This is a genomic window from Rhodococcus sp. NPDC059968 (genome assembly GCF_042738615.1).
Lineage (GTDB): Bacteria > Actinomycetota > Actinomycetes > Mycobacteriales > Mycobacteriaceae > Rhodococcus_F.
Map to the genome: position 1 here is coordinate 1 of NZ_JBHWUE010000085.1, position 41898 is coordinate 41898.

At 63.0% G+C, this 41898-nt stretch carries 34 protein-coding genes and 3 pseudogenes; 19 read left to right on the forward strand and 18 right to left on the reverse strand.

Translation table 11 applies throughout. The annotated features are described in order from the left end of the window. Positions 1-263: 263 nt before the first annotated feature. Positions 264-464 carry a DUF1634 domain-containing protein gene (locus tag ACFWAY_RS41105; RefSeq protein WP_378514572.1) on the reverse strand — a complete coding sequence of 67 codons (201 nt, stop codon included), beginning with the start codon at positions 462-464 and terminating at the stop codon, positions 264-266. A 440-nt stretch (positions 465-904) separates the two neighbouring features. On the opposite strand from ACFWAY_RS41105, the pseudogene proY reads away from it, so the two are divergent. Next, positions 905-1177: pseudogene (gene proY / locus ACFWAY_RS41110) on the forward strand (proline-specific permease ProY); the annotation flags it as partial. An 18-nt stretch (positions 1178-1195) separates the two neighbouring features. On the opposite strand, the pseudogene ACFWAY_RS41115 reads toward proY, so the two are convergent. Beyond that, positions 1196-1670 (reverse strand): annotated as a pseudogene (locus tag ACFWAY_RS41115) (prolyl aminopeptidase); the annotation flags it as partial. Positions 1671-2151: 481 nt separating this feature from the next. Between ACFWAY_RS41115 and ACFWAY_RS41120 the strand changes: the two are divergent. Both ACFWAY_RS41120 and ACFWAY_RS41125 read left to right on the forward strand, forming a co-directional pair. Then, on the forward strand, positions 2152-3378 hold the full coding sequence (locus tag ACFWAY_RS41120) for an IS110 family transposase (protein WP_378514573.1): 1227 nt from the start codon (positions 2152-2154) through the stop codon (positions 3376-3378). Between the two features lie 320 nt (positions 3379-3698). Continuing rightward, positions 3699-4259: an IS5 family transposase gene (locus ACFWAY_RS41125; protein WP_378514574.1), complete on the forward strand. Its 561-nt coding sequence runs from the start codon at positions 3699-3701 to the stop codon at positions 4257-4259. Between the two features lie 411 nt (positions 4260-4670). On the opposite strand, the gene ACFWAY_RS41130 is transcribed toward ACFWAY_RS41125, so the two are convergent. The 7 genes and pseudogenes from ACFWAY_RS41130 to ACFWAY_RS41160 all read right to left on the reverse strand — a co-directional run bounded on the left by ACFWAY_RS41130 (position 4671) and on the right by ACFWAY_RS41160 (position 11375). After that, positions 4671-5732, reverse strand: coding sequence for an aldose 1-epimerase family protein (locus ACFWAY_RS41130; RefSeq protein ID WP_378458997.1), 1062 nt, complete (start codon positions 5730-5732; stop codon positions 4671-4673). Next, complete coding sequence (locus tag ACFWAY_RS41135) at positions 5729-7336, reverse strand: aldehyde dehydrogenase (NADP(+)) (RefSeq protein ID WP_378514575.1); 1608 nt, start codon at positions 7334-7336, stop codon at positions 5729-5731. Before ACFWAY_RS41135 ends, ACFWAY_RS41130 begins: the two co-directional genes overlap by 4 nt. Further along, a pseudogene (locus tag ACFWAY_RS41140) lies at positions 7257-8479 on the reverse strand (mandelate racemase/muconate lactonizing enzyme family protein). Before ACFWAY_RS41140 ends, ACFWAY_RS41135 begins: the two are co-directional and overlap by 80 nt. Continuing rightward, positions 8431-8934: a nuclear transport factor 2 family protein gene (locus ACFWAY_RS41145; RefSeq protein ID WP_378458318.1), complete on the reverse strand. Its 504-nt coding sequence runs from the start codon at positions 8932-8934 to the stop codon at positions 8431-8433. Before ACFWAY_RS41145 ends, ACFWAY_RS41140 begins: the two are co-directional and overlap by 49 nt. Continuing rightward, positions 8931-9707 (reverse strand): hypothetical protein, encoded by a 777-nt coding sequence (locus tag ACFWAY_RS41150; RefSeq protein WP_378458317.1) that lies wholly within the window; start codon positions 9705-9707, stop codon positions 8931-8933. Before ACFWAY_RS41150 ends, ACFWAY_RS41145 begins: the two co-directional genes overlap by 4 nt. A gap of 58 nt (positions 9708-9765) precedes the next feature. Next, positions 9766-10464: an SDR family NAD(P)-dependent oxidoreductase gene (locus tag ACFWAY_RS41155; protein ID WP_378458316.1), complete on the reverse strand. Its 699-nt coding sequence runs from the start codon at positions 10462-10464 to the stop codon at positions 9766-9768. Continuing rightward, positions 10464-11375, reverse strand: a complete 912-nt coding sequence (locus tag ACFWAY_RS41160; protein WP_378458315.1) for an SDR family NAD(P)-dependent oxidoreductase — start codon at positions 11373-11375, stop codon at positions 10464-10466. The genes ACFWAY_RS41155 and ACFWAY_RS41160 overlap by 1 nt, the downstream gene beginning before the upstream one ends. Before the next feature lie 296 nt (positions 11376-11671). Between ACFWAY_RS41160 and ACFWAY_RS41165 the strand changes: the two genes are divergently transcribed. From ACFWAY_RS41165 to ACFWAY_RS41185, 5 genes are all read left to right on the forward strand, one after another. Further along, positions 11672-13051, forward strand: coding sequence for an MFS transporter (locus ACFWAY_RS41165; RefSeq protein ID WP_378458314.1), 1380 nt, complete (start codon positions 11672-11674; stop codon positions 13049-13051). Beyond that, a complete protein-coding gene (locus ACFWAY_RS41170; RefSeq protein ID WP_378458313.1) occupies positions 13048-13917 on the forward strand; it encodes a fumarylacetoacetate hydrolase family protein in 870 nt (289 codons plus the stop codon). Before ACFWAY_RS41165 ends, ACFWAY_RS41170 begins: the two co-directional genes overlap by 4 nt. Before the next feature lie 40 nt (positions 13918-13957). Then, on the forward strand, positions 13958-14767 hold the full coding sequence (locus ACFWAY_RS41175) for an IclR family transcriptional regulator (protein ID WP_378458312.1): 810 nt from the start codon (positions 13958-13960) through the stop codon (positions 14765-14767). A 657-nt stretch (positions 14768-15424) separates the two neighbouring features. After that, positions 15425-16720 carry an enolase C-terminal domain-like protein gene (locus ACFWAY_RS41180; protein WP_378458311.1) on the forward strand — a complete coding sequence of 432 codons (1296 nt, stop codon included), beginning with the start codon at positions 15425-15427 and terminating at the stop codon, positions 16718-16720. An 11-nt stretch (positions 16721-16731) separates the two neighbouring features. Next, entirely contained in the window at positions 16732-18120 is a 1389-nt protein-coding gene (locus tag ACFWAY_RS41185; RefSeq protein ID WP_378458310.1) for an MFS transporter, read from the forward strand. A gap of 225 nt (positions 18121-18345) precedes the next feature. Here ACFWAY_RS41185 and ACFWAY_RS41190 read toward each other — a convergent pair whose 3' ends face one another. The 4 genes from ACFWAY_RS41190 to ACFWAY_RS41205 all read right to left on the reverse strand — a co-directional run bounded on the left by ACFWAY_RS41190 (position 18346) and on the right by ACFWAY_RS41205 (position 24563). Beyond that, on the reverse strand, positions 18346-19140 hold the full coding sequence (locus ACFWAY_RS41190; protein WP_378514576.1) for a cytochrome P450: 795 nt from the start codon (positions 19138-19140) through the stop codon (positions 18346-18348). A 570-nt stretch (positions 19141-19710) separates the two neighbouring features. Next, positions 19711-21387 (reverse strand): AMP-binding protein, encoded by a 1677-nt coding sequence (locus ACFWAY_RS41195; protein ID WP_378514577.1) that lies wholly within the window; start codon positions 21385-21387, stop codon positions 19711-19713. 93 nt (positions 21388-21480) lie between these two features. Then, positions 21481-22482 carry a bile acid:sodium symporter family protein gene (locus ACFWAY_RS41200; RefSeq protein ID WP_378458307.1) on the reverse strand — a complete coding sequence of 334 codons (1002 nt, stop codon included), beginning with the start codon at positions 22480-22482 and terminating at the stop codon, positions 21481-21483. A gap of 338 nt (positions 22483-22820) precedes the next feature. Then, positions 22821-24563, reverse strand: coding sequence for an aldehyde dehydrogenase family protein (locus tag ACFWAY_RS41205; RefSeq protein ID WP_378514578.1), 1743 nt, complete (start codon positions 24561-24563; stop codon positions 22821-22823). 47 nt (positions 24564-24610) lie between these two features. On the opposite strand from ACFWAY_RS41205, the gene ACFWAY_RS41210 reads away from it, so the two are divergent. The 4 genes from ACFWAY_RS41210 to ACFWAY_RS41225 all read left to right on the forward strand — a co-directional run bounded on the left by ACFWAY_RS41210 (position 24611) and on the right by ACFWAY_RS41225 (position 28957). Next, positions 24611-26203: an AMP-binding protein gene (locus ACFWAY_RS41210; protein ID WP_378458305.1), complete on the forward strand. Its 1593-nt coding sequence runs from the start codon at positions 24611-24613 to the stop codon at positions 26201-26203. A gap of 44 nt (positions 26204-26247) precedes the next feature. Further along, positions 26248-27051: an enoyl-CoA hydratase/isomerase family protein gene (locus tag ACFWAY_RS41215; RefSeq protein WP_378458304.1), complete on the forward strand. Its 804-nt coding sequence runs from the start codon at positions 26248-26250 to the stop codon at positions 27049-27051. 37 nt (positions 27052-27088) lie between these two features. Then, on the forward strand, positions 27089-28228 hold the full coding sequence (locus tag ACFWAY_RS41220; RefSeq protein WP_378514579.1) for an acetyl-CoA hydrolase/transferase C-terminal domain-containing protein: 1140 nt from the start codon (positions 27089-27091) through the stop codon (positions 28226-28228). A 66-nt stretch (positions 28229-28294) separates the two neighbouring features. Further along, a complete protein-coding gene (locus ACFWAY_RS41225) occupies positions 28295-28957 on the forward strand; it encodes a GntR family transcriptional regulator (RefSeq protein WP_378458302.1) in 663 nt (220 codons plus the stop codon). On the opposite strand, the gene ACFWAY_RS41230 is transcribed toward ACFWAY_RS41225, so the two are convergent. Further along, entirely contained in the window at positions 28925-30745 is a 1821-nt protein-coding gene (locus ACFWAY_RS41230) for an acyclic terpene utilization AtuA family protein (RefSeq protein ID WP_378458301.1), read from the reverse strand. The two genes, ACFWAY_RS41225 and ACFWAY_RS41230, sit on opposite strands and share 33 nt — an antisense overlap. A gap of 3 nt (positions 30746-30748) precedes the next feature. Then, complete coding sequence (locus tag ACFWAY_RS41235; protein ID WP_378458300.1) at positions 30749-31933, reverse strand: acyl-CoA dehydrogenase family protein; 1185 nt, start codon at positions 31931-31933, stop codon at positions 30749-30751. 243 nt (positions 31934-32176) lie between these two features. On the opposite strand from ACFWAY_RS41235, the gene ACFWAY_RS41240 reads away from it, so the two are divergent. Genes ACFWAY_RS41240 through ACFWAY_RS41255 form a run of 4 tightly spaced genes read left to right on the forward strand, consistent with a single transcriptional unit; the run spans position 32177 to position 36469 of the window. Further along, on the forward strand, positions 32177-32935 hold the full coding sequence (locus ACFWAY_RS41240) for an enoyl-CoA hydratase/isomerase family protein (protein WP_378458299.1): 759 nt from the start codon (positions 32177-32179) through the stop codon (positions 32933-32935). 5 nt (positions 32936-32940) lie between these two features. Beyond that, positions 32941-33825 (forward strand): SDR family NAD(P)-dependent oxidoreductase, encoded by an 885-nt coding sequence (locus ACFWAY_RS41245; RefSeq protein WP_378458298.1) that lies wholly within the window; start codon positions 32941-32943, stop codon positions 33823-33825. Beyond that, positions 33822-34586 (forward strand): enoyl-CoA hydratase-related protein, encoded by a 765-nt coding sequence (locus ACFWAY_RS41250; protein ID WP_378458297.1) that lies wholly within the window; start codon positions 33822-33824, stop codon positions 34584-34586. Before ACFWAY_RS41245 ends, ACFWAY_RS41250 begins: the two co-directional genes overlap by 4 nt. Further along, positions 34583-36469 (forward strand): acetate--CoA ligase, encoded by a 1887-nt coding sequence (locus ACFWAY_RS41255; protein ID WP_378458296.1) that lies wholly within the window; start codon positions 34583-34585, stop codon positions 36467-36469. Before ACFWAY_RS41250 ends, ACFWAY_RS41255 begins: the two co-directional genes overlap by 4 nt. Positions 36470-36530: 61 nt before the next feature. Here the strand turns inward: ACFWAY_RS41255 and ACFWAY_RS41260 are convergent, their stop codons facing one another. The 3 genes from ACFWAY_RS41260 to ACFWAY_RS41270 all read right to left on the reverse strand — a co-directional run bounded on the left by ACFWAY_RS41260 (position 36531) and on the right by ACFWAY_RS41270 (position 39263). Continuing rightward, positions 36531-36770, reverse strand: a complete 240-nt coding sequence (locus tag ACFWAY_RS41260; RefSeq protein ID WP_378458777.1) for a hypothetical protein — start codon at positions 36768-36770, stop codon at positions 36531-36533. Positions 36771-37038: 268 nt separating this feature from the next. Then, on the reverse strand, positions 37039-37899 hold the full coding sequence (locus ACFWAY_RS41265) for an SDR family NAD(P)-dependent oxidoreductase (RefSeq protein WP_378458776.1): 861 nt from the start codon (positions 37897-37899) through the stop codon (positions 37039-37041). A gap of 158 nt (positions 37900-38057) precedes the next feature. Further along, a complete protein-coding gene (locus ACFWAY_RS41270; protein ID WP_378458775.1) occupies positions 38058-39263 on the reverse strand; it encodes a cytochrome P450 in 1206 nt (401 codons plus the stop codon). Between the two features lie 151 nt (positions 39264-39414). Here ACFWAY_RS41270 and ACFWAY_RS41275 point away from each other — a divergent pair, with 151 nt between their 5' ends. The 3 genes from ACFWAY_RS41275 (at position 39415) to fdxA (ending at position 41808) form a co-directional block, all read left to right on the forward strand. Next, entirely contained in the window at positions 39415-39978 is a 564-nt protein-coding gene (locus ACFWAY_RS41275; protein WP_378459223.1) for a TetR/AcrR family transcriptional regulator, read from the forward strand. Between the two features lie 82 nt (positions 39979-40060). After that, complete coding sequence (locus ACFWAY_RS41280; RefSeq protein ID WP_378458773.1) at positions 40061-41524, forward strand: FAD-dependent oxidoreductase; 1464 nt, start codon at positions 40061-40063, stop codon at positions 41522-41524. Continuing rightward, entirely contained in the window at positions 41521-41808 is a 288-nt protein-coding gene (fdxA, locus tag ACFWAY_RS41285; RefSeq protein ID WP_378458772.1) for a ferredoxin, read from the forward strand. Before ACFWAY_RS41280 ends, fdxA begins: the two co-directional genes overlap by 4 nt. Positions 41809-41898 lie beyond the last annotated feature (90 nt).

Consider the following 41898-nt stretch of genomic DNA (forward strand, 5'->3'; position numbering starts at 1 on the left):
GCAGGTCGGACGATCACCCACGCCCGTAACCAACTCGCTGACGCACAACGAAACTCACCACGGACACATCAGTCGATCGGTGGATTTAGGCTAAAGGGTGGTGTGGGGGCCTCCGACATCGCGAGCACCCGTCGACACCAGCCTCGGCTCGAAGCTGCCGCCGCAGCCGCCGGCAGTGTCCGGTGGCCGTAGCCGAACTACGGGGGCGGTACCTTCCTCGACGACCTTGTGAGCACCGTAACGTCGAGTGTCGCCAATTGCTGTCACAGAACACTTCCCGCGAGAACGTTCACCGCGACCACGACGAGAACGCCCACCGTCATGCCCGCGTACACCCAATCGAGCCGTCGGGCGAAGTGGTTGACGGCCAGGATCAGTCCGGCGACGGGTAGTGCCGTGAAGAGGAGTAGCCCGCAGGTGATCGCGGCGGCGGTCCACCGATTGGGCGCCGTGAACGCTGCCATCGTCCCGAATGCCGTTACAGCCGTGGCGATCGCGGTTCCCCACCGCCAAAGGCGCGCGAGCCGCGAATGCAAGGACCGATCCTCGCCTTCTGCACGCATCAGTGCACCCGACCGACCATACCGAAGGCGGCGAGGCCCATCGGGATTGCAACCATGACAAGAACCGCAAAGAACACCGCCCGCGTGATGGGTTCGCTCGAACCAGTATCTTTGCGCCGAGGACAGATCCTGCGACAGAACCGACAACGACCGGTGCCGCGAAGCCGAGGTCGACGTCGCCGCGAATCAGTGATCGACTCACCCGAGCGTTACGCGTTCAAAATCTTGTTCAGGTTGCGCGGTGACATCGCGTTCCCCCGTCTGACCCCGCGGAGCGCGACGATCAGCATGACATTATCGGTTGCTTCGGCTCAGTGTTCACGCTCATCCAGGTAGCGGTGATGATCGCGATCGGCGGGGCGATCGGCACCGGCCTGTTCTACGGCTCCGGTGGTGCGATCGCGCAGGCTGGACCCGCGTTGATCCTGTCCTACCTCGTCGCGGGCCTGGTCATCTTCGTGATCATGCGGGCACTGGGCGAGTTGCTGACGTACCGGCCGGTGTCCGGCAGCTTCGCCGAATACGCCCACGACTTCCTCGGCCGGTTCGCCTGGACATACTGGGCGGTGTGGGTGAGCACCTGCATGGCCGAGATCACCGTCGCCGGCAAGTACTAGGTACTGCTAGGACTTTCATGCCGGTGGGTGTGCGCAGGAGTTGATTGCAGCGATGAATTCGCCGGTGAAGCTGCCGCCGCCGTGACCGGCATCCTCGACGACGGCGAGCCGACTTCCCTCCCACCGACGAGACAGCTCCAACGCAGTGTCGAGAGGACCGGACACGTCGGACCGGCCGTGCACGAGCACCGCCGGAATCCCGGCCAGCACACTCATTTGCCTCGCGGAGCTGGTTCTGTGCGAGGAAGTGGTCGTTGCCCCACTAGTGAGTGACCAGGCGTGCGAACACCATCCGGAACGTGGAATCCCGATAGCGGGGCTGCGGTGCCCATCCCGGGACCAGGGAAACATGGGTGTCCTCCCACTCACGCCATCGCAACGCAGCGTTTTCGCGAACGGCGGAGTCGGGGTGCGCGAGCAGGCGGGCGTACGCGGCCGCCAGGTTCCCGTCACGTTCCGCGGCAGGGACCGGTTCGACGAACCGCTCCCACAGGTATGCGCCGCCGCCGTTGCTCCGGCAGGCCTGCTCATAGGCGGCCAGATGGGCAAGCTTGTCGGCGGCGGCGCTGAAGGCGTGTCGTGACTGCGGGCCGCCGGCGCGGGGATACGAAGGATCCATCCGGCCATGGTCCTCGACCGGAACCATGCTGGAAATCGTCATCGTCGGGTTGATCCGCATCTCGCCCTTCAGGCGGGGTTGCTGTGAACCGCTGGACTCAACTCACCCTAATGGGAGCTACCGGGTCCAGTCAGTAGGGCAGACTCGGTGCTGTAGCCCCGGCAGGTGAGCACTTACTTACCCTGAACTGGTCGAGTTCTGGTGTCAGACCGTGCCCCTGCCGGCGGTCGGGAGCGAACAACTTATGGGATGTCGTGCCCGCCACAACGATTGGCGTGAGCACTGGTCCATTAGGGCGCTGAGTCTCCCGCAGGCTGCTGACAACTCAACCCGGGGAGATTCAGGAGCATAAATGTTGTTCGTCGGAGACGACTGGGCCGAAGACCACCATGACGTGGAGGTGCAAGACGAGCAAGGGCGCACGCTGAAGGCGGCCAGAGTGCCCGAGGGCATCGACGGCATGGCACGTTTGCACGAGCTGATTGCCCGGTTCCTGCCGCAGGATTCCGATCCCGGGCAGGTGCTGGTGTGCATCGAGACCGATTGCGGCCCGTGGGTACGCGCGCTGGTCGCGGCGGGATACCAGGTGTACGGGGTCAACCCGAAACAGGCTGCGCGGCATCGTGAGCTGATGTCGTTGTCGGGGGCCAAGGACGATAAGGCCGATGCCCGCACGCTAGCCGACATGCTGCGGACCCGCCGCCATCAGCTGCGCCAGGTCGCTGGCGACTCCGACGAGGCCGAGGCGGTCAAGGTCGCCGCCCGCGCTCATCAGACGCTGATCTGGGAACGCACCCGGCACATGCTTCGATTGCGCACGGCACTGCGCGAATACTTCCCCGCCGCGCTCGAGGCGTACAAGCCACTCGGGCTCGCGGGCGCCGACACCCTCGAACTGCTGGCCAGGGCCACCGATCCCACCTCCGCGGCACGGCTGACGATCGGCCAGATCACCGCCGCACTCAAACGGGCAAGGCGCCGCGACGTGCCCACGAAAGCCGCGGCTATCCAGGCGGCGCTCCGCACCGAGCACCTGGGCCAAGCCGATATCGTGACCGGCGCCTATGCCGCATCGGTCCGCGCGACGGTCGCGGTGCTGCGCACCCTGGGCGAGCAGATCAAGGTCATGGAGGGCGAGGTCGGGGCGTGTTTTGGCCGGCACCCGGACGCTGAGATCTACCTCAGCCAACCCGGCATGGGCGGTATCACCGGCGCCCGGGTGCTCGCAGAATTCGGCGACGCCGACGGCCGTTACGCCGACGCCAAATCCCGCAAGAACTACGCAGGCACCGCACCGATCACCCGCCAATCCGGCAAGACCAAGACCGTCCACGCCCGGTTCATCCACAACGACCGCCTCGTCGATGCCCTGCACCTGCAGGCAGGCGCGGCGATCCTGCACGACGCCGCGGCACGCGCCTACTACGACGAGCTACGCGCCCGCGAGATCGACCACAACGCCGCCCTACGCCAACTCGGAAACCGGCTCGTCGGAATCCTGCACGGCTGCATCAAAACTAAAACCCCCTACAGCCAAGCCGCCGGATGGGCTCACCGCTACCAACACCTCATCGCTTGACATCCAAGCTCCAGGGATGTCTGACACGCAGGGTGGCGGGCGCGTGCCTCGCTGAGAACCCAGAAGTGGGCTTCTGGTTGGGTCGGAAACGACCAAATCCCCGCGCACACCAGGAGCCCACACCAGGAGCCCACAATGCCATCATCGCCGATCTCACCATGCCCGTCGTGTCCGCCCCACGCGGCGGGCGGACACGGTTGCGCGGTGTACTCGTCGCCGGTCACTGACGCAGAGTGGGCGACCTCGAACCACTGTTGCCTGCGCCGGGCGGCACGGCAGGCCGCAGCTGACGACCCGAGACGTATTGCCGCCGTGGGATAGTGGATGCCATCTTGTACATCGTGCGCGGTTGTATCGCGTGGCGACAACTGCCGGTGGAGTTCCCGCCGGCCGGGACGGTGTACGCGGTCTTCACCCGCTGGGCCCGCAGCGGCGCGTGGCAGCGCATCCTCGACACGCTGTGCGACCGGCTGCGAGTGCGGGCCGGACGGGACCGGTGCCCGACCGCGGCGATCATCGACTCGCAGACGGTGCCGGCCGCCGATACCGTGCCCCGATCGAGCCGCGGCTGGGATGGCGGCAAGAGAACGAACGGCGTTAAGCGGCACATTGCCGTGGATGTGAACGGCCTGCTGCTCGCCGTTGTCGTCACCGCCGCCTCGATCCAGGACCGCGACGCCGCGCACCGACTCCTGGCAGCACTGCGCGGCAGCTTCACCACCATTCGGCTGGTCTGGGCCGACGGCGGTTATCCCGGCCGGTTGCTCGTCTGGGCGAAAGACGTTCTTGCCCTTCCTATGCAGATCATCAAACGCAACCCCGGCGCCACCGGTTTCCACGTTCGGCCCCGCGTGTGGGTGGTCGAGAGAAGTTTCGCGTAGATCAACAAGCACCGCCGCTGCGTGCGCGACTACGAAACCAGACCCGACCATCACGGAGCCATGGTTCACATCGCGATGATCGCGACCATGACCAGGCGGCTCGCCCGAACCTGACGGTTTTCAAACGCACTCTCTGCGTTCGAGGGCGCCAAGGCTTCACCTCTTACACGCGATTGAAGTGACTTCAGTTTAGATGAGGATGCGCGAAGTGTGAAGGCTTCGGGAAAGCTCATTACAGCCGATTCTCGGCTCCAATGGTCCGACGGAGGGACACGTCCGAGACACTCGATGCGGTACGAGCACAGGCGCGTCCCTGCGAACATGGAGCAGGCGGCGGTAACGGACAGACCGCACGACTGAAGTCGGGATCAAGGCATCCGTTCTGTTCGTGTGGGCATGAACGACGTTTCCTTACTCCCGACTACCCGTTAGTTGCTGGCCCGACCAACCGAGCACGGTCGGTAGCTGACGTGGGAAGGATTCGACCCTGGTGACGACGGGCCGGTCCGTGACGTCTTCATTCTGCGTATCGGTTTCGTCTCGAGCAGGCGCCGCATGCGGTCCTACGGGCTTTGGTCGTGCACCGGGGCCAGGTGCCTTCCGGGACAGGGAGATGCGCAGACCGAACTCGCGTTCCTGCCCCGGACCGAGGTGGAGTTGGGCGGGTTTGCTGCGGTATTCGCCATCGAAATCGGCGGGTGACGGCAGCCCGAACCACGGTTCGATACACAGCAGATCGGTGTCGTCGGGTGGAGACCAGATGGCCAGCTGCTCGAACCCGCTCCAGGACAGGGTCAAACCCTCGCCGTCATCGGATTGGTAGCGCACCGCGGTGCTCGACAACTGGTCCAAGATCACCGCACCGTCCCGGAACAGGCCCGGATGCAGAGGTAACGATGATCCCTGAACGGGATTCGGCTGGTCGTCGGCGCGCAGCAGGACGTTGTCGACGCGGCGCACCGGCGCGGATTCGAGGTCGCTGAACTCGAGCCGGTAGCTTCCCTTGGCGTCCCCGTCGTGGAGTGGCCACCGGAAGGCCGGGTGCACACCGATCGACGCCGGCAGCGTCGCCTCGCTGCTCGGGTTACCGATCCGGTAGGTGACCGAAAGCTCGTCACCGCCCAGGTCAAATTGAACGTCGAGCACGAACGAGAACGGGAAGTACCGGTCCGTCCGGGCGGTGTCGGTGAGCCGGAAATGCGCCGACGTCGCACTGACCGCGACCCGAGCGAACTCCACGTCCCGGGCGAAGCCGTGTTGCGGCATCGGGTACCGCATCCCGTTGTGCACGAGGATGTCATCCGCCATCCGGCCGATCACGGGAAAGAGCACCGGGGCGTGACGAGGCCACTCCGGCCCCGCCTGCCACAACATTTCCAGGTCCGCAGCGTTGCGCAGCGAACACAGCTCGGCCCCGACAGGATTGACCGCGGCCGTGAGTCGGCCGTTTCTCAACAGGGTGCGGTCGGTCATGACCGGTTCGGAACGATGAGCCGGCCGTCCACGCGACGAGGGATCGCGGCGTACGACTCCCGCAGTTCCTCCGGCAAGGCGAACTCGGGAGCGTTCTGCCAGGTCACCGGGCGCAGGAACCGACGGATGGCGGTGGTGCCGACCGAGGTGTGCAGGGTGTTCGTCGCCGGCCACGGCCCGCCGTGGGTTTGCGCCCAGGAGACCAGGACGCCCGTCGGGTAGCCGTTGTAGAGCACTCGTCCGGCCTTGGCCCGCAGGATTCCGGTCAGCTCCGACACCCGGTCAACCTCGTCGTCTTCGGCGTGGATGGTTCCGGTGAGCGATGACGGGAGTTCGTCTATCGCGGCGCGGAGCTCGTCGTCGCTGTTGTAGCGGGCGATGATGGTCATCGGGCCGAAGCATTCTCCGGTCGCCTGCGGGGTCAGGTCGGCAGCGGTGATGCTCAGCAGCAAAGGGGTGACGGCAAACCCCTCCTCGGCGGGCTTGCCGCCGCGGGCGAGCACCGAGACCGCTCCCAGTCCTTCGGCGCGGCCGCTGATTTCGCCGAACGAGGTGAAGATGCGCTCGTTGAGCAGCACCGGTGCATCGGTGTCACCCACGGCCTCGGCCGCGGCGGCGGCGAGGGCGTCACCGGCGTCGCCGGCGGGAACGAACACCAACCCGGGCTTGGTGCAGAGCTGTCCGGCCGAGACGGTGAACGAGTCCGCGAGACCGGTGCCGATCGCCGGACCCCGCGCTGCCGCTGCGCCGGGAGTGACGACGACCGGGTTCAGGCTCGACAGTTCACCGTAGAACGGGATCGGCTCGTCTCGGCGACCGATGATGTCCAGCAGTGCCTGTCCACCGCCCAATGATCCGGTGAAGCCGACGGCCTTGATATGCGGGTCCGCGACGAGGGCTCCGCCGGCGGCCTGCCCGAACACGATACTCAACACACCGTCGGGGGTACCGAGGCGTAGGGCGGCGGCGACCATCGCCTCGAACGCCGCGAGGGAGGTGGCCGGGTGCGAGCTGTGCGCCTTGACCACCACGGGGTTACCGGCGGCCAGCGCGGACACGGTGTCTCCGCCCGGTACCGAGAAGGCGAGCGGGAAGTTGCTGGCCCCGAACACCGCGACCGGCCCGATCGGCACGAGAAGCCGGCGCAGGTCCGGCCCCGGCCCCATCGGGGTGTCCGCGGCGTGGTCGATGGCCGCTTCGAGGTAGCTGCCCTCATCGAGGACGTCGGCGAACAGCCGTGCCTGGTACACGGTGCGGGTGAGTTCGCCGTTCAACCTGGTAGGGCCGAGGGCCGTCTCCCGGTCCGCGGTCTCGACGATCAGGTGGCGGCGGGCGGCGAATTCGTCGGCGATCGCGCGCAGCAGTGCGGCCCGAAACCCACGCCCTGCCTGCTCGAACTGGGGTGCCGCGTCGGCGGCGGCCCAGGCGATCCGGGTGACCTCCGCGGTGGTCGTTTCGTCGATGACATTGGTGGTCGTCCCCGTTCGGGGATCGGTGCCTGCGATGGCGGTCACGGTGCTCCTTCTAGCGTTGACTGATGCGGGTATCGACGCGATAGTCGTCGAGCGCTGTCTTGCGAATGAAGTCTTCGTTGACTTCGACACCGAGGCCGGGCCCGCCCGGCACGGCGACTCGTCCGTCGAGGGTTCGGATGGGTTCGGTGAGGACGCCCTCGCGCAGGGGGTTGTGACCTCGGTCGAACTCGAGGTAGTGCACGGGGGCGCCGGTCCGACCGAACGGTGCGTTCGGCAGGGTCGACAGCAGTTGCAGCGTCGCGGCCTGTGACAACCCCGTCCCCCAGCAGTGCGGTGAGACGCGAAGGTTCCATGCGGTCGCGTTCTGTGCGATCGCCTTGGCCTCGGTGAAGCCGCCGCATTTGGTGACATCCGGTTGCACGATGTCCACTCGGCGCTGCGCGATGACATCCCGGAACCCGAAGCGCGTGTAAGCGATTCACCTGCGGCGATCGGAACCCCGAGGCGGCGCACGAGTTCCCAGCCGGTGTGATCGTCCGGTGGCAGCGGCTCCTCGACCCAGTACAGGTCGAGGTCGACGATGCCCGCCAGCGACCGTGTCACGACATCGACGGTGGCATTGGCGTTGTAGTCCACCATGACAGTGCCCTTGTCGCCGAGGACCTCACGGGTGATCCGGGCTCGCTCCCGGTCCTCGGCCAGCCCCGATCCGATCTTGACCTTCGCGGCGGTGAAGCCCTCGGCGGCGACCTGCTGAATCTGGTCGCGGAACAGTCCCGGATCCCTTGTGGCAGTCATGTATCCGGTGGATGCGTAGGCGGGGACACTGTCGCGGACGACCCCGCCGAGCAGCCGGCCCACCGGAACACCGAAGGCCCGGGCCTGTGCATCCCACAGGGCGATGTCGAGTCCGGAGAGGGCGGCGACGTGCAGACCGCCGGAGGTGAACTGGTACCCGGCCGAGAGCGCATCGAGCAGGAACGATTCACGGGCGTCGACCGGGCGCCCGACGAGGGTGCGGGCGTAGGCGTCCAGGTGCGGCGCGGTCAGCCTGGGCGGGCCGAAGCTCTCCCCCCACCCGACGACCCCGTCGGAGGTAGTGATTTTCACGATCGTGCACACCCGCGCCGGCAGCAGCACCTTCGAGGCGCCGTAGCCACCGTCGGGCAGCACGGCCTCGAGGGGGAAGGTCTCGACCCGGTCGACCGTCGGGCGGTCGGGGCTCATCGGGCGGCGTACTCGGCGTCGGGATGCGGCCGCTCGACCGGGCATTGCAGGTGATAGCCCTGCGCTGCGTAGTCGTAACCCTGCAGTTCCACCTTCTCACGGCCGTCCGGTGCCGAGGCGTAGAAGGCGCGGATCTCGGTGATCAGACCGGTTTCGGGGTCGAACTTGTACCATTCGTCGCCGCGGAGGAATCCGCCCGGACGCGTCTTGTAGTGGGTCCATTCGATCACGGCCTGCAGGGATTCGGGTTCTGCGATCAACCGGTCGATCGTCCAGGCCGATCCGATGGTGAGGGTCAGTCGTCGCCAGTTCTCGGCGATGGTGCGGTTTCCTACCCAGGGTCCGTCCAGGCCGGGTGGGAAGTAGTGCACCGCCTCGGGTGCGAACGTGGCGGCCATCTTTTCCACGTCTGCCTCGTTGCAGCCGTCGAAGTATGTCCGGATGGTCGATTCCATCTGCTTGCGCTGGATGTCGCGGTCCAGGTGGGTGAAGGCGGTCACCGCAGTACTCCATCCGTGGCGATCTGTCTGTTCGACGCGGCGTTCTGGGCGGCCTTCCACTGCCGGTATTCGCCCTTGGTCTTTTCGCTCGGTGGGTAGAGTCCGCCGAGCAGCGGCTCGCCCTGACGTGCGCGGGTGTGCAGATAGGCCTCGAGTTCTTCCTGTTCGAGGGCTTCGTCGACGATTTCGGGGGCAAGGTGGCGGGGGATGACGATGACGCCGTCGCGGTCGCCGACGAGGAGATCGCCCGGGTAGACGGCGACGCCGGCGCAGCCGATCGGCACCTGCAAGTCTGCGACGTGGAAGTTCGACAGCCTGGAGGTGGAGGTTATGGCCCGGCTGTAGGTCGGGATCGGAATGTCCTTGATGACGTAGCCGTCGCGGAACGCGCCGTCGGTGATGACGGCGGCGGCCTTCTTGTGCATTGCACGGGTGACGAGCATGTCGCCCGCCGACGCGGCATTGATGTCACTGCGGCTGTCGATGACCAGCACCTGACCTTTCTCGAGTGCTTCCACGCCCTTCCACTGAAGGTTGTCGGCGCCATAGAGACCTTCGAGGGTGTCGATGTCTTCGCGGGCGGGGATGAAGCGCATCGTGCACGCTTCGCCGACGAACCCGTCTATGTCCGGGTTCAGGGGGCTCACCCCCACCAAGTACTGCTGACGCAGCCCGACGGCGAACAACCGGGTCGCCAGGGTGGCGGTACTGATTCTGCGGTACTTGTCGAGCATCGCGGGGTCGAGTCGCTCAGGGTTTCGATCACTGGTCACGGGTCGTGCCTTTCTCGAGATTGGTTCGGAGGGAAGGGGAATGGTCGTAGTGGTGGATTCACGGGTGTCCGCGCCCGTGGAGCCGGTGTCGACCACGTGCCCGGATGCGTTTCTGCAGCAAATCGAGTGCCATGGCGGTAGTCAGCTGTGGGTCGGTGTTCGCCCCCGCTCGTACTGCGTTGACACAGATGTTGTTACGCATCAGATCGTCTGCGACACCGCGGGTGAAGGCACCGACGATTGCCCGCAGGAAATGGTGCGCGTGGTCCGATCGCGCCGCTTCGTTCTCGCCGAACACGGTCACCACAGCGCCGCGTCGGCGGGCCTGCTTCAGCGTGCGAGCCACTCTGTGGCTGATCAGGTGGAGAACGAGGAGATTGTCTTGGGTGAATCGTCGCCAGTCCTGTGAGCGCACTTCCAGGAATGGGCGAGTGGCGGATTCCGGTCCGGGTAACGACGCGTTGTTTACGAGCAGGTCGATCGGGCCGCGTTCTTCGATCCGGTTGAACGCCTGATCGACTTCGGATTCGACGGTCAGGTCCGACCCCACGGCCAGAGCACTGCCACCGTCGTCGGTGATGGTCTGCACCGTCTCGTCCACGTGTGCGGGTGAGTAGCCCTGGACGGCAACGGTGATGCCGTCTCGGGCCAACGCACACGCGATGTCCCGGCTCAACACGGATTCGGCGCCGGTAACCAGCGCGGTCTTTCGTTGGACCGCCCGCGGCTGCACAGGAGTACGCAGATCGACCGACATCAGTGATGCGCCAGATCGTTCTGCAAGCGCGGCGGGAAGTTCGTCAACGTCGACGGACTTGCGACCACGCCAGGTTCGACCTGGGGTGCGCGTGCCTGCACCGACATGCCCCCGTCGACGTTGAAGACCTGTCCGGTGACGTACGCGGATTCTTTCGACGTCAGGTACAGCACGGCACTGGCCACATCGTCGATCGATCCAGGACGACCCATCGGGATCTGGCTGCTTCGCACGTCGTCGACGCTGTCGGCGGCGTCCCAGTTCATCTGTTCGCTGTCGACGGCGATCGATCCGGGCCGGACACAGTTGGAACGAATCCCCCAGGGCGCCAGGTCCACCGCGACGGCCCGAGTGAACGATTCCATCGCGCCCTTCACCGAGTCGTAGGGGATGTGTTGGCGGTGCGCTCGGGCGGCTCCGTGGGAGCTGATATTGACGATGGTTCCTTGCCGTCCGGCCGACGCCAGGCTCCGCGCGGCGCGCTGAGCGCAGGCGAAGAACATGGTGGTGTTCGCGGCGACGAATCGCTGCCAATCGGCCGGATCCACCGAGAGGAACGGCTCGAAACTGGTTTCCCCGACCCTGGCGTACGCGTTGTTGACGAGAGCATCGACAAGACCCAGATGCCGCTCCACCTCGTCGAAGACCTGGTCGACGCCCTCGATGGACGACAGGTCGCCGACCGCAGCGAAGGCGCGACCACCGGCGGCGACGATGGCTTCAGCAACCCGCGTGGCAGAGGCCAGGTTGATGTCGGCCACCGCCACCGCCGCGCCTTCGGAGGCGAACCGTCTGGCAATGGCTTCGCCGATGTTGTGGCCGGCACCGGAGACCAAGGCGACCCGTCCCGCGAGTTGCCCATAGCCGGTATCGGATGTCGGAGCGCGCCATCCCGGTTGCTTCCTGGTCACTTGATCCTCGCTTCCACCCCCACCGGGGTGTCCTGCTGGTTAGTACCTCGTCCTAGTGGTTGAGGTCGGAATTGTGGTGTAGACCACTATGCGCTAATGTTTCCACCATCCAAGTCCCATTCAATACGATAGCCTCCCATTGATTGGGACGCAAGGCAGAGGTTACACCCACCGAGAGCGGCACAGACCACAGACTTCGCATCTTCTCTCGGCTGTCGGCCAGACACACCGAGAGCACAGCGCGGATCCACCGCCCCTCTCGCCCTATCCATTTCGTTACGCTGGGAGGCGAAACCATGACGACACATTCCACGGAGGCCCCGACGCAGGGGCAGCCCCGGCAGAAGAATTTCCGCAAGACGATCCTGGTCATGCTCACCGCCGCAATGGTGATCAATTACATGGACCGTTCGGCACTCGCCGTCGCAATGCCCTTCATCACCGAGGACTTCCACCTCACCGATGTCGAGAAGGGCCTGATCTTCAGTAGCTTCTCGGTCGGATACGCACTGTTCAACTTCCTCGGCGGAGTCCTCTCCGACAAGTTCGGCGCGAAGAAGGTCTTCGTCTGGGCAATGGTGTTCTGGTCCGTGATGTGCGGACTGACGGCAGGGGCGTTCAACTTCTGGACCCTCTTGATCGCCCGCGCCCTGTTCGGTATCGGTGAAGGCCCCATCTCCACGACCGCCAACAAGATGGTCAACAACTGGTTCCCGCTACGGGAGCGAGCTCGATCCGTCGGCATCAACCAGGCCGGCGGCCCGCTCGGCGGCGCACTGTCCGGTCCGGTCGTCGGGTTCCTGGCCCTGACATTCGGTTGGCGAGTCGCCTTCATCCTCATCGCCCTGATCGGCCTGACCTGGGCGCTGATCTGGCGTCTGGTCGCCACCGACAATCCCCGCGACAACAAGCGCGTCAGCGACCGTGAGATCGCCGAAATCGACGAAACCGACGCCGTCGAGGAAACCGCCGTCGAACAGACCGCCACAGGTGAGAAGCCGTCAATGTGGAAGGCCATTCTCCAGCCGGCGATCCTTGCGACCGCCCTGTCGTTGTTCTGCTACAACTACATCCTGTTCTTCTTCCTGACCTGGTTCCCGGTCTACCTCGTCGACGCCCAGGGTGTGAGCCTGCGCGACATGTCCATCGTCACCGCAATTCCGTGGATCATCGGCGCCGCCGGATACCTCGGCGGCGGCTACCTGATCGACTACATCTTCACCCACACCGGCAAGCAGTTCTTCTCCCGCAAGGTCGTCCTCGTCACCTGCTTGATCACCAGCGCCCTCTGCGTCGGAGTGACCAGCACGGCGAGCACCGCGACCAGCGCTGTCATTCTCATGACCATCGCTGTCGGATTCCTGATGCTCGCGGCCCCCGCATACTGGACCCTCATCCAGGACGCCGCACCGAAGGAATACGTCGGCAGCGCCGGCGGTCTCATGCACGGCCTGGCGAACATCTCCGGAATCATCGCACCGACGGTGACCGGGTTCATCGTCGCTACCAGCAGCTACAGTGGCGCCTTCGTCCTGGCAGGGGCCCTCGGTGTCCTCGGTGCCATGATCGTGTGGATCTTCGTCCGCCACCAGAAGGCCCACGGTGTGGACGTCCCCGTCGCGCAGAACCCCTCCGGCATCGCATCCGGAAACTCGAGCACAGGTGCCACCAAATGAGGTACGCGACAATCGAACACGACGGCCGCCCCCTCCTGGCACGGCAGCGAGGAGCGGGGTGGCAGACCCCGTCGGCCGCGGACGCATCGATCCTCGATGTCATCCGTGATGCGTCCGCCGTCGAGTTCGACGGCCCGACCCTCGAGGCACAGCATGCACGGGTCGTCATGCCCTACCGTCCGCCCACCATCTTCGGCATCGGGCTGAACTACCACGACACGGTGCGCGAGATGAACTGGGACATCCCCACCACGCCGTACCTGTTCCCGAAACTGTCGTCGAGCTCCACCGGCCCATCCGAGGTGATCGTGGTCGACGAGACGGTCACCACCCGCGCCGACTGGGAAGGCGAACTCGCCGTCATCATCGGTGCCAGCTGTCGCAATGTTGCGCCCGAGAGCGCTCTCGACGTCGTGTTCGGCTACACTGCCGCCAACGACATCTCCGCGCGCGATCTCCAAGCCGAGGACGGGCAATGGGTCCGGGGCAAAGGCCTGGACACCTTCTGCCCACTCGGACCGGTGGTCGTCACCAAGGACGAGATACCCGATCCGCAGAACCTCCGAATCCGAACCTGGCTCAACGGAGGCGTCGTGCAGGACGGGAACACCGCGGACATGATCTTTCCCATCGCGGACCTGGTCAGCTACTGCTCGAGGTACTTCACCCTCTCCCCCGGCGATGTCATCTTGACCGGAACCCCTGCCGGGTGCGGCGACTTCCGCACACCCCGGTTGGCCCTGCACCCGGGCGATACGGTGGACGTGGAGGTCGAGTCCATCGGCCGACTGTCGAACCCCGTCGTCGCCCCGACACCGGGGCAGCTGAGCCTCCACACACCAGCAGATTCCCTGTATTCTCGTTGAGTGGGATGCTATCCCTTTCAATGAGTTGAAGGAGTGCGTGATGGGTCTGGACGTGGTCGCCGTACCGACAGAAACTGCCACCCCACTGCTAGGCCCTGGAGCAGGCGCTCTCGACCGGGGTCTGGCCATCCTCTCGCACCTGTCTCGGGTTCGCTCCTGCACCACGCCGGAGCTTGCCGACGCGTTGGGGCTGAGCCGTAGCACGACCTATCGATTGGTCGAACGCCTCCGCGACAGCGGATGGCTCGTCGACGACCAGTCAGGGCATCTGCGGCTCGGCCCCGCCGCCGCCCGCCTGGCCTCGGCTGCCGTCGCGTCCACCAACCTCAAGGACGTCGCGGTACCCGCGTTGCACGAACTCCTCACCGCCACACAGGAAACCGTGAGCCTGGCGGTGCCGAACGAACTGACCATGGTGTTCGTCCACCGCGAACGCGGCCCCCGCCCGGTGGGCGTCTCCGCCGAACTCGGGACATCCCGCCCGCTTCACTGCACCTCCGTCGGCCGGGCATACCTCGCAGCCCTGCCGAGCGAGCAGTGCGAGAACGTACTCGACGCGCTCGTCCGCTCGCCTCTGTCCCCGGTGGAAGAATCCAGCATCGGCTCGCTGCGCGAGGAGATCGCACGAACTCGGCAGCGCGGATGGTCCCAAGATTTACGGGAATTCGATCAGTCGAGCTGCTGCTGCGGGGCGGCCATCTTTGATCACACCGGCCAGCCGATCGCCGCAATCAGCGTGGCCGGAGTAGCCGAACGAATGGAGGGATCGCTGGGCGACATCGGCCCGCTCGTCCAGAAGTCAGCGGCCACAATCTCTGCTTCCCTCGGGTACGTCGAGCCCCTCGAATAGAACCGACGAAACCGACTGTCGCAGTTCGGTTTGGAGCCCGGCGAGGCGGGAGCAGGATGGGCGTGACAACACGAGAAAAGGAACGACCGTCAGCACACCCGGTTGGCGCAGCGGCGGGATCGGCAGCCGCCGCGTGGAACCTTTCCGCCGTTCGGCCATCCTCGACGGCGACGCGGGCGGCACCATCTGCAGAACCGGAGTGTCGCACTCGCATTCTTAGAAGGACCACCGCCGCATTGTCGGGTCCTGCGGTCTCAACCTCGGTGTCGAGTCTCGTGTGACGACATCGAGGAGGTTCCTCCGGCTGGTCACATGGCGGGATTCACCCGCGGCGGTGCCGCCCGTGGAGTTGTGGGACGGCACCTCGGCCGTTCCCGGGCGAATTGACGGACGACTGACCCTCCCGAAAAACGAGTGACCACCCTCCTCGGCGAGCGGTACGCGCACGACGCGCACCGCTCGTCGTGCTGCGCTATTTTCCCTGGTAGAGGGCAGGAGCCCTTTCCGTGAAGTGTCATTTGGGGCTTGTCTTGTGCCCTGAATCACTGCTAAGTTGAGACACAGACCCACTGAATGAGACACGGCCTCATTTATTAAGACAGCATGTTTGGCGGATCATCCGCCTGTACCGACTGAAGACGAGAGGTCACCGAGACCATGACCGCAGCCCCCGCCATTACCGACGTCCGCCTCACCCCGATCCTCATCGCGGACGCACCGCTCCTGAACGTCGCCGGCGTCCACCAGCCCTACGCCTCGCGTCTGATCGTCGAGATCGTCACCGACTCCGGCGTGACCGGTCTCGGTGAGACCTACGGTGACGCCGCCTACCTGGAGCTGGCCGGCAAGCTCGCTCAGCAGCTGATCGGCCACCGCGTCGACCAGATCAACGCGATCCTGCAGATCGGCCGCCACCCGGTGAACAACCGCGTCGTCGATCCCAACCCGGACGCGAGCGGCTACCGCGGCCTGCTCACCACCGAGAAGCAGCGCCTGAGTGTGATCTCCGCCTTCGAGGGCGCGACGCTGGATGCGTGGGGCAAGGTGCTCGGCGTGCCGGTCTACGACCTGCTCGGCGGCAAGGTCCGTGACCGCGTCGAGTACAGCGGCTACATGTTCTACAAGTGGGGCGCACACCCCGACTGGTACGACGACGCGCCGACCGACGAGTGGGGCGAGGTCGTCGACCCGGACGGTGTCGTGGCGTTGGGCCGGAAGTTCTTCGAGCACGGCGGCTTCCGCTCCTTCAAGCTCAAGGGCGGCGCGTTCCCCGCACCGGAGGAGGCCGAGGCAATCAAGGCGCTCCGCCAGGCTTTCCCGGAGCACCCGCTGCGCCTGGACCCCAACGGGGCATGGTCGCTCGACACCGCGCTCGCGGTGGCCGAGGACCTCACCGGCGTCGTCGAGTACCTCGAAGATCCCACCTTCAGACTCGAGGACATGGCCGAGGTACACCGCCGCACCGGCATGACGCTGGCGACGAACATGATCGTCACCGCCACCGAGGAGATCGCTCCGGCCTTCGCCGCAGACGCCGTCCAGGTCGTGCTCTCCGACCACCACTTCTGGGGCGGGCTGCTGGCCACCCGCGACCTCGCCGCGGTGTGCCGGGCGCACGGTAAGGCGGTGTCGATGCACTCGAACACCCACCTCGGCATCTCGCTCGCCACCATGACCCACGTCGCGGCCACCGTCCCCGACCTCGAATACGCGTGCGACACCCACTACCCGTGGCAGGCGGCGCACGACATCATCACCGAACCGTTCACGTTCACCGACGGCTGCGTCGAACTCACCGACAAGCCCGGACTCGGTATCGAACTCGACCGCGACAAACTCGCCCAGCAGCACGAGCGCTTCCAGAAGATGCCCCAGTTCCGCGACCGGGACGACATCGGCGCGATGCGCATGGTGCACCCCGATTACCAGCGGCCCACCATGCCCAAGTTCTAGAGGGACATCACATGACGACTTCACAGATCGAGGGCCACACCGGCCACAACAATCCCGACGTCCGTTCCGCGGTGCGAAAGTTCTTCGCCCGCTTCATCCCGCTGATCATGATCATGGTCGTTCTCAACCAGATCGACCGCACCAACGTCGGCTACATCAAGGAACACCTCGAGTCGGATCTCGGGATCGGCCCCGCCGCATACGGACTCGGTGCCGGCCTGTTCTTCGTCGCGTACGCGATCTTCGAAGTGCCCAGCAACATGATCATGCAACGCGTCGGCGCCCGGGTCTGGCTCACCCGCATCATGGTCACCTGGGGTCTCGTCGTGATCGGAACGGGCTTCGTGCAGACCGAAACCCAGTTCTACACCGCGCGGTTCCTGCTCGGCGTCGCCGAAGCCGGCTTCGTCCCCGGTGTGTTGTACTACTTCGGGTACTGGCTGCCGCAGAAGTACCGCGGCCGCGCCACCGCGTTGCTGCTCAGCGGCTCCGCCTTGGCATACGTGGTGTCGGGCCCGCTCAGCGGCGCACTGCTCGAGCTCGACGGCGTCCTCGGCATCTCCGGCTGGAAGTGGATGCTGTGGATCGAGGGCACCATGACCGTTGCGGTCGGGATCGTCGCCTTCTTCTTCCTGGTGTCGAAGATCGCCGACGCAAAATGGCTCACCGCCGCCGAGAAGGCCGCCCTCACCGCGGCCATCGAGGAGGAGGACGACGCCCGCGACCGCGCACAGGGGGTCGGGGTCAGCAAGTGGAAACTGCTGCTCAACGGGCAAGTGCTCCTGATGTGCCTGGTGTTCTTCTTCATCCAGCTCGTCGGCTACACCATGACGTTCTGGCTACCGACCCAGGTGAAGGCGCTCGGCGACCTGAGCTCCTTCGAGATCGGGCTGATCACGTCGATCCCCTGGATCCTATCGATCGTCGCGATGAACTTCGCCGGCCGGACCCGCGACAAGTTCCCCACCCGCACCCGTCTCATCGTCACGGCGGCACTGGTCCTCGCCGCAGTGGGCACGTTCGTCGCCACCGCAGGCAACCCGCTGCTCGGCTTGTTCGGAATGTGCCTGGCGGCCATGGGGTTCAAGTCGGCATCGCCGGTATTTCTCACCATCCCACAGGCACTCCTGTCGGCGAAAATCTACGCCCCCGGCATCGCGCTGGTCACCGCGCTCGGCAACCTCGGCGGGTTCGTGGCACCGACAGTGCTCGGCGCGCTCGAGGAGGCCACCGGCAGCATCACGATCGGGCTGTACGGCCTCACCACCATGGCACTGCTCGCGATCGTGGTCCTGTACCTCATCAAGCGCAACGACGAGGCCGAAACCGGTGCGGCCTCCGCCCGGCTCGACACCGAAGAGGCCGTCGCCGCTGCCGGCAGCCAGGACTCCCTGCGCTGACATCACGTCAACGCAGGTGACAACCGACGGTGCCCCACGCCCTCGCCTAGCCTACCTCTAGCATCGATCCTTTCGTCTTGCGGACCGACCTGCGGATAGATGGCCGGTAGCGAGGTTCGCTCCAAAGCAAGCCCTTGGCCGCGAGTCCTGATCAACGCGGTGCGCGTGATCCTGGGGGCGATGGCACCGCAATGCTCCGGCTGCCGAGGATCTACTCACGCTGGTCTACCTGTTCGGCAGAAACGCGACCTCGAGGACATCGACGCCTCGCGTCCACAGCCCGGTCGGCTTAGGCACGAACCCTTCGGCGAGCCTCAAGTTCGACATGTTATCCAAGATCATGCCGGTTGCAATCTCGATCTCGGCCTTCGCCAACTGGGCCCCGACACAGAAGTGTCTTCCCGTTGCGAAACCCAGATGATCAGACGCACCGCTGAAACCCTTCGATGTGCTGTTGTCTGGGCGGAACATGTCGAAGTCGTTCGGATTTGCGAACTTTCGCGGGTCCCTGTTGGCTGCGGCAATCAGAAGGTTGATTCGTGCACCCTTCGGAATTGTCACTCCGTGAAGTTCGAAGTCGACGGCAGCCTGTCTACCCGCTATCCCCACGGGTGGCGTGTAACGCATCGTCTCGACGAACGCGTCCACGATGAGCTCACGGCTGTCTCGAACTGCACTGAGCTGGTACGGATGTTGTAAGAGGTTGAGCAGCATCAAACCGAGCGCGCGGTCGGTCGTCTCTCCACCGGCCGTGATCATGAGACTGACGAACGCGCGTACTTCTTCGTCACTGAGTCGATTGCCGTCTATCTCCGCCAACGCCATCTGCGAGATCAGGTCGGCGCCAGGATTGGCACGCCGTTCTTCGATGAGGGGTAGCACGTACTCCGTCATCTCCGCTCGGGCCGCCAATCCGCGGTCGATGACTCCCTGATCACCCGACAGGTTGGCGGTGAAAGCATGAAAAGCCCGGTACCAGCGGGAAAAGTCCTCGTGCCGTTCTCGTGGAAGGTCGAGCATCGTTTCGATGACGGAGATGGGGAGTTCGCCGAAGTAAGTAGAACACCAAATCTATCGCCGCGAACTCTCGCTGGCCGGTCCGAACGCGGTCTGCTGCTGCATCGAGTTGCGGCAGGAACATCTGCTCCACCGTTGTCGTCACAGTGGGGCGCAGGTCGTCGATTCGGACAGTATGGAACAAGGGGTTCAGCAACAAGCGGTGTGACTGATGCTCCTTGCCGTCCAACTCGAGCACGGTACGTCCGAAGATGAGACCGAGTCCGTCCGCGTAATTCTGCGAATTGGTTTCCTGTCCGCGCAGTAACCGTTGGACGTCCGAATGCCTCGAAACCAGGCAACTTCGGATCCCGGATGGTAGACCACCGGAGACACTTCCCTCAGATACTGGTAGGCGATCTGCGGATCGTTGTCGTGCTCGTCCGACAGGATGTCGGGTACTTCTGCGGTGGCGGTGTGCATGATTTCTCCTTCTCGAGGGGGGAAATCAGGACGAATGGTGGAACCGGGGCGCGTACGCGACATAGACCGAAGTCGTGGCGCTGTCGAGGCGAAGACGTGAACAGTGCTGGATCAGATCTGCCTGCGTGTCTCAGCGTCGAAGAACTGGGTCAGGTTGACCTCGGCATCACGCCGGAGAACGTCCTTGCGGATCTTCGAGGTCGGAGTTTTGGGTAGGTCGTCGACGTGGCGTATATAGCGGGGGCGCATGTATCGGGACAATTCCGCCTCCGCCAGCAGATCGAGTTGTTCTGCGGTGAGCTGTGTACCGTCTTCGGACGTGAAGTACACGGCGATGTCGTCCTCGGACATGTCGCCCAGGTCCGATGGGACGGCGATGACCGCCGCCTCCAACACCCCGGTGAACGACTGCAGGACCTCTTCGAGCTCTCTGATGGACACGTTCTCACCCCGTCGTCGAAGTGAATCAGATTTGCGCCCAACGAAATACAAAACGTCGTCCTCGTCCACGTAGCCGAAGTCACCGGTGTGGAACCACAGATTGCGGAAGTCGTCCCACGTCTCGCGCTCACGCCCGTAGTAGCGCTGCACGGTGATGTAGGGGTCGTGTCGACGCACCGCGATCTCGCCAACCGTTCCTAGCGGAACTTCGATGTCATCGGCATCGACGATTCGCACGTCGTTGTGATCCCGCAGGATACGACCTGCCATTCCCGCTGGACGGTCGTATCCCTCCCCAGGTCGAGAAATCGACACCGGTGCACATTCGGTCAGGCCGTAGAGAGTGGCGAACCGGGCTTGGTAGCGGTCGTCGAATTCCTGCACATTGCGCGGGAACGGCACCACCAGCACCGTCGACACGCGGTTGTCGGACTCTTCCGGTGACGGCGCCTTCTTCCACAACAGCTGCAACATGCTGCCGAGCAAGCTGACTGCTGTGCAGTCGAAAGGCTGTACATCAGCCCAAAATTTGCGCACCGAGAAGCGGCGGCCCAACACTACCGTCGCACCGAGACCGATGGCCGGCAGGAGCGTGTGACACTGCGCATTGGCATGGGAGAGGGGCAGGCAGGTGTAGAAGCGCTCCTGTGCGTTCCAACCGCAGGATTCCGCAATCTTCAGCGCGTGGGTAATCGGTTGAGCCTGGCTCACTACGGCGGCTTTGGACGGACCCGACGTCCCGGAAGTGAACATCAGCAGATAGTTATCGCTGAAACGCGGAACTCGGTGCTCATCATCTTTGCCGTCATCCGCGACATCTTTGGGCGCGTACGGTTCCTGAACGCGTCCCAGCCGAGGGACCGTACCGATCTCGTCGGCCGGTACATCGTCGAGGATCCACACGTAGCCGAGAAGGTCTTCTCCGAGAACGGATTCGACGTTCGCCGCCTGGGACGAGGCAATGACGCCGTAGCTGCAGTCGGTGGATCGTAGAAAGTGACCCAGCAGTTGGCCTTTGGCCTCCGCGTGAATGGGTACCCCCACTGCACCAATGCGCCCGATCGCCAGGAGAAGCCAGATGTACTCCGGCCTGTTGTCGAGCAGAACCGCGACACGAGTTCCAGGCGTGACGCCGGCGTCACGCAGCATTCCGGACGCCTTCGCGACCTCGACATCGGCCTCGGCGTAGGTGAACTCATTGCCCTCCCACAGCAGAAACGTCCCCTCCGGCTTGGACCGCACAGCCCGCCGCCACAGATTATCCACCGTACGATCTCGCAGTTCGGGAAGGAGACCGGGCTGCACGAGATCCGACCCGTCGGAAGTACGAATCGTGTCCGTTGTCATGCGGCGTGCTCCTCATAGTGCGACGGGAAGTTCATGCGAAGACCTTCCCGGCAAGTACTGGACGGCTTCCGTCCATGAATCTGCGGGGGTAGCTCACTCCTGGGCGAGCACACCCGATGTCCCTCCTTTTACATCGGCTCCTACACCAGTCGATGTCCGACGATCCTCCGACTCGGTGCTGCTTGCCCAGAACCTAGCGAGGATCGCACCGGAGATGACGTGCCACGATCCGGCGATTGCGCTCGGGAGCGCTGCCGCCGGACTGAAATAGGTGTTGGCGAGAGCCGACGCAAGCCCGGCATTCTGCATACCGACCTCCAGGGTGATCGCGCGAGTTTCCCGGAAAGATCGACCTGTCGCACGGCTACCCAGATAACCGAGAGCGAAACCTCCAACGTTGTGAAGGATGACAGCCAGGATGATGATCGGACCACTCGCGAGGAACGCTGCATTTCCTGCTGCGAACACACCACCGGAGATCACGATAATCGCGACACCTGATATCGGACCGACCAACGGCATGAAGCCGCGTACCAGTTTCGGAAACGCATACCGGATGACCAGACCCAACACGATCGGGACCAATACGATCTGGGCGATGTCACGAGCCATGGACGCAACCGAGATCGTGATCATCTCACCGACCAACAGCTTCATGAGCAGCGGTGTCAATCCGATGGAAAGAAACGTCGACAGCGTTCCCAACGCAACAGCAAGCGCCACATCACCTTTGGCGATGAACACCATCACGGTCGAGGCAGAACCACTCGCAATGGAACCGAGCAGCACAAGTCCGACAGTAAGATCGGAGCTCAGTTGAAGTGCGGTGGCAATGCCAAGTGCGAGCAACGGCATGATCGTGAAGTGACAGACCGTACCGATCACCACCGATACCGGACGCTTTGCGATGGTCGCAAAATCCTGCGGAGACAGAGTCAATCCCATCATCAGCATCAAGAGCATGATGATGTACTTCGCATAGGCCGCGATCGGCGCCAGTTGGTCGGGAATCAGCAAGGCCAGACCTGCGGCACAGATGATCCAGATCGATAAGTATTTCGTCAGCACACCGGATGCCGCATGAAAATGTCGCATAGTGATCCTTCGAGTCAGGGAACTGAAGAGGGCCAAGACAACATCCGTTGCCCACCTGTGTTTTCGACAGATAATTGTTGCCAACCGGGTTGATCAGAACGCATGAGATATGACCGAAACCCCGTAGCGGCGAGTACAAATCAGATACCCGTCCTGCGCGTCCGATACTCCGTGGACAACCCGGAGATGCAGGGCAAGTGTAATGCGCGTCACGTCATTTAGGCAATATTGGCTCCACTATTGCCTAAAGAAAAATCCAGTCCCCATGCCAAAAGCACACACGCCTCCTCCGAAACGTACGGAGGAGGCGCGTGCGCAGTTGCGACCGGTCGGCGACGTCAGAGAGTCACGAACACCGATTTCGGTTCGGTGCAGGAGTGGTACCAGTCGAGCCCGAAGTCGCGTCCGATCCCGGATTGCTTGAAACCACCGAATGGCATCCTGGGGTCGAGCTTGAAATAATCGTTGACCCAGACGGTTCCAGCCTTGATACGCCTGGCGACGGTGTGCGCGCGACGAAGATCGCGCGTCCAGACCGCCGCTGCCAGGCCGTACTCGGTGTCATTTGCGAGCCGAATCGCCTCCTCTTCGTCATCGAATGGAATGACGGCCAGCACGGGTCCAAAAATTTCCTCCCGTGCGATTCTCATGTCGTTGTTGACGCCGATGAATACCGTGGGCTCGACGAAGAAACCCTTTCCGCCCGAGGCGTTTCCACCTACCGCTGCCACCGCACCCTCGTCCTTGCCCAATGCGAGATAGCTCGACACCTTTTCGAGCTGCTGGCGAGACGCGAGCGGTCCCACCGACGAGTTCGGATCCAGCGGATCACCGACCGTGAGCGCCGAAACCTGCTTCACCATCGCCTCCACGAACCGATCGTGAATCCCACGCTGCACGAACAACCGTGTTCCGGCGAGACACACCTGGCCAGTGATGGACACGAACCCAATGAGCGACGCAGTCACCGCGGCGTCGAGGTCTGCATCGTCGAACACGATGTTGGGAGACTTGCCGCCCAGTTCGAGCGAGACGCGTTTGAGATTGGATACCGACGCAGCGAGGATTCGACGGCCCGTCGGCGTCGAACCGGTGAATGCAATCTTGTCGATTCCAGGATGTTCGGAGATCGCACTTCCGGCAGGATGCCCCAACCCGGTGATGACATTGAGAACCCCCCCGGGGAGGCCGGCTTCCGCAAGCAACTCCCCCAGGCGAACCGCCGTCAGAGGCGTCGTCTCCGCGGGCTTGATGATGAGTACGTTGCCCGCAGCCAGAATCGGCGAGGACTTCCATACGAAGTTCGTCACCGGGGAGTTCCACGGGATGATGGCACCACACACGCCGATCGGATCGCGAAGTGTGTAGTTGAACGAGCCCGGGTCGGTCTGCGGCGTATCGCCGTGAATGTGTTCTGCGCCGCCGGCGAAGAATCGGACTGTCTCGGCTGCATCGGTGATCGACGCAACCGCAGTCGCCAGCGTCATGCCGTTGTTCAGCGACTCGAGATGCGCAAGTTCCTCGCGATGAGTGTCAATCAGATCGGCCCATCGACGAAGAATCTTCGCTCGATCGAGGGGACCCAGGAGTGACCACGGTCCGGTTTCGAACGCCGCGCGTGCGGCCGTGACCGCACGATCCACATCAACGGTACCCGCGGCGGCCACTCGGGCGATGACATCCTCGGTCGTCGGATCCACGACATCGAGTACGTCGCCGGAATCAGCAGGCACCCATTCACCGCCAATGAACAGCTTCTTGCTCGAATCCGTAAGAAACGCATCGACTGCGGGATTGCGAGTCCGCTCCGCGGCGTCGGAAATCTGATTCAAAGTCACGTGCGTCTCCGTCTTCTGCAGGTAGCTGGCAGCAGCCGGTCGGCAATCGTGAAATAAGTCGGCCAGCCGGCTCAAAGTAACGTCGATCACACCTGTAGTCAATATTGGATCCAAAATAGCTCCCACTCGCACGAGTGCTGCGGTGTGGGCCGAACCGTCACCAACTCCGAGTGTGTTTGACAGCACACCAGGGAGTGCTAGTTTGGCAACTAAATTGTATCCAGTATGCGCAGCACCCGACACCGCACCAACTCCGAGGTCGGCCTACTGCTTCAGTGAAGGGAAGTCGCGTGGACGAACGCACAATCCTCGGCGCGCTCATGGCATCCGACGCGAAGGCTCCAGGCGAGGTCCGTCTACGCCTTGTGGGCGACCGTGGATATACTGCACGCGAATTGCTTACTCGTGCGGCATTACTCGCTGGCGTACTCGTCGAATCGGGAGCCCACTCGGGTGACCGTGTCGCCATCATGATGTCGAATCGCATCGAGTTCCTGGACACGTTCTTCGCAGCGGCTCACATCGGCGCATTGTCCGTACCGCTCAACACCAGCCTTCGCGGCCCCATCCTCGAGCACATGCTTCGAGACTCCGCACCAGCCGTTCTGGTGATCGAGGAATCGTTCACAGAGGTGATCGGACGCGCCTTGACCAAGGTCGGCATCTCACCGCGCGTCCTCGTCATCGATCACGCTCCATCCTCGTTCGCGATGGACACGCGCGACTACGCAACGGCCCTCGACGCGGCAGGGGCAGTCCCGCCAGCCGACGTCACTCGGTACGACGACGCAGCCATCCTGTACACGTCGGGCACGACCGGTCCTTCCAAAGGCGTTTTGCACACGCATAATTCGATCGTGGCCTTCGGGGAGAAGGCCGACTGGCTCTTCGGTTACACACCACAAGACGTCGCACACAACTGCCTACCGCTGTTCCATGCGAACGCACTGTGCGTGACGCTGCTGCCCGCGCTCCGAGCAGGCGCGACCGTCGTGTTCGGAAGGCGGTTCTCCGCCTCCGGCTTCTGGCAGGAAGTCAGGGACGAACAGGCCACCGTCATTTCCATATTGGGGGCCATGGTCCCGATCCTCTGGGGAGCGCAACCGACAGAGGACGACGCGGACAACGCAGTACGCGTAGCGTTGTCCGTACCCACGCCGTCCGCGGAGTACTACGACTCCTTCGAGAAAAGGTTCGGCCTTCGTCTCGTGTCCCAATACGGAATGACAGACACGTCCTCGGTCATCGGGACGCCACCGGACCAGCCCGGGCGTCCAGGGTACTCCGGCGTTGCACATCCCGACTTCGAGTGCGTGGTGGTGGACGAGCACGACATGCCGGTGCCCGACGGCGTAGCCGGTGAGCTCATCGTTCGACCTCTCAAGCCCGAGAGCATCATGAGTTGCTACTGGAACAACGCCCAGGCCACGATGGAGACGTGGAGGAATCTCTGGTTCCACACCGGCGACGTACTCGTTCGGGAACCCGACGGGTGGTTCAAGTTCATCGATCGACAGAAGGACGCCATGCGGCGATTCGGCGAGAACATCTCGTCGTTCGAGGTGGAAACCGTCGTCGCTACGCATCCCTGTGTTCACGAAGTTGCGGTCTATGCAGTACCTTCCGATCTGTCAGAGGATGAAGTCATGGCAGCGATCGTGCTCGTTCCGGGCTCGGTCGCGGACCTCGCCGAGCTCGGCCGCTATTGCGACGAGCACCTTCCCTACTTCGCATCGCCGCGATATCTACTCGTAGTAGAAGAACTTCCGAAGACCAAGAACGAAAAGGTCCTCAAATCGGAGCTGCGCCGCATAGGCGTGACCGACAAGACCGTAGACCGTGGAACCCGAGGTCGGAAAGCAGCTGCGACACCAGCAGTCTGAAACGACCCGCCCCGCTCGAATCATTCACATTCAGAGGAGTAGCTGTGCCCAAGGAATACATGACCAGGTTCAAGACGGCGGACGTTTCGATCGACGACGTCGGCGTCTTGACTGTCAGAGTCCATTCACGAGGCGGGTCACTCGGATGGAATGCGTTGCCCCATCGCGAATTACCCGAACTGTTCGCAGCCATCGCCGCCGACCGAGATGTACGCGTCGTAATTTTCACGGGCACCGGAGACCGGTTCATCGACCTGATCCCATCCTTCGAGGAAGCAGTCGCACGTGGCGGGGCGCCCGCCGCGGTCATGGACGACGGACTGTTCGAAGGAAACCGGTTGATCTCTGCATTGCTGGCGATCGAAGTCCCGATCGTCGCGGCGATCAACGGTCCGGTCGACGTGCACGCCGAACTCGCTCTACTCAGTGACATCGTGCTGTGCACCGAGGAAACCTACTTCCAGGACGCAGCCCACGTTCCTCTCGGGCTCGTCCCGGGCGATGGCGTCCAGGTGCTGTGGCCACTTCTGCTCGGCTTCAATCGCGCACGGTATTTCCTGCTGACCGGCCAGAAGATCTCCGCTGCAGAGGCTCTCACGCTCGGACTGGTATCCGAAATTCTGCCCTCCGACGCACTGGCAGACCGTGCGATCGCGCACGCGCGCCGACTGGCCGTGTGCAACCCGGTCTTCGTCAGGAACACACGACTGGTGTTCATCGAGCAACTGAGGCGTGCGATGGCGGCCGACCTGTCCACCGGTCTCGCACTCGAAGCCGTGGCATCTCTGTCAGGTGCAAATTGGGACGGACCCTACGCTCCCGAGCCGATCGGTCCGATCTCCGAATGATCATCAGCGCAGCGCAGTTGATCGATGGGCGACTGCGATGAGGACGGTTCTCTGCGCCGAGGGCCCGGTCGAACCGCAGGCCGCTCTCGAGCGCTATTTCGAGTTGCACCCACCGACCACGCTCGATCCGGTACACTTGGTGTTCGGAATGCGCCGCAGCGCGCCGAGCCTCCCCCACCTGGTCGGGGCCGAATGCTTCACAGTGGGCTCCTACATGCCCGGGCGTGGGTTGAAGCATGTTCAACCGCTCACCTACCACCGTCAGTCGTACAGCGAGATCTGCCGATCGCTCGCTGACAGATCTTTTCGGGCCGATGTGCTGATCACGTGTGTAACCCCACCCGACAACGACGGACAGCGTTCGCTGGGAGGAGTGAACGGATACTTGGATCCCGTTGTCGCACTTGCCCCCCGCATCTTCGCAGAAGAGGTCTCCTGGCTGCCCCGGATTCGCGGGGCGACGGTCGTGACCGACGTCGACGACGTGGTGACCAGTCGGACGTCGGACAGCGACGAGCAACCGCATTTCTCGGCGGCATTCGATGCGGTGGACGAGGCGGTCGCCCGACAGGTGGCGCGCCTGATCCCGACGGCTCCACGTCTGGCCCTGGGCATCGGCCGGGTCAACGATGCCTTAGCACTCCAGCTCGCCGGACGCGGGGATGTCGAGATCCTCACCGGCGTATTCACCGAAGCAGTGCGAAAGATGTACGACAGCGGTGCTATCGGCGGCGCGACAATGCGAGCAATGTCCGTGATCGGATCTCCGTCACTTCTTCGATGGGCCGCGTCGTGCGACGACGTACTTCTCTTGCCGTCCACCAAAATCCACAACCACGCCTGGCTGTCCCAGCACGACCGCTTCGTCGCGGTACTCGGCGCGATCGACCTCGACTGTGCCGGCAACATCAATTCCGAACGCGTGGGCGATTCCACTATCTCCGGAAGGGGCGGCTCGGTCGACTTCGCGCGGGGCGCACACGGCAGCCCGGGCGGGCTGAGCATCGTCGCTTTGCGGAGCAGCGACAGGAACGGCGTGTCCAGACTGGTCCAGCACGTGAGCGATCCGAGCATCAACGGCGACGTCATCGATGCGGTGGTCACCGAGAAGGGGTCTGCAATCATCACGGACCTCGACACCGACGAACGCAGGCGCGCTCTCTCGGCTATCTTCTGACACGCTTGTATAGCTGCACTGCGGTGACGATTGCGCAGTGTGTAGCAATCTCGTAGGATTGGATCCATGATAGCCGACAATATTGCGGCCGTGTCGACTCCGGAAACCCGCGTTGGTGCGGTTGTTCGCGCGGCGATCGATATACGCGAACTGGTGCTACAGCGCGTTCTGCTTCCCGGCGAACAGGTACGTCAGGAAGACCTCGCGCAACAGCTGGGAATCAGTCGAGGCCCGATCCGCGAGGCACTTCAGGTCCTCGCGGTGGAGGGCATCGTGCGATACGAACGCAATCGAGGCTACTTCGTCACTCGGTTCACATCCGACGAAATGCGGCAGCTGTACCTGATCCGCGAACTTCTCGAGTCCGAGGTCCTGCGGAGTCTTCCGCCGATGTGCGAGGACGACCTCACGCGGCTGCGGAAGATCAACGACGAGATCCGTACCGATGAGAATTCCGGCGAGGTCATCCGGCTAAATCGAGCGTTTCACGATGCCGTCACGGAACATTCGTCACTGACCCTACTGAAGGGCCAGCTGGCGACGATCGGCCGAATGACGCTGGCGTATCAGTCACTGTCGATCAATGCGCTGTCGAATCGGCATGTGGTGGTGTCCGATCACGATGACATGATCGCCGCGCTCGCGGCGGGCGACAACGAACTACTCGTCGATATCGCTCGCCGCCACCGCAAGGCATCACTCGATCGGCTGATTCCCATCCTCAGCTGAGTACAGGGTCACCGGAACTTCGACCAACCGGCTGGCCAGGTATTCGCCGAGACCTTTGCCCTGAGGGTCGATTCGGGTGCAGGCCGAAACGCCATCGCCCAGGTACTGGTAGATCATGAAGTTCATTCCGCGCAGATTCGAGAACACGAATCGCTCCACCCGCAGGTCGGCCAACTCCGGCATGAGCAATCGCAGACGGTCGACTGTGAGAAATGTGTCGAGCCAACGGAATGTTGCATCATCACGTGCCCACGCACCGAGGTTGGCAGATCCGGCTTTGTCTCCGGATCGTGTTCCCACGAACGCGCCCAGCATCGCAGGCGTCGTCGCCCCGAGATCGGAATCAGAACCGGTGACGTCCGGACGTTCGTTCTCGGCGATCGGGTAGGGCTCAGCGGCAGCATCGTCCCAAGCGGGCCACGCCACCGGAATGTGCGATCCGTCATCGACCAGCACGGACGCGTGAACCAGACTTTTCTCGATCAGCGACGGCCACTGGACTCCGAACAGGCGCTCCGACTGCGGCGGCGTGGTCATGTAGAACCCGGGGACACTCGATGTTGCAATGGAGACGATCCGGCTGGAGAAATGTGCCCGGTCGACGCGGTTGCGTTCCTTGTCTCGAACGGTGAGCACGAGCCAGGCGGTCGCCTCCTCAAAGGTGCCGTGAACATTCGCTGGACCAATTGTGGCCCAGCGACATTCGTCGAAAGACTCGGGCTTACCGATTTCGGCCTCGACCTGCCGACGAATCCAGTCGATCTTGTTCTTCAGGTTCGCGCCGGTGAGCCCGATCGTCATGGTGTTCCGATACCCACCCTCGAACGTCAGCGACAACTTCGCCGTCGACGTCGGCGCGAATCCCACTGTGCCCGAGACCCGTACACGATCCGCACCTGTGCTCTCGACATGCACGCTCGTCAGATCCGTGACAACATCCGGGTTCTGGTAGGCATGACCGTTGACCTCGTAGAACAGTTGCGCAAGCACGGTGTCAGTGGTGACCAGTCCCCCACTGTCGACGCTCTTGCCTATGATGGCCGAACCGTCTTGCGAGATGTCCACGAGCGGCATCCCGGGAAGTCCGAGATCGCCGTGCTCTGCGAAGAAAGAAAAGTTCCCGCCGGTTGCCTGCGCGCCGCACTCGATGATGTGGCCGGCAACCACCGCGCCGGCGAGCTGATCGTAATCGGTCGGCTTCCAGCCGAATTTCCACGCGGCTGCTCCGACCACCAGGGATGCATCGGTCGTACGAGGACAGACGACGATGTCGGCACCTCGACGCAGCGCCTCGACGACCGGCCACGCGCCGAGGTACGCATTTGCGGTCAACACACGGTGCTCTGACAGATCCAGTGCGACCCCCGTATCGATGTTCACCAATTCGAGGTCGTCTCGTTCTTTCAGTACGTCGCGTACATCGTCACCGATGACGGCAGCGACACTCAGCGACACTCCGCGCTCAGCACAGAGTTCCCGAATTACTGCAGCAAGACCGGGGGCATCGAGTCCACCGGCATTGGTGACCACCTTGATTCCGCCCTCGGCAATCTCGTCTAGATGCAGCGCCAGCACATCCACGAACGCCGAGACGTATCCCTTACCACCTCGTTGTTCGTTCTTGGCCAAGACCAGCATCGTGAGCTCGGCCAGGTAGTCGCCGGTCAGAATCTCTACGCCGCTTTCGAGCAACTCCGCCATTCCGTCGGTACGGTCCCCGTGCCATCCGGTGAACTGCCCGACGCGAAGCGCCCCATCGGGCTTGCCGTGTGTTCGTTCGATTGTCATGGCTCAGTAGCTCTTCGGTAGGCCGAGGGTGCGCTCTGCGATGAAATTCAGAATCATCTGGTTATTCACCGGAGCGACGCGAGGAAGTCGCGATTCGATCCACTGTCGACCGATGTGATACTCGCGGGAAAACGAGTAACCGCCGAAGACCTGCATGGCGGCATCGGTCGACGAGACTGCAGCCTCACTGCACAGATATTTCGCGGCATTGGCCAGCGAACCGATCGCAGACCCCCCGCGAACCTCGTACTCGTCGACGGCCCGATACAGCACCTCTGCGGCAGCCAGCAGGTCAAGGTAGCTTTTCGCGAGAGGGTGTTGAACGCCCTGGTTCTTTCCGATCTGACGGCCGAACACGACGCGGTCGAGGCTGTACTGTGTCGCTGCGGCCAGCGCCCATCGGCCGAGCCCCACCGTTTCCGCGGCCACGAACAGTCGTTCGCTGTTAAGGCTGTGCATGAGGTGGTAGAAGCCCTGCCCGACTTCGCCTATCACATCTTCGTAGGGCACCTTGGTTCCTTCGAAGAACACCTCACATGATGCGACGGCATTGCGGCCGATCTTCGGAATGGGCCGGATCTCGACTGTCTCCGAATTCAGATCCGCGAGGAACAGTGTAATTCCCAGTCCGCGGCGTTCACCTTCGGCGGGTTCGGACGTGCGGGCCAGCAGCAACACCTTGTCACCGCGCATGGCGCCGGTGTTCCAGACCTTGGTTCCGCTGATGCGCCAAGACGTACCGTCGTCGACGGCCTTCATCGCGATTCGGGTGGTATCGGTCCCCGCGTCGGGTTCGGTGACGCCGAACGTCGTGTACAGCTTGCCCGCCGCGATCTGGGGAAGAAGTTCAGTGCGCTGCTTTTCGGTACCGAAGGCGAGGATGGTCGGCGCGCACAGCAGTGGCGTGTGGACCGTGCTGCATGCGTTGAGCCCGCCGCCGCTGGCACCGACCTCTTCGAGAATGGCCACCATGTTCGCGGTCGATCCCCCACCGCCGCCGTATTCTTCGGGGATGAAGGTACCCAAGAATCCCGAATCGGCGAACGCGCGGAAGAATTCCTCGGGAAACTCTTGATCTGCGTCCTTCTGATCCCAGTACGCAACATCAAATCTCGAGCACAAACCGCGGACGGCGCGTCGTAGGTCCGCATCTCTGGTCAGGTGAGGGAAGTGGTCATCGATTGACATTATTTCTCCAGACGGCAGCAATGGCGCAAAGCGGCGGCAATATTGTAGCCAATGTACGCCAGCGGATCGGACTGCGTCAATGAGATGCTGAATCTAGTGCTCACAATGTTGCAGCCAATGTTGACGGCAACTACAGCGCGTGCTCGAATGGCCATGGATGACCACTGCATAGTAAGTAGGACCGACAGGCGGCGACGGTGTGGTCACACCGATAGATCGTCCGAGAACAGGAGCGGCGGATCCATGTCACTTCAGAATTACGAGCACCTACGCATCCGCGGAGAGGACGGTATCGCGACCATCACTTTGAGTCGCGCGGGCGGACGCAACGCGTTCAATACCGAGTTCTATGCGGAACTCCGGTCCGCGATCCGTGAGGCCGAGGTGGATTCCTCCGTCGGAGGCGTGATAATCGATTCTGACGCAGATCATTTCGCCGTCGGTGGCGACCTCAAGGAGATGTTGGGCTACATCGAAGGGGATCCGCCCTCCTGGGACCTGTGGAAATTCCGGGACAGCCTTCCGTTCGAGGCCATCCGTGCATGCCGGAAGCCGACGATCGCTGTCGTCGACGGCTTCTGCTGCGGCGGCGGATTCGCGACCGCGATCTCCTGCGATTTCATCATCGCCTCTCCCCGTTCGAAGTTCGGAACCCCGGAGACGAAGGTCGGCCTTATCGACGGTTTGGTCGGGCCGGCTCTGTTCGGTCAGGTACCCCTGTCGGTCCTGAAGTATCTCCTGTTCTCCGGTGAACTCATCGCCGCGGACTACGCGCGGTCGGTCGGTCTCGTGTTCGAGGTTGTGGACACAGAATCGCTTCACACCAGAGCCCACGAGCTACTCGGCCAGTTCGCGGCCAACGGGCCCGAGATCGTCGCGGAGTACAAGCGAACGTTCCGGAGCTACGAGATTCCCGTGAACTACGAGGACACTATGCGAAACCTCTACTCCGACCCTGCGACCCGCGACCGGGTTCGGGGCTTCTTCACCCGAAAGAAGTGAGCACCATGAACAACTCAGCGATCAGTCCACACATCGATACGGTTCTGATCACCGGCGGCGCCAGTGGAATCGGCCGCGCGACGGTGAGACTTTTTCTCGACCGGGGCTGGACCGTAGTGGCGGCCGATCTGAACAAGGCGTCCGGAAAGTCGCTCGTCGCCGAATACGAACAGGAATCGAGCGACGGCCGCCTGTCCTTCGTCCAAGCGGACGTCTCGAGGGAGGCGGACGTCGAACACGCTGTGGCACACGCTGCGTCGTTCAACGGCGCGCTTGCCTGCCTAGTGAACAACGCAGGCATCGGCGGTGCCTTCGGATCCGTCACGGAAACGTCGGTCGAGGACTGGGACTACACGTTCGCCGTCCTGAGTCGCGGAGTCTTTCTCGGCGTGAAGCACGCCGCACGAGTCATGCGTGAGCAAGGCACGGGTGGGTCGATTGTCAACCTCGCATCTCTGGCAGCACTCACCGGAGACGCGGGCCTCCAGGCATATTCCGCCGCCAAAGCCAGTGTGCTGCACATGAGCAGGGTGTTCGCTACAGAACTCGGACCGGATCGCATTCGGGTTAACTGTGTGTGCCCCGGCGCCATTGCGACACCGCTCAATCCGTCCGCATCGCGGCAATTCGACGGCAGTGAACTGGCCCGCGCTCAACCGCTGCCGTTCGTGGGCGAACCCGAACATCTCGCACGCGCCATCTACTTCCTCGGTTCGCGCGAATCGTCCTTCGTCACCGGACAATATCTTGCAGTGGACGGCGGACTCGAAGCCGCCGGACCGCGCCTCGGAGAGTACCTGGGCACGGACCCCCGATACGCGACTCTCGTCGGCGTCAACAGGGGCAACACCGGAGTGAAGTCCACCGTTCGTGGCGGTGCGGCCCGATGACCGAAGACATCTGCCTCGTCGAAAAGCGCGGGCATGTCCTGATCGTCACCCTGAATCGACCCGCACAGCGAAACGCTCTCAATGCCGCACTGAGACAACGACTACGAGACGTCTTCGATGACTACGAAGCCGACTCCGAACTTCGGTGCGCGATCCTGACCGCGAACGGAACAGCGTTCTGTGCAGGCGGAGACCTCAAGGAGATGGCCTCGGAGGCGGTGCAGATTCCACCCGAGGAATGGAGTTTGCTTCTCAGCTCCAAGGGCCACGTGATCAAACCGGTGATCGGGGCGGTCAACGGCTTCGCGCTCGCGGGCGGATTTCGCCTCGTACAGGATCTCGACCTCTGTATCGCGGCGGATACCGCAGTGTTCGGCATCAGTGAAGTCAAGCGCGGTCGCGGTGCGCCCTGGGCAGCGCCACTGATCGACCTCATGTCCAAACGCGTCATGATGGAACTACTGATCACCGGCGAGCCGATGACTGCACAGCGTGCGTACGAGGTGGGTTTCGTCAATCGCGTCGTAACAGGAGACAGACTCCTGGACGAGGCTCTCGCCGTCGCCGAGACCGTGGCGTCGAACGCACCGCTCAGCGTCGCGGCGGGTAAGAAGCTCGTCGAGATCTCGACCGAGCTCGGTTCGAGTCACGCCGTCGCATTCGCGAACGCCGTGTACGAAACGGTGTATCGGAGCGACGACGCGGCCGAAGGCCCTCGCGCATTTGCAGAGAAGCGCCAACCTGTCTGGACGGGACGTTGAGCGAACGCTACGACACCGCACGAAAACTCGCGTTGTCCGACCCCGAGGGGTACTGGTCTCAACACGTCGGCCTGGTGGACTGGGTGACACCGCCGACGAAGATGCTGGATTCCGATCGCGCTCCCCTGCACAGATGGTTCACCGACGGGACGTTGAACACCTGCTACAACGCGGTGGATCGGCACGTTCTCGCCGGTCACGGCGACCGGGCCGCCATCATCTACGACAGTCCGGTCACGGGGACCTCGGCGACCCTGACCTACGACCAACTCCTCGAGCAGGTCGGCGCCTTCGCCGGAGGACTACGTGATTTCGGGGTCGGTGCCGGCGATCGCGTCGTCATCTATATGCCGATGATTCCCGAGGCCGTCGTAGCGATGCTGGCGTGCGCTCGCCTCGGCGCCGTCCACTCGGTTGTGTTCGGCGGATTCGCACCGCGCGAGCTCGCGGCCCGGATCGACGATGCCAGGCCAGTCGTCGTCGTCACCGCGTCGTGCGGCATCGAGCCCGGCCGCGTGCTCGACTACAAGAAGATGGTCGACGAGGCCCTCACCATCTCGTCGCACCGGCCCAATGCCCTGGTACTCGTCCAGCGACCACAACTACCCGCCACCCTCGAAGACTCGAGGGAATACGACTGGGCGGACGTTCTTCGCCGCGGCGCAACACATCCCGCTACACCGGTCACCGTGCGCGCAACCGACCCGCTGTACATTCTCTACACGTCCGGCACCACCGGCCGACCGAAGGGCGTGGTGCGTGACAACGGAGGCCATGCTATCGCCATGGCCTGGGCATTGCCCAACGTGTACGACATCCACCCGGGACAGGTGTGGTGGTCGGCGTCCGACATCGGCTGGGTGGTGGGCCATTCGTTCATCGTCTACGCGCCACTCATCTCCGGCGCCACTACAGTTCTCTACGAGGGAAAACCCGTGGGGACACCGGATGCAGGTGCGTTCTGGCGAGTGATCGCCGAGCATTCCGTCCAGGGGCTGCTCGCGGCGCCGACCGCGATCAGGGCGATCAGACGCGTTGATCCGGACGGAGAGCTCATCGCCGATCACGATGTCACGTCCCTTCGCAATCTGTTCCTCGCCGGAGAGCGCCTCGATCCCGACACCTATTCCTGGGCAACGGATCGCCTCGGAATTCCGGTCGTGGATAATTGGTGGCAGACCGAGACCGGTTGGCCGATCGCAGCGAATCTTCGAGGCTTCGATCCGATGCCGATCAAACCCGGATCACCGAGCGTGGCGGTGCCGGGTTTCGACGTCCGGATACTCGACGAGCACGGACAGGAAATCGAGGCGGGAGTGGAAGGGGCCATCTGCATTCGCCTCCCGTTACCGCCTGGCACTCTCCCGACGCTATGGGGTGACGACAACCGGTTCGTCCGGTCCTACTTGTCGACATTCGACGGGTACTACCTGACCGGAGACGGCGGCCACATCGACGAGGACGGATACCTCTTCGTCATGGGCCGAACGGATGACGTCATCAACGTCGCAGGGCACCGGTTGTCGACCGGATCCATCGAGGCAGTCCTCGCGGCACATCCGGCAGTGGCCGAGTGTGCCGTCATCGGCGCGGCAGACGCACTGAAAGGCCAAATCCCCCGGGGATTCGTCGTACTGAGATCCGGTTGGCAGCAAGATCATTCAGAACTCGTCGCCGAGCTCATCAGGTCGGTACGCGCCGACATCGGGGCAATCGCAACCCCGAAGGACATCGTCGTCGTCGACGGTCTTCCCAAGACGAGATCCGGGAAAATCCTCCGAAAGTCTATGCGAGAGATCGCCGATCTCGGAGCTACAACGGTGCCGGCCACGATCGAGGACCCGGCCGTGCTCGACAAGTTGAGATCGGTACTACGCCCCTAGAGAGTGAAGACGAGAACGGCGCCCGCCGATAGGCGGGCGCCGTTCTGGTGTCGGGGTCGACTCAGGACGTTCGACAGCGGTGGAACCACACGTCCACGGCCACCGCGGCGATCACGATCGCGCCCTTGATCACCAGTTGGAGATTGGGATCGAGAGTGAACGCCGAGAAGACGTTATTGATGATCGCGGCGACAGCAGGTTCTGTAAATTGACGGGCGAGCAGAAACTCGGGTACACGATCGACGTCCCGATTAGCAGAGCCACGAGAACGATGAGCATGGTGTTGGTCAGCAATCCCCACGATCGATGCTTTCGTACATGGTGGGTATACCGTGTCGATCGCGGGTCATCTTCGACTCCCTCGGGACTGCGGCACCCGAGCGGCACCGTCGAGGCGAATGTAATGGTCGTCACTATTCAATTTGAGTCTGCGAATCCATCTGAGCGCTAATACTATTCGAATACAGAGTTCCGAATCAGACAGATCAGGCACACTGCGCAGACGGCGAACGCGGTCCTGCGGCAGATGCCACAGTACCGCGCTCCACTACAGGAGTTCTCGTTGCCGATCAGTAAGCCGGTGAGGGATTGATACGCGGCAGGATGGTATGACCCGCATCGACCGGAACGATCGTGCCGGTGACGGCCCATGCTTCGTCCGACAGAAGGAATGCAACCGTTTCACTCACGTGGCCCGGTTCGAGTGGACCTCGCCCCTTCAGGATGCCGTAGTTGTGACCCGCCTGAATCAGGTCCGCCTCTGTACCCCCGGGGTGGCCAGCCATCAGATCGACCGCACCCTGCCATCCATGAAGCCCGGTGCGGATGAATCCGGGGCAGACCGCGTTCACACGAATGTTCAGCGGTCCCAGTTCCATTGCAGCCGTGCGCAACAATCCGATGACGCCGTGCTTTGCCGACGCATAGTTTGCCGACCCTGGCAGGCCCTCTCCGATGCCCACCACGGACGAGATCAACACAATCGATCCCACGCCGTTCTCGATCATCAGGGGAGCCGCAGCCTTGACAGTGCGCCACGGTCCGGAGAGGTTGATGTTGATCGTTTCCTGCCATGCCTCTTCCGACATTTCCCAGATCGGTGCAAGCTGTCCCCAGATTCCGGCGTTGGCTACCAGCAGATCGAGCTTTCCGAATTCCGAGACAGCCTTCGCCACGGCACCGTCGAGGTCGTCCTGCGATCGGACGTCGCCTTCGATCGCCAACGCGCGTCCGCCCTTGTCGCGAATGTCGGCGGCCCCGGTCTTGATGGATTCGGCCGTGGACATGGCGTATTCAGCCGTCGGCACGGGTCCGGGTCCGTCGAGCATGACCACCGCTGCGCCCTTCGCGGCCAGAACCTTCGCGTGCGAAGCGCCCATGCCACGTCCCGCGCCGGTGATCAGTGCAACTTTTCCGTCCAGTGTGCCCATAGCTCTACCTCGATCTTGTTGTGATTGAAAGGATCTGCTGAATTCGACGGATTCGGCATGACGAGGACATGCGTTGAGACCTGCATCACACGATGTTCTCCGAGCCTAACTGGATACTCTGGAGATCGCAATGTTGTATCCAATTGTCCCGTAAATTTCTACTTCCGAAGAACGATGGGGAGCCCCAGTAGCGAACGCAGGATCGCGTTGTCCGCATACGCCGGTTCGAAATCGGCTCGGGCGAACTCGATCGACCCGAAACGGTCGAAAAGCGCGTTCAGGGCAATCTCGGCTTCCAGTCGCGACAATGCCGCGCCCACGCAGAAATGAATACCTTTTCCGAACGAGATATGTGCGCTGCTCTTAGCACTTTCGAGGTTGACGTCGTCGGGATGCTCGAAATGGTCGGGGTCCCTGTTGGCGGCACCGATCATCACCATCACACGAGAACCGGCGGGCACAGGTACGCCCTTGATCTCTGTGTCCACAGTCGCCACCCGCGGAAAGCCTTGAATCGGCGACTGCAACCGCAGCGCCTCCTCGACGGCGGATGGAATCAGCGATCGGTCAGCACGGACTCGTGCCATGAGGGCCGGCTGCTCGAGCAGCATCAACAGCGTCGAGGACAGCAGATTCACCGTTGTCTCGTTACCTGCAACGAGCACGACATACGCGATGGCGATGATTTCTTCTGTCGTCAACTGGCCGTCCTCGGCCTCGACAAGGGCCGCCAGAAAGTCCGACGACGGCGAAGCGCGGCGGTCATCCGCGCGATCCGCAAAGTATTGGAGCAGTTCGGTCAGGGAAGTGTTCACTTCGATCTGCCGCTGCTCGGACAGCGTACCGCCGAGTACCTCAGCGGCGTCGTCGGACCATCGCTTGAAAATGTCTAGGTCATCACGCGGCACACCGAGAAAGTCGGCTATGACGATAAGCGGCAAGGGCTGAGCGAAATCCCTGACGAAATCGACGGATTCGTTCTGCTCGAGCTTGGAGATCAACTCCTGTACGGTACTCGTCACTTCCGGCGCCAGCGCAGCGATCCGGCGAGGCGTGAAGGCTTTGTTGACGATTCGCCGGTACCGCCGATGCGACGGAGGATCGTTGGTCAGCAGAGTACGTACGATTCGATGCCCCTGCGCAAGAACCGCTTTTGCTGCGGGGCCCTGCTTCTGACGCAGCCCCGGGCCGGCCTTCGATGAATACACATCAGGGCTGGTGAGGACGTCGACACAGTCGTCGTATCCAAGGACTAGATACAGATCGTCATCAGGAACCTTGTAGACGGGGCACTCGTCCTGCATCTTCCTATATTGCGGGAACGGGCACTGCACTACATCCGGCTCGAACAGTCGTTCGGTCATCGGGTATCTCCTCTTCATTCTAATCTAAACCTAGGTTAGAATGACACACATGTCTCCCGCCGTCGATAGTCTGAGCGTCATGAACGAGGCCAGGCGTCCAAAGGACACTCCCGCAACTACGCCTCGCGGGGAATCCACGAAAGAACGCATAATGCAAGGCGCTGCCCGCGTCCTAGCCAAGAGAGGCTACGCGGCAACCACATTGGCAGACATCGCCAAAGCAGCTGGCGTCAAGGCAGGCAGCCTGTACTACTACATGGAGAACAAGGAAGACCTGATTCGAGATCTCATGACACGTGGCATCGTCGAAACTCACGCATACGTGGAAGACGCCGTCCAATCCCTTGATCAGGATGCCACTTCGCAGGACCGCCTCGGAGCAGCGATCGCAGCGCACATGCGGTACATGCTCACCAAGAACGACATTGCGCGCGCCAGCATACGGACGCTGGGGCAAGCTCCAGCCGAGGTGCAGGGCCCAGCGATCGAACTGCATCGCTCGTACGGGCACTACTTCTCGGCGCTGATCGAAGACGCGAAGGCCGACGGCTTCCTGGCACCGGACATCGACGCTCGCGTACTCAGACTGCTCATCATCGGGGCAGCGAACTGGTCCACTGCGTGGTACCAGCCGACCGGCGCGGAGAGCGCCGACGGGATTGCAGAGTTGCTCGTGCGCATGGCCTTCGGCGACATGTTGCCGCGTGAGAAGTGAACAGACCGAACACGACAAACGCTTTTCAGCAAGACAACCGCGTGGATGACATCCACCATCGAGAAAGTGACATCGAGCAGAGATGACTGATCAGACTCGCCCACTCCGAGTAGCCATCGTCGGCGCCGGACCGGCAGGCATCTACGCCGCCGACGCGCTCATCAAGTCCGACCACAATGTCAGCGGACCCGGCGTCAGCATCGACCTCTTCGAACGCATGCCCGCTCCCTTCGGCCTCATCCGCTACGGCGTCGCACCCGACCACCCCCGCATCAAAGGCATCATCACCGCCCTCCACAAAGTCCTCGACAAACCCCAAGTACGCCTCCTCGGCAACATCGACTACGGCACCGACATCACCCTCGACGACCTCCGGACCTACTACGACGCCGTCATCTTCTCCACCGGCGCCAACGCCGACCGCGACCTCAACATCCCCGGCATCGACCTGAACGGCTCCTACGGCGCCGCCGACTTCGTCTCCTGGTACGACGGCCACCCCGACGTCCCCCGCACCTGGCCCCTCGACGCCGAAAAAGTCGCCGTCCTCGGCGTCGGCAACGTCGCCCTCGACGTCGCACGCGTCCTCGCCAAAACCGGCGACGAACTGCTCCCCACCGAAATCCCCGCCAACGTCTACCAAGGCCTCAAAGCCAACAAAGCCCTCGAAGTCCACGTCTTCGGACGCCGCGGACCCGCACAAGCGAAATTCACCCCCCTCGAACTCCGCGAACTCGACCACTCCCCCAACATCGAAGTCATCGTCACCCCCGAAGACATCGACTACGACGAAGGCTCCGAAGCCGCCCGCCGCGCCTCCAAACAGGTCGACATGGTCGCCAACACCCTCCAGGACTGGGCCATCCGCGACATCGGCACCCGACCCCACAAACTCTTCCTGCACTTCTTCGAATCCCCCACCGAAATCCTCGGCGACAACGGCAACGTCACCGGACTACGCACCGAGCGCACCGAACTCGACGGCACCGGCAACGTCCGCGGCACCGGAAAATACAACGACTGGAACGTGACAGCTGTCTACCGCGCCGTCGGCTACCTCTCCCAGAACATCAGCCAACTCCCCTTCGACGACCAAGCCGGTACCATACCCAACGAAGCCGGCCGCGTGCTTGCCTCTTCGGGTCACTCCGCAGGCTCCACTCCAGCCGCATCCTCCACCGCCACCTACATACCCGCCACCTACGTCACCGGCTGGATCAAACGCGGACCCGTCGGCCTCATCGGCCACACCAAAGGCGACGCCAACGAAACCGTCGCCAACCTCCTCGAAGACGCACCCACCTTCCAAGGCGCCACTGAACCCGACGAAGCAGCAGTGGTGAAGTTCCTCGAAGACAAGCACGTCCCCTTCACCACCTGGGACGGCTGGTACCGCCTCGACGCACACGAACGCTCCCTCGGCGAAGAAGAAGGCCGCGAACGCATCAAAGTCGTCGAACGCCACGACATGACCGAAATTTCCCGAACAGTTTTGAATCGAATCGAACCTCCATTTATAACTACAAATACTGGTTCGAGCTCGTGACCTACGTGATTGCCGAGCCCTGCGTCGACATCATGGATAAGGCCTGCATCGAGGAATGCCCTGTCGACTGCATTTACCAGGGCACAAACATGCTGTACATACAGCCCGACGAGTGCGTCGATTGCGGAGCATGCGAACCTGCCTGCCCCGTCGAGGCCGTCTTCTTCGAAAGCGACTTACCTGAAGCGTGGAACGAATACACCACGATCAACGCCAACTTCTTCGAGAGTCTGGGATCTCCCGGCGGAGCAGCCAAACTGGGCGCAGGTTTCCTTTCCACCTAGAGCGTGTCTGCTATTTGCGGACGCGGTGATGGATGACGAGCGCACCGAGGAGTACGCCACCGAGATAGGTGGTGGCGTACTTGTCGTAGC

Bases quoted from the DNA above. Each gene is read 5' to 3' on its own strand.
- ACFWAY_RS41105 (WP_378514572.1), bottom strand. From the start codon at position 464: ATGGCAGCGTTCACGGCGCCCAATCGGTGGACCGCCGCCGCGATCACC.
- ACFWAY_RS41120 (WP_378514573.1), top strand. From the start codon at position 2,152: ATGTTGTTCGTCGGAGACGACTGGGCCGAAGACCACCATGACGTGGAG.
- ACFWAY_RS41130 (WP_378458997.1), bottom strand. From the start codon at position 5,732: ATGACCGACCGCACCCTGTTGAGAAACGGCCGACTCACGGCCGCGGTC.
- ACFWAY_RS41155 (WP_378458316.1), bottom strand. From the start codon at position 10,464: ATGTCGGTCGATCTGCGTACTCCTGTGCAGCCGCGGGCGGTCCAACGA.
- ACFWAY_RS41165 (WP_378458314.1), top strand. From the start codon at position 11,672: ATGACGACACATTCCACGGAGGCCCCGACGCAGGGGCAGCCCCGGCAG.
- ACFWAY_RS41170 (WP_378458313.1), top strand. From the start codon at position 13,048: ATGAGGTACGCGACAATCGAACACGACGGCCGCCCCCTCCTGGCACGG.
- ACFWAY_RS41175 (WP_378458312.1), top strand. From the start codon at position 13,958: ATGGGTCTGGACGTGGTCGCCGTACCGACAGAAACTGCCACCCCACTG.
- ACFWAY_RS41180 (WP_378458311.1), top strand. From the start codon at position 15,425: ATGACCGCAGCCCCCGCCATTACCGACGTCCGCCTCACCCCGATCCTC.
- ACFWAY_RS41185 (WP_378458310.1), top strand. From the start codon at position 16,732: ATGACGACTTCACAGATCGAGGGCCACACCGGCCACAACAATCCCGAC.
- ACFWAY_RS41190 (WP_378514576.1), bottom strand. From the start codon at position 19,140: ATGCTCGACCTTCCACGAGAACGGCACGAGGACTTTTCCCGCTGGTAC.
- ACFWAY_RS41195 (WP_378514577.1), bottom strand. From the start codon at position 21,387: ATGACAACGGACACGATTCGTACTTCCGACGGGTCGGATCTCGTGCAG.
- ACFWAY_RS41200 (WP_378458307.1), bottom strand. From the start codon at position 22,482: ATGCGACATTTTCATGCGGCATCCGGTGTGCTGACGAAATACTTATCG.
- ACFWAY_RS41220 (WP_378514579.1), top strand. From the start codon at position 27,089: ATGAGGACGGTTCTCTGCGCCGAGGGCCCGGTCGAACCGCAGGCCGCT.
- ACFWAY_RS41225 (WP_378458302.1), top strand. From the start codon at position 28,295: ATGATAGCCGACAATATTGCGGCCGTGTCGACTCCGGAAACCCGCGTT.
- ACFWAY_RS41230 (WP_378458301.1), bottom strand. From the start codon at position 30,745: ATGACAATCGAACGAACACACGGCAAGCCCGATGGGGCGCTTCGCGTC.
- ACFWAY_RS41235 (WP_378458300.1), bottom strand. From the start codon at position 31,933: ATGTCAATCGATGACCACTTCCCTCACCTGACCAGAGATGCGGACCTA.
- ACFWAY_RS41240 (WP_378458299.1), top strand. From the start codon at position 32,177: ATGTCACTTCAGAATTACGAGCACCTACGCATCCGCGGAGAGGACGGT.
- ACFWAY_RS41245 (WP_378458298.1), top strand. From the start codon at position 32,941: ATGAACAACTCAGCGATCAGTCCACACATCGATACGGTTCTGATCACC.
- ACFWAY_RS41250 (WP_378458297.1), top strand. From the start codon at position 33,822: ATGACCGAAGACATCTGCCTCGTCGAAAAGCGCGGGCATGTCCTGATC.
- ACFWAY_RS41265 (WP_378458776.1), bottom strand. From the start codon at position 37,899: ATGGGCACACTGGACGGAAAAGTTGCACTGATCACCGGCGCGGGACGT.
- ACFWAY_RS41270 (WP_378458775.1), bottom strand. From the start codon at position 39,263: ATGACCGAACGACTGTTCGAGCCGGATGTAGTGCAGTGCCCGTTCCCG.
- ACFWAY_RS41275 (WP_378459223.1), top strand. From the start codon at position 39,415: ATGCAAGGCGCTGCCCGCGTCCTAGCCAAGAGAGGCTACGCGGCAACC.
- ACFWAY_RS41280 (WP_378458773.1), top strand. From the start codon at position 40,061: ATGACTGATCAGACTCGCCCACTCCGAGTAGCCATCGTCGGCGCCGGA.